This window comes from Lysobacter sp. N42 (assembly GCF_004344885.1).
The window spans coordinates 115,344-173,014 of record NZ_SKFB01000005.1 but is presented as its reverse complement, the minus strand read 5'-3'; the positions used below and the strand labels follow the sequence as shown (position 1 = coordinate 173,014).

49 protein-coding genes (2 of these 49 cut by a window edge) are annotated in these 57,671 nt (G+C 45.7%); 35 read left to right on the top strand and 14 right to left on the bottom strand.

All coding sequences use genetic code 11. From position 1 onward, the window contains the following. The 3 genes from EYQ95_RS11755 to EYQ95_RS11745 all read left to right on the top strand — a co-directional run. A protein-coding gene (locus EYQ95_RS11755; protein WP_111916151.1) for a Zn-dependent hydrolase crosses the window boundary here: on the top strand, window positions 1-1,514 show its 3' portion. Its footprint begins 163 nt before the window's first position; only the last 1,514 of its 1,677 coding nucleotides appear in the window; the start codon falls outside the window, past its left edge; the stop codon is at window positions 1,512-1,514. A gap of 234 nt (window positions 1,515-1,748) precedes the next feature. Next, a complete protein-coding gene (locus EYQ95_RS11750; protein ID WP_111916150.1) occupies window positions 1,749-2,525 on the top strand; it encodes a DUF2884 family protein in 777 nt (258 codons plus the stop codon). A 135-nt stretch (window positions 2,526-2,660) separates the two neighbouring features. Next, on the top strand, window positions 2,661-4,592 hold the full coding sequence (locus tag EYQ95_RS11745; RefSeq protein ID WP_111916149.1) for a S9 family peptidase: 1,932 nt from the start codon (window positions 2,661-2,663) through the stop codon (window positions 4,590-4,592). Between the two features lie 83 nt (window positions 4,593-4,675). Here EYQ95_RS11745 and EYQ95_RS11740 read toward each other — a convergent pair whose 3' ends face one another. Further along, window positions 4,676-4,888, bottom strand: a complete 213-nt coding sequence (locus EYQ95_RS11740) for a cold-shock protein (RefSeq protein WP_111916148.1) — start codon at window positions 4,886-4,888, stop codon at window positions 4,676-4,678. 254 nt (window positions 4,889-5,142) lie between these two features. Between EYQ95_RS11740 and EYQ95_RS11730 the strand changes: the two genes are divergently transcribed. Then, complete coding sequence (locus tag EYQ95_RS11730; protein WP_111916146.1) at window positions 5,143-6,183, top strand: cysteine synthase A; 1,041 nt, start codon at window positions 5,143-5,145, stop codon at window positions 6,181-6,183. 1 nt (window position 6,184) lies between these two features. Here the strand turns inward: EYQ95_RS11730 and EYQ95_RS11725 are convergent, their stop codons facing one another. After that, window positions 6,185-6,658, bottom strand: coding sequence for an N-acetyltransferase (locus EYQ95_RS11725; protein ID WP_111916145.1), 474 nt, complete (start codon window positions 6,656-6,658; stop codon window positions 6,185-6,187). Continuing rightward, window positions 6,659-8,119: a RimK family protein gene (locus EYQ95_RS11720; RefSeq protein ID WP_111916144.1), complete on the bottom strand. Its 1,461-nt coding sequence runs from the start codon at window positions 8,117-8,119 to the stop codon at window positions 6,659-6,661. It abuts the gene before it with no gap. A gap of 111 nt (window positions 8,120-8,230) precedes the next feature. Between EYQ95_RS11720 and hemH the strand changes: the two genes are divergently transcribed. From hemH to EYQ95_RS11705, 3 genes are read left to right on the top strand one after another with little or no spacing between them, the layout of a single operon-like run. Further along, the gene (hemH, locus tag EYQ95_RS11715) at window positions 8,231-9,319 is read left to right on the top strand and encodes a ferrochelatase (RefSeq protein ID WP_111916143.1); all 1,089 of its coding nucleotides are present in this window, start codon (window positions 8,231-8,233) and stop codon (window positions 9,317-9,319) included. Between the two features lie 15 nt (window positions 9,320-9,334). Beyond that, on the top strand, window positions 9,335-9,862 hold the full coding sequence (locus tag EYQ95_RS11710) for a TIGR03546 family protein (RefSeq protein ID WP_111916142.1): 528 nt from the start codon (window positions 9,335-9,337) through the stop codon (window positions 9,860-9,862). After that, window positions 9,859-11,616 (top strand): TIGR03545 family protein, encoded by a 1,758-nt coding sequence (locus EYQ95_RS11705; RefSeq protein ID WP_111916141.1) that lies wholly within the window; start codon window positions 9,859-9,861, stop codon window positions 11,614-11,616. The genes EYQ95_RS11710 and EYQ95_RS11705 overlap by 4 nt, the downstream gene beginning before the upstream one ends. Here EYQ95_RS11705 and EYQ95_RS11700 read toward each other — a convergent pair. Next, the gene (locus tag EYQ95_RS11700; protein ID WP_207916385.1) at window positions 11,613-12,224 is read right to left on the bottom strand and encodes a trimeric intracellular cation channel family protein; all 612 of its coding nucleotides are present in this window, start codon (window positions 12,222-12,224) and stop codon (window positions 11,613-11,615) included. The genes EYQ95_RS11705 and EYQ95_RS11700 overlap by 4 nt on opposite strands. A 160-nt stretch (window positions 12,225-12,384) precedes the next feature. Between EYQ95_RS11700 and yajC the strand changes: the two genes are divergently transcribed. From yajC to secF, 3 genes are read left to right on the top strand one after another with little or no spacing between them, the layout of a single operon-like run. Next, a complete protein-coding gene (yajC, locus tag EYQ95_RS11695; protein ID WP_111916139.1) occupies window positions 12,385-12,720 on the top strand; it encodes a preprotein translocase subunit YajC in 336 nt (111 codons plus the stop codon). A gap of 30 nt (window positions 12,721-12,750) precedes the next feature. Beyond that, window positions 12,751-14,601 carry a protein translocase subunit SecD gene (gene secD, locus EYQ95_RS11690; RefSeq protein ID WP_111916138.1) on the top strand — a complete coding sequence of 617 codons (1,851 nt, stop codon included), beginning with the start codon at window positions 12,751-12,753 and terminating at the stop codon, window positions 14,599-14,601. An 11-nt stretch (window positions 14,602-14,612) separates the two neighbouring features. Beyond that, window positions 14,613-15,566, top strand: coding sequence for a protein translocase subunit SecF (secF, locus tag EYQ95_RS11685; protein WP_111916137.1), 954 nt, complete (start codon window positions 14,613-14,615; stop codon window positions 15,564-15,566). 90 nt (window positions 15,567-15,656) lie between these two features. Here secF and EYQ95_RS11680 read toward each other — a convergent pair whose 3' ends face one another. Together EYQ95_RS11680 and EYQ95_RS11675 are read right to left on the bottom strand one after the other, a co-directional pair. After that, window positions 15,657-17,522, bottom strand: coding sequence for a hypothetical protein (locus EYQ95_RS11680; protein ID WP_111916136.1), 1,866 nt, complete (start codon window positions 17,520-17,522; stop codon window positions 15,657-15,659). Then, a complete protein-coding gene (locus EYQ95_RS11675) occupies window positions 17,522-18,919 on the bottom strand; it encodes a S8 family peptidase (RefSeq protein WP_111916135.1) in 1,398 nt (465 codons plus the stop codon). The genes EYQ95_RS11680 and EYQ95_RS11675 overlap by 1 nt, the downstream gene beginning before the upstream one ends. A gap of 219 nt (window positions 18,920-19,138) precedes the next feature. Between EYQ95_RS11675 and yaaA the strand changes: the two genes are divergently transcribed. The 8 genes from yaaA to EYQ95_RS11635 are packed head-to-tail and all read left to right on the top strand — an operon-like array spanning window position 19,139 to window position 24,453. Next, window positions 19,139-19,912 carry a peroxide stress protein YaaA gene (yaaA, locus tag EYQ95_RS11670; protein ID WP_111916134.1) on the top strand — a complete coding sequence of 258 codons (774 nt, stop codon included), beginning with the start codon at window positions 19,139-19,141 and terminating at the stop codon, window positions 19,910-19,912. A 54-nt stretch (window positions 19,913-19,966) separates the two neighbouring features. Continuing rightward, window positions 19,967-20,809: a DUF3014 domain-containing protein gene (locus EYQ95_RS11665; RefSeq protein ID WP_165831994.1), complete on the top strand. Its 843-nt coding sequence runs from the start codon at window positions 19,967-19,969 to the stop codon at window positions 20,807-20,809. A gap of 7 nt (window positions 20,810-20,816) precedes the next feature. After that, entirely contained in the window at window positions 20,817-21,401 is a 585-nt protein-coding gene (locus EYQ95_RS11660; protein WP_111916132.1) for a 1-acyl-sn-glycerol-3-phosphate acyltransferase, read from the top strand. Continuing rightward, entirely contained in the window at window positions 21,398-22,018 is a 621-nt protein-coding gene (locus EYQ95_RS11655) for a hypothetical protein (RefSeq protein WP_111916131.1), read from the top strand. Before EYQ95_RS11660 ends, EYQ95_RS11655 begins: the two co-directional genes overlap by 4 nt. A gap of 58 nt (window positions 22,019-22,076) precedes the next feature. Further along, window positions 22,077-22,541, top strand: coding sequence for a 6,7-dimethyl-8-ribityllumazine synthase (ribE, locus tag EYQ95_RS11650; RefSeq protein WP_111916130.1), 465 nt, complete (start codon window positions 22,077-22,079; stop codon window positions 22,539-22,541). A gap of 10 nt (window positions 22,542-22,551) precedes the next feature. Continuing rightward, a complete protein-coding gene (gene nusB, locus EYQ95_RS11645; RefSeq protein ID WP_111916129.1) occupies window positions 22,552-22,971 on the top strand; it encodes a transcription antitermination factor NusB in 420 nt (139 codons plus the stop codon). A 7-nt stretch (window positions 22,972-22,978) separates the two neighbouring features. Further along, window positions 22,979-23,962, top strand: a complete 984-nt coding sequence (thiL, locus tag EYQ95_RS11640) for a thiamine-phosphate kinase (RefSeq protein ID WP_111916128.1) — start codon at window positions 22,979-22,981, stop codon at window positions 23,960-23,962. Continuing rightward, entirely contained in the window at window positions 23,959-24,453 is a 495-nt protein-coding gene (locus EYQ95_RS11635) for a phosphatidylglycerophosphatase A (RefSeq protein ID WP_111916127.1), read from the top strand. The genes thiL and EYQ95_RS11635 overlap by 4 nt, the downstream gene beginning before the upstream one ends. A gap of 42 nt (window positions 24,454-24,495) precedes the next feature. On the opposite strand, the gene dxs is transcribed toward EYQ95_RS11635, so the two are convergent. The 3 genes from dxs to EYQ95_RS11620 are packed head-to-tail and all read right to left on the bottom strand — an operon-like array spanning window position 24,496 to window position 27,502. Then, window positions 24,496-26,361 (bottom strand): 1-deoxy-D-xylulose-5-phosphate synthase, encoded by a 1,866-nt coding sequence (gene dxs / locus EYQ95_RS11630; RefSeq protein ID WP_111916126.1) that lies wholly within the window; start codon window positions 26,359-26,361, stop codon window positions 24,496-24,498. Between the two features lie 4 nt (window positions 26,362-26,365). Then, a complete protein-coding gene (gene ispA, locus EYQ95_RS11625; protein ID WP_207916383.1) occupies window positions 26,366-27,253 on the bottom strand; it encodes a (2E,6E)-farnesyl diphosphate synthase in 888 nt (295 codons plus the stop codon). 9 nt (window positions 27,254-27,262) lie between these two features. Then, window positions 27,263-27,502 (bottom strand): exodeoxyribonuclease VII small subunit, encoded by a 240-nt coding sequence (locus tag EYQ95_RS11620; RefSeq protein ID WP_111916124.1) that lies wholly within the window; start codon window positions 27,500-27,502, stop codon window positions 27,263-27,265. 192 nt (window positions 27,503-27,694) lie between these two features. Here EYQ95_RS11620 and pomA point away from each other — a divergent pair, with 192 nt between their 5' ends. The 4 genes from pomA (at window position 27,695) to EYQ95_RS11600 (ending at window position 31,325) form a co-directional block, all read left to right on the top strand. Then, window positions 27,695-28,462 (top strand): flagellar motor protein PomA, encoded by a 768-nt coding sequence (gene pomA, locus EYQ95_RS11615; RefSeq protein WP_111916123.1) that lies wholly within the window; start codon window positions 27,695-27,697, stop codon window positions 28,460-28,462. Between the two features lie 3 nt (window positions 28,463-28,465). Next, window positions 28,466-29,398, top strand: coding sequence for a flagellar motor protein MotB (locus EYQ95_RS11610; protein ID WP_111916122.1), 933 nt, complete (start codon window positions 28,466-28,468; stop codon window positions 29,396-29,398). 71 nt (window positions 29,399-29,469) lie between these two features. Next, window positions 29,470-30,948: a tRNA uracil 4-sulfurtransferase ThiI gene (gene thiI, locus EYQ95_RS11605; RefSeq protein ID WP_111916121.1), complete on the top strand. Its 1,479-nt coding sequence runs from the start codon at window positions 29,470-29,472 to the stop codon at window positions 30,946-30,948. Further along, window positions 30,936-31,325 (top strand): VanZ family protein, encoded by a 390-nt coding sequence (locus tag EYQ95_RS11600; RefSeq protein ID WP_111916120.1) that lies wholly within the window; start codon window positions 30,936-30,938, stop codon window positions 31,323-31,325. The genes thiI and EYQ95_RS11600 overlap by 13 nt, the downstream gene beginning before the upstream one ends. Before the next feature lie 19 nt (window positions 31,326-31,344). Here EYQ95_RS11600 and srmB read toward each other — a convergent pair whose 3' ends face one another. Next, window positions 31,345-32,601: an ATP-dependent RNA helicase SrmB gene (srmB, locus tag EYQ95_RS11595; protein WP_111916119.1), complete on the bottom strand. Its 1,257-nt coding sequence runs from the start codon at window positions 32,599-32,601 to the stop codon at window positions 31,345-31,347. 98 nt (window positions 32,602-32,699) lie between these two features. Here srmB and EYQ95_RS11590 point away from each other — a divergent pair, with 98 nt between their 5' ends. Next, complete coding sequence (locus EYQ95_RS11590) at window positions 32,700-33,527, top strand: HDOD domain-containing protein (RefSeq protein ID WP_111916118.1); 828 nt, start codon at window positions 32,700-32,702, stop codon at window positions 33,525-33,527. A gap of 53 nt (window positions 33,528-33,580) precedes the next feature. Here the strand turns inward: EYQ95_RS11590 and EYQ95_RS11585 are convergent, their stop codons facing one another. The 4 genes from EYQ95_RS11585 to EYQ95_RS11570 form a co-directional block, all read right to left on the bottom strand. Further along, entirely contained in the window at window positions 33,581-35,485 is a 1,905-nt protein-coding gene (locus EYQ95_RS11585; RefSeq protein ID WP_111916117.1) for a hypothetical protein, read from the bottom strand. Continuing rightward, the gene (locus tag EYQ95_RS11580; RefSeq protein WP_256371953.1) at window positions 35,482-36,759 is read right to left on the bottom strand and encodes a S8 family peptidase; all 1,278 of its coding nucleotides are present in this window, start codon (window positions 36,757-36,759) and stop codon (window positions 35,482-35,484) included. The genes EYQ95_RS11585 and EYQ95_RS11580 overlap by 4 nt, the downstream gene beginning before the upstream one ends. Window positions 36,760-37,116: 357 nt before the next feature. Continuing rightward, window positions 37,117-38,016, bottom strand: coding sequence for a recombination-associated protein RdgC (locus EYQ95_RS11575; RefSeq protein WP_111916115.1), 900 nt, complete (start codon window positions 38,014-38,016; stop codon window positions 37,117-37,119). A gap of 44 nt (window positions 38,017-38,060) precedes the next feature. After that, window positions 38,061-39,824: a sensor histidine kinase gene (locus tag EYQ95_RS11570; RefSeq protein WP_111916114.1), complete on the bottom strand. Its 1,764-nt coding sequence runs from the start codon at window positions 39,822-39,824 to the stop codon at window positions 38,061-38,063. 257 nt (window positions 39,825-40,081) lie between these two features. Here EYQ95_RS11570 and EYQ95_RS11565 point away from each other — a divergent pair, with 257 nt between their 5' ends. From EYQ95_RS11565 to EYQ95_RS11510, 12 genes are all read left to right on the top strand, one after another. Next, window positions 40,082-41,095, top strand: coding sequence for a porin (locus tag EYQ95_RS11565; protein WP_111916113.1), 1,014 nt, complete (start codon window positions 40,082-40,084; stop codon window positions 41,093-41,095). A 95-nt stretch (window positions 41,096-41,190) separates the two neighbouring features. Continuing rightward, window positions 41,191-41,877, top strand: a complete 687-nt coding sequence (gene phoB / locus EYQ95_RS11560) for a phosphate regulon transcriptional regulator PhoB (RefSeq protein ID WP_111916112.1) — start codon at window positions 41,191-41,193, stop codon at window positions 41,875-41,877. A gap of 28 nt (window positions 41,878-41,905) precedes the next feature. Next, on the top strand, window positions 41,906-43,210 hold the full coding sequence (gene phoR, locus EYQ95_RS11555; RefSeq protein WP_111916111.1) for a phosphate regulon sensor histidine kinase PhoR: 1,305 nt from the start codon (window positions 41,906-41,908) through the stop codon (window positions 43,208-43,210). A 147-nt stretch (window positions 43,211-43,357) separates the two neighbouring features. Next, window positions 43,358-46,042 carry a hypothetical protein gene (locus tag EYQ95_RS11550; RefSeq protein ID WP_111916110.1) on the top strand — a complete coding sequence of 895 codons (2,685 nt, stop codon included), beginning with the start codon at window positions 43,358-43,360 and terminating at the stop codon, window positions 46,040-46,042. Between the two features lie 17 nt (window positions 46,043-46,059). Then, window positions 46,060-48,744, top strand: coding sequence for a TonB-dependent receptor domain-containing protein (locus EYQ95_RS11545; protein ID WP_207801118.1), 2,685 nt, complete (start codon window positions 46,060-46,062; stop codon window positions 48,742-48,744). Window positions 48,745-48,893: 149 nt separating this feature from the next. Next, window positions 48,894-49,865, top strand: coding sequence for a PstS family phosphate ABC transporter substrate-binding protein (locus tag EYQ95_RS11540; protein WP_111916109.1), 972 nt, complete (start codon window positions 48,894-48,896; stop codon window positions 49,863-49,865). 386 nt (window positions 49,866-50,251) lie between these two features. Continuing rightward, a complete protein-coding gene (locus EYQ95_RS11535; RefSeq protein WP_207916380.1) occupies window positions 50,252-52,357 on the top strand; it encodes an ABC transporter permease subunit in 2,106 nt (701 codons plus the stop codon). Between the two features lie 18 nt (window positions 52,358-52,375). Continuing rightward, on the top strand, window positions 52,376-54,052 hold the full coding sequence (gene pstA, locus EYQ95_RS11530) for a phosphate ABC transporter permease PstA (protein WP_111916107.1): 1,677 nt from the start codon (window positions 52,376-52,378) through the stop codon (window positions 54,050-54,052). A gap of 90 nt (window positions 54,053-54,142) precedes the next feature. After that, window positions 54,143-54,907, top strand: a complete 765-nt coding sequence (gene pstB / locus EYQ95_RS11525; protein WP_305792177.1) for a phosphate ABC transporter ATP-binding protein PstB — start codon at window positions 54,143-54,145, stop codon at window positions 54,905-54,907. An 8-nt stretch (window positions 54,908-54,915) separates the two neighbouring features. After that, on the top strand, window positions 54,916-55,635 hold the full coding sequence (gene phoU, locus EYQ95_RS11520; protein ID WP_165831993.1) for a phosphate signaling complex protein PhoU: 720 nt from the start codon (window positions 54,916-54,918) through the stop codon (window positions 55,633-55,635). A gap of 95 nt (window positions 55,636-55,730) precedes the next feature. Further along, entirely contained in the window at window positions 55,731-56,546 is an 816-nt protein-coding gene (locus EYQ95_RS11515; RefSeq protein ID WP_111916106.1) for a sulfotransferase, read from the top strand. A 50-nt stretch (window positions 56,547-56,596) separates the two neighbouring features. Further along, window positions 56,597-57,671, top strand: the 5' portion of a protein-coding gene (locus EYQ95_RS11510) for an AMP-binding protein (protein ID WP_111916105.1). The gene runs 473 nt beyond the window's last position; only the first 1,075 of its 1,548 coding nucleotides appear in the window; the start codon lies at window positions 56,597-56,599; the stop codon falls past the right edge of the window.

The following is a 57,671-nucleotide window of genomic DNA, read 5'->3' as shown; positions in this document are numbered from 1 at the left end:
TAACTATCGATACCGACTTAAGCCATTTGTCTGATAACCAGAGAGAGATGGTTGGGCTACTTATCGATGCTTCGAAAATTATGGATGACTTGTTTTGGCGTCAGGCTTATACCGGAAGCCAAGCTTCATTATTAGAGCGTATTGAAGACCCAGACGTAGAGCACTTTGCACGCATCAATTACGGCCCGTGGGATCGTTTGAACAGCGACGCGCCATACATTCAAGGTTATGGTGAAAAGCCGTTAGGAGCAAACTTCTACCCAGAAGATATGACTCGCGAAGAATTCGAAGCGTTCGAAGACCCGACTAAAGACAGTTTATATACCCTTATTCGCCGTAATGCCGAAGGCGAACTATACACCTTGCCATTCCATGAAGCATACGCAACAGAGCTTTCAGCTGCGGCAAGCTTGCTTCGTGAAGCGGCAACCTTGGCGGAAGACGAGCGTTTCGGAAATTACTTAGAAATGAGAGCCGACGCCCTAGTCACAGGTGAATATCAAGAATCAGATTATGCCTGGATGGATGTTAGGGACAACTTGGTTGACGTGATTATAGGTCCTATTGAAACCTATGAAGACCGTTTGTTTGGTTACAAAGCCGCGTTTGAGTCTTATGTTTTGATAAAAGACACCGAGTGGAGTGAGCGTTTAGCAGTATATGCAGAAACGCTACCTAGCTTGCAGCAAGGACTTCCTGTACCGGCGGAATACCGTGCAGAAACACCGGGTTCAGACGCTCAACTTAATGCTTATGATGTTGTGTACTACGCGGGGCATTCTAATGCTGGCAGCAAAACCATTGCTGTAAACTTACCGAACGACGAACAAGTGCAATTAGAAAAAGGCACGCGCCGCTCGCAATTGAAAAACGCGATGCGCGCCAAATTCGACGGTATTTTAGTGCCTATTTCAGACGTTCTTATTGTGCCAGAACAGCGTGCGAACATTACGTTCGACGCGTTCTTTGCGAATACTATGTTCCATGAAGTTGCACATGGATTAGGTATCAAGAACACTATCAATGGCAGCGGCACAGTGCGCCAAGCTTTGCGTGAATATGCTTCGCCGATTGAAGAAGGTAAAGCCGATATTCTTGGTTTGTACATGGTTACTCAGCTTCTTGAAGAAGGTATTCTTACCGAAGGCGAGCTAGAAGACTATTATGTAACTTTCCTTGCGGGTATTTTCCGTTCTGTACGTTTCGGTGCGTCTAGCGCACATGGCATGGCGAACATGATTCGTTTTAACTACTTCGAACAAGAAGGTGCATTCATTCGCAACGAAGCGGGTCAATATGCAGTAGACATGGACAATATGCGCCAAGCGATGAATGGTTTGTCAGAGCTTATTTTGCGGTTACAGGGTGACGGTGACTACCAAGGCGTTGCTGAATTGTTCGACGATATGGGTCACGTGAGTGAACAGTTGTCTTCAGACCTAGCGCGTTTAGAAGCTGCTGAAATTCCAGTAGATGTTCACTTTGCTCAAGGCCGAGAAGTTTTAGGTCTGTAACATTGTAAAAATACGCCACTAAGTTGGTAAATTTGACCAACTTAGTGGTTTTTCTTTTATAAATCACTTCAGCAACACCTCTCCCTTTTTAATTAAATCTTTGAATTTATTCTAATTTTTAATATTGGCAAGCGCCTTGCTATAAACCTTATGTATTGTTCCCCAGTGGTGAGTTGGTACATCATCACAGTGGCTCAACTTTGGTGATGTACCGTTTTTTATAAGGAAAAAATCATGAGTGTTTTAGCGGTCGGTTTATTAGCAAGTTCTGTGGTTATTGGCGACACCAATTTAAACGTAGGTCAGGAATGTAAAATTTCAGTAGACCACGAACTTCATGTTTCTTCCGAGCAAGTGCGTTTGATTGACGATGGCCATGAAATGTGGCGTATCGACGCACAAGGTGATTTGTATGTTGAGGGCGTCTATTCTGCTCAACCTGACAATATTCAAGAGATGCTAGTCGACTACAAAGAGGGCGTAGAGCGTCAAACTGAAGCTGTAGTTTATGTAATGGGCGAGGCATTAGAAATTACAAGTGAAGCTCTGGTTAGTGTGTTCTCTGAAATGTTTAGTGCAGACCATCGTATTGTTCAGCGTATCGAAGATTTGCACGACACATTAGAAGTAGAGTTCGACAGTGTGGTGTATCAAGAAAATGGTGAAACCATTGTACGAGGCCAAGAGCTGGAGTCTTTCGGTGACCGTTTGGGCGACACCATTGAGCAGGAAGTAGAAGAAATCGTTTCCAGCTCTGTGGGTAGCTTGCTAGTCATGGTTGGTAGAGAGCTAATCAAAGGTGGCGGCGACATGAGTGACTTCGAACAGCGTATGGAAAATATGGGCGCTGACCTGGAAGCGCGCATTGAAGAGCGTACCGTTCGAATCGAAGAGCGTGCCGACCAAATGTGCGACGAAATTATCGTATTGAACCAAATCGAGTCGGAATTAGCGATGCATATTCCTGTTATTGCTAACTATCCACTCTTTGAACAAGCTCAAAGCAAGTAATTTGTAATTTAGTTAAGGCTCGGCCGTTTGCCGAGCCTTTTGCATTTGTAATGAAAAGAAACACTTTTTGCCTGAAAGAAAAGTTAGAATTCTGTAACATCATTTCGAGTTCTAAATAAGAAAATAGGCAAATAAATGCAGTTTTTAGTCAGGGTAACTATCGTTCTCGCGATGTTGGTTGTTTCGCGAGCCTCTTACGCACAAGAAATTCCACTCGAGAATTTCTTTAAAGAAGCAGAGTTTTCTAGTGTCGCTATTTCACCTACCGGCAAATATATCGCTGTGTCTACTCCAGGTGAGGATCGCAGAAACCTTGCAGTCATAGATATGTCTGATCCCGCGAATTTGAAGGTGACCGCAGCTTTCAATATGCGTGGGGGGGAAAGCCCAATTGGACTCCGGTGGGTAACTGAAGAAAGATTACTATTTGAATCGATGATCCAGATTGGAGCACTTGAACGCCCACAAGGAACGGGGCGAGTGTACGCGATCAATGCTGATGGTTCAGAGCGAAATCAATTATTTGGCACTCAAGCTGGGAGTTATGTAGGGCGCCAAATGTCAATTATGAGCTACATGGAAGACGAGCCAGAGTGGGTTTTGATACAGCATTGGGCACATGATAATCCTCGGCCAGTAGCCCAGCGCATGAACATAAACGATGGGCGCTTGGGAATGCGAACTACTTCTCCGCTCGAGCGTGGAGGTTTACTTGCTGACCAACAAGACAGAGTTCGTTTCGCTTATGGACAGAACGATCGAGATAAACCAGTCTTTTCTTGGCGTGCGAGCGAAGATTCGGAGTGGATAGAGTTCGAGAACGAGTTCGGTCAAATATCACCGATTGCCTTTACAGAGTCTGGGACAAGTATTTATTTTTACTCTCGCGAATCTGATCGGTTAGGTGTTTATGAAATCGACTTACTGACTCAACAAATTTCGCCGGTAGCTGAGCATGACCGTGTAGAGTTGGATACCCAATTGGGTTTGTCACCGTTTATTTTTGATAATGAAGGTAATGATCTTTTAGCTGTAAGATTCATGGACGGTATACCTGAGTGGGTGGCTGTCGACCAAGATGCATTTGAGGTGCAATGGCTACGTCAGTTAGAGAATATGTATCAGGACTACTATGTACACATTCATAACTGGACTGAAGATGGTAAGCAAGCCTTGGTGTCAGTGCGTTCGGCTAGCACACCGCCAGACTTTTTTATCTTAGACACGGAAACCCCAGAACTGAGATTTTTCGCTTCAGCTACACCATGGCTAGATCCAAGCCAAATGGCTTCAGTTCAGCCGATATCGTTTAACGCCAGAGATGGGCAAGAGATCCACGGATATATGACATTGCCGAATGATTATGTTGAAGGAGAGAGCATACCATTTGTTGTTTATGTGCACGGTGGTCCACACGGACCGAGAGACTCATGGAGCTATGAGTCGTTTGTGCAGGTGTTTGCGCATCATGGGTTCGGTGTTCTTCAGGTAAACTACCGCGGTTCTGGTGGATATGGCGTCGATTTTGAGGAAATGGGCTACCGAGAATGGTATGGCAAGATGCAAGACGACGTTACTGATGGCACTTTGTGGGCAATGGAGCAAGGCTATGCCGATGAAGAACGTACGTGTATCGCAGGCGCAAGCTATGGTGGCTTTGCTACCTTAGCTGGAATAACAAAAGAGCCTGATCTTTATGCATGTGCTTGGGCGTTCGTTGGAGTATATGACTTACCGCTGATGAAAGAGGAAGGGAACATTCCTAGTTTCGCAGCTGGGCGACGCTACCTTGATAGAGTGCTAGGCACTGATCAAGAAGAGCTTATTGCTCGTTCGCCTACCACTCACGTGGGTAAAATAACAACACCATTGTTTGTGTCGCATGGAGCGGAAGATACTCAGGCTCACTTTGGTCAGTATCACTTGCTTCTAGAAAGACTAGATGAAGAGGGAATTCCATACGAAAGCTTGTTCGTTGAAGGCGAAGGGCATGGTTTCTACAAAGTTGAAAACAATGTGATGCAAATGGAAAGAGTATTAGAGTTTATGAAAGAGCACACCGAATAGGTGTGCTTGCTCTTTTGCAGCGAAATTCAGACAAAAAAAATGACCGGCTAGCCGGTCATTTTCATTTGTAAACGGTTACTCACTTACTCAGCAATTGCTACGTTCTCTGCTTGAGGTCCTTTTTGACCTTGAGTAATGGTGAACGAAACTTTTTGGCCTTCGTTCAGAGTACGGAAACCGTCACCTGTGATTGCACTGAAATGTACGAAAACGTCAGGACCGCCAGCGCGCTCCAAGAATCCGAAACCTTTCGATTCGTTAAACCACTTTACGGTGCCAGTTACTGTATCAGACATATTCTTTCCTAACTTACTTTAATTTAAAAATTGCTGGACTACACCAGCATCACTATTGCTTTGATGCAGCGGGTATTTCCAGAGAACGAAGACCTTTCCAAATGGAGGGTAAATCGAGCTGATAAATTCGAGCAGCATATTCAAGCCTTTGTAGTATACATGGCGAATTATTCGCCCGCCAATCATTTCAACGATTATTTTCGTATGATTATTCGTTACACTAACGAAATCGAACTTTTTTTAGGAGTTATTTCATGCGAGTGGTAGACAACTTAGCGGCCCAAATCGGACAAACAGACTTGCTGAAAATTAAGTCTTTGTCAGAGCTTTGTGGGTCTGACATTTACGTGAAATGCGAGCACCAAAACCCCGGAGGCTCAATTAAAGACAGGGCCGCGCTACAGTTGATAACCGACGCTATGGAGCGCGGTGAGTTGAAAAAAGGAATGACCGTTGTTGAAGGAACCGCGGGTAACACTGGTATCGGTTTAGCTATTGTAACGAAGGCATTGGGACTAAATTTGTTGGTAGTTATGCCGAATGATCAAACTCCAGAAAAAACTCGAATGATTGAGTTACATGGGGCTAAATTGAAGACAGTTAACCCTGTTCCTTTTAAAGATGAGAATCATTTTTATCACACCGCTCGTCGCCTCGGTGAGGAAAACGCAGATTATTGGTGGGCGAATCAGTTTGAAAATACCAGCAATATGCGTGCGCATTATCTACATACCGGGCCTGAAATTTGGGAACAAACTCAAGGTAAAGTCGACATGTTGGTCTCGGTGTCTGGTACTGGCGGAACCATAGGCGGTAACTCAAAGTACTTGAAAGAGAAAAACCCGGATATTGAAGTGTGGTTAGCAGACCCAGACGGTTCCGGTTCATACGAATTCTTGAGAACAGGCGAGTACAAGTCGAACGGCGGTTCAATGACCGAGGGTATTGGTATTATGCGCTTGGTAGAGAATTTCCGACAAGCGCAAATCGACCACGCTATCAATCTGCCAGACCAAGATATTGTTACGATTTCTCGTTATGTTCGTGATCAAGACGGAATTCTGCTGGGTAGTAGTTCGGCGCTCAACGTAGCGGCAGCTTTTTTCGCGGCGCTACATCGTCCGAAAGGGAAAACCATTGTTACTTTTGCTTGCGACTTGGGTGAGCGCTCCACCTCCAAACTATACAACAAGGAATACCTAGCAGGTCGTGGACTTTCTGTGGAGCCAGAGCCTATGGAAAATCTCATAAAACGCTATCAAGGAATGTCGGACAGAATAGTCAACGTAAATTAGGTTAACTTTTTAAAGCTGGCGGAAGTGATAAGCGCATACGATAACCATCACTTCCGTCTTCGTAATATTGAGCAAGTAAGTCGGTCACTTCGAAACCTAGTGCGCGATACAGCGTAATGGCACCAATGTTGGAGTCTTTTACCTCCAACGATACACCAGCTGCCTTAGCGTTACGGCAAGCGGTAATGATGTGATTCATCAGAAACTTACCTACGCCAGTGCCTCTAGCTTCAGGTGCAGTAGCTATTGAGTAGACGCGCCACCATTTGCTGTTTTTACGCGTTAATGTAATGGCGTAACCCGCAATTTTGTCTTTTATTTCGCTACTTTGAACTATCCATAACTTTGCTGAAGCTATTTGGGTAAAGCGTCGAAATGACGCTTTACCAATACGGTCGCCAGTAAAGCAACGATGTTCTAAAGCTACAAGTTCGGCAACGTCATCTGCAGTTGCCGAACGAACAGACAGAGTCATTTAGTCTTCCATGCGTCGTAAAAAGTCACTCATCACGATTCGATACAACTCGTCTCCGAGGTATAAGTCTTCGACACCCGACTCAATGGAAGGGTTGTCGTTAATTTCAATAATAACAGGGCCTTTTGGTGTTTCTTTTATATCGACACCATACAAACCGTCACCAATCAATCGAGTCGCCTGAAGCGCTATTTTGATCACGTCTTTAGGTACTTGGTGTACCCCAATACAAGTAAAGGAACCACTCTTATTCTTTCCTTGTTCGGCATGGTTATATATTTGCCAATGGTTGCGCGCCATAAAATATTGGCAAGCATATACAGCCCGGTTGTTGAGCACGCCGATGCGCCAGTCAAAGTCGGTGGGCAACCATTCTTGAATGAGCAATATACTCGACTTCCTGAACAATTCTTCTGAGATACTATGAAGCTCTTCTTCGTTTCGAACTTTCTCTACGCCCACAGAAAATGAACCGTCTGGAATTTTAAGCACTAACGGAAAACCAAACCGAGACGCAATGCCCTCTACATCGAGGTGTTCAGACTTCACAACAATTTCGGTTTTAGGTCGTGGAATTTTGTGTTTCTCTAGTAACTCATTCAGAAACACCTTATTCGCACAACGTAAAATGGCGTCTGGGTGGTCGATCACCACCATGCCATTTGCTTCCGCCTTCTTAGCGAAGTGGTAGGTATAGTGGTTTATTTTAGTATTCTCACGAATAAACAAGCCGTCGAACTCTAATAATCGTCCGTAGTCTTCTTGGGTAATCAATTCGGCTTCAATATTAAAGTCCTTCGCTATACGAACAAATTTTTGCAGTGCTTTTTTGTCACTCGTAGGTACGAATTCGTTAGGGTCGTAAAGAATAGCTAAATCATACTTATATTCTTGCCGCGCTTTTGCTTTGCGCCACACACTCTTACTAAACTTCTCTAAACCATGGGCAAACAGGTCTTGTTCTTGATCATTAAGATCCGAAAGTGGCCTATTACGTAATGAATTGATAAACCAACGACCTTCAAGCCTAAATTCAGCTTCAAGAATCGGGCACGGATAGGCTTCGAACAGCTGTCGCGCAAGCTGGCTTAAGTTGTCGTTTTGACACTGACCAAAACAAATAAGCAAGCGAACTTCCTTGGAATCGGTGTCGCTTTCTTTGACGTACTTTTTCAGCTGCTTGTTCAAGTCTCTGAAAAAGACTTGGTATTGAGCAACGTTCATAAGATCGTTAATAGTAGAAACCGAGGGCAAAACGCGCTGCCCACGTGCTTCAGCTAATAAACTAACGTAATACCCGTTAGACAAATAACTTAAATCATCACAAAGGTTTATAATGGGAGCACGACGTTTTAGATCTTGGTCGGTAATATAGTCGCCGGCGCTAATCGTAGATTGGCTAGGATGGTACGGTTGCCAGTCTAAAAGGTCATCAAGAATGATTAATGGTGTGTGTTGCATAGATTCTCTTAATAGATAAAACCGTTACTAAAACGGTGGCGCATTTATCGCTTAAACTATAAATTTACACAAGCGTTTTTCACTGAAATTTAAAAATAAAGGCTACGTTGAATGAAGTATAGAGGCAGAAGTGACTTTAAGCATGGAGAAAGAGGAAAATTAGGGGTTTTAATACTTAATTTAGGCACTCCCGATGCGCCAACGACGCCTGCGCTTCGTAAGTACCTAGGACAATTTCTTGCTGACCCTCGAGTGGTTGAAGTACCTCGACTTCTCTGGCGCGTTATCTTGCACGGAATTATTCTACGTATTCGCCCGCGTCGCTCAGCTGCAGCCTACAGAACAGTCTGGACTCAAGAGGGTTCACCTCTATTGGTACACACACAAAACCAAGCCAAGTTATTACAAGAAGCACTCAAAGAAGAGTATGGCGATGATATCGTCGTCGAATTTGCCATGCGTTATGGTAACCCTTCGGTGGATTCGGCAATTGAAAAATTAATGAACGCTGGGGTTCGAAAATTATTGGCGTTACCTCTATACCCTCAGTATTCAGGCTCAACTTCGGCTTCAACCTTCGACGCCATTGCACAAGACTTTATGAAGCGCCGCTGGCTGCCAGACTTTAGATTTGTAAGTCATTACCATGACCACCCGCAATATATTGAAGCTATTGCCAACACAGTACGCAAGCACCGTGAAGAACATGGTAGCGCGGACAAGCTGATATTTTCTTATCATGGCGTACCTAAAAAATATTTGCTGAAAGGCGACCCGTACCACTGTGAGTGCTATAAAACCACTCGCTTGGTTGCCGAGCACTTGGGTCTAGACGAGTCTGAATATATGACCACGTTCCAGTCACGGTTTGGTCGAGAGGAATGGCTTCAACCCTACACGGATGTAACTATGAAGGCTCTGCCGAAGCAAGGGGTGAAGAATATTCAGGTGATTTGCCCAGGGTTTTCTTCAGACTGTCTGGAAACTGTAGAAGAAATCGACGAAGAAAATCGTGAGTATTTTATGGACTCTGGAGGTGAGTCATTTAGCTATATCCCTTGTCTAAATTCACAGCCGAGTCACATTCAACTGCTAAAATCTTTGGTCGAAGAAAATATTCAAGGGTGGCAAGCGCAGAGTGATGAAAGTGCGCAGCAGTCCAAGCAAAACGCCACTAAAGTCATGGATACAGTGTCTTAGGAAGGACAAAACTTTATGTTGAACTTGTTTGCCAAACTCATGAAGGCATTAAACTCGGAAACAAGCCCCTGGTCTTTGGCGGCTGCCGCTGCGCTGGCTATGTGTGCGGGTTTTATTCCGTTGTTAAGCCTGCAAGTGCTCATTATTGTAGGCATCGTGTTTTCACTCCGGGTGAACGGAAGCTTATTTCTTGCTTGTTGGCTCTTTTTTACAGGAACCGCTTATTTACTCGATCCTTTGTTCCATAGTTTAGGGGAATGGTTATTGGCGCATCAGGGGCTCAGTAGTTTCTGGCAAAGCTACGAGCAAGCCAATTGGTTATGGATTTTCCAGCTTCATCACACCATTCGCTTAGGAGCAACAGTCGTGAGCTTAGTACTGTTTGTGCCTGCGATATTCTTTTTTAAATGGTTAGTGGTGCACTACCGCAAAGACATTCAAGCCAGAGTCAATAAGTGGCCCATCATGCAGGTGCTGAAGGGCACTAAGTTTTGGCGAGTATATAGAAGCCTCAGTGGTTTGCATGCAAGGGGGCAGCTATGAATAAGTGGTTTAGATGGTACGGTGCTGCCTCATTTATCGGAATATTAACGGGCATCGGGTTCATAGCTTACCTTCTGAGTGACACGGTTATTCGTTGGACTGCAGAGCATGGCTTATCCACCCTAAATAATGCTGAAGTGAATATTGAACAAGTTGAATGGCAGGCATCGCCATTCAAAGTTGATCTCATTAATATCGAAGCGACCAACCCACGCGCACCGGAAAGTAATCGGGCTCAAATAGGCAAGCTAACCGTGCAACTTAGCTTTAGAGAGCTTATGCGTGGACGCTTTTTTGCGCGTGAAGTTGCGGTGGAAGGCGTTGCTTTCGATACCGAACGAAGTAGCCGAGGTTGGGTGGATAGAAATCCAGAAACCGAAGCGGCTAGACAGAACTGGCAGGAACAACTTGCTGCTTGGAATGTGTCTTTGCCCGACACAGAAGAGCTTATTGACCGACTAGCGTTGCAAACGGAAGAAAAAGTTGAGCAGTTCCAGGCTAACCTAGCGGAGCGCCGCGAGGCGGTTGAGGAAGCCAGAGAAAACCTGCCCGATGAAGAACAGCTCGCTGAATTTCAGGAACGGTTAGAGGCAATTATTGAGTCTAAGCCAGAGTCTCCACGCGAAATTCTGGAAGCTCGAGAAAACTTAAATGATTTGAAAGACGACGTGAAAAGTGCTGCTGAGCAAGTCGAGGTGTTTATTGCCTTAAGCTCAGACACGCTCGCCGTAACCCGCCATGAGCTTACAGAGTTGCAACAGGTTGCAGGTGGCGACTTGTCGCGGCTGAATAACTTGCTATCGCTGAGCCCCGATTCCTTACCTAATTGGAGCGGTATTCTTTTTGGGCCTACGGTGGAGAAGTGGGTGACACGAGGGAACTCTATCTTCCAGTGGGTTGCTCCTAAATTGAAAAGTGCGCGCGACGAACAGCAGCGTCCGTCTCGCTGGGAAGGGCGCTATGTGGACTTAAGCGAAAACCGTCCCAAATTCTTGATTGAACAAATAAACGTTAACTTTGCTCAGTGGCAGGGTGCGCTGGCAGTGAATATTAATAATTTAACTTACCAGCATGGTTTAATTGGCGAACCGACGACCTTTGCTGTGAATGCCGGAGCAACCGAGCGTTGGAGTTCGTTGGCATTGTCTGGGGATATGTCATTTGCCGGCGGGCAATTGTTAGGCCAACAACAATGGCAAGTTTTGGGCTTGAACCTCACAGACATGACATTGCTCAACTCGGAGAGCCTTACCGCCAAGTTATTGCAAGCTGGGGTGAATACTCAAGGTAGCACTCGTGTTGAAGGCTCGGAACTTTCAGGGCAAGGCGGTTTTGACCTGAGTTCTGTGGAAATGGACTTTGGCGGTGAAAGTCCAGTAGCTCCTCGCTTAGAGCAGCTCTTTTCTTCTATACAGTCGTTCTCTTTGGGGCTAAACCTTTCCGGAGAAACAACGTCGCCGAGTTTTGCAATAGAAACAGACCTAGACGAGCAGCTTGCTGGCGCTTTTGCCAACCAACTTCGTTCTGGATTAGAGGGACAGGTTGAAGCTGGTGAGGAGCGATTGCAGAACATTATTGCACCCGCGAATAGCTCGGCCACGCAATGGCTCAGTGCTGTTGAAGCGCAACGTGCAGAGGGGCAGTCTTTGCAAGAGTCGCTTACCGCAGTGCTTGAAACTGAGCTTGATGATTTAATCGAGTCAGAAAGAGACCGAGCACTGCGATTACTACGAGAGCGTATTGGCGGCAACTAGTAGCCTGGCGGCTCTTTGAAAACGGTTAGCGACCAATGGTAACGAATTGCACCTAAGCGTAACCCTAGTGTGGCGAGCATCGCTGAAACCATTGCGATGCCTGGGTGAAGTGGGTATAGCAATACGAAAAGTACGCCACCGGCAATACATGTGGTGGCGTAAAGTTCGCTTTTTAATACCATGGGTACGTCTCTTGCTAAAACGTCACGAATCATGCCACCAAATACCGCTGTCATCGTTCCAAGAATAACCGCAATAATTGGGTGAACCCCATTGCTCAATGCTTTTTCTGCGCCCAACACGGTGAAGAAAGCGATACCTAAAGCGTCTGCAAAAAGTAATCGATTTACCGGAATGTAGGCTTTAAACCTTAACCAAACAATAGTCCCCAATGCCGAGCCAGCAATAACCGCAAAATAAGTCGGGTCGGCAACCCAAAATACGGGCACGTCTAGAATAAGGTCTCTTGTGGTTCCGCCCCCAATCGCAGTAGCTGATGCGAGTACAATAACGCCGAATCCATCCATTTGTTTTCTAAAGGCTAAAAGTGTGCCCGCGATAGCGAATACAGCGCAGCCAGCAAGGTCGGCAAAATAAATCCAATTCAAGCTATTGAACTCCTGTTCATAAGGACTCATGTAAAGGGTTTATGGGAAGATAATAGAAAGCGCGACGAAGGATAACAAGTATCTGTTTAGTTGCGTTTCGATTTACTACGCCTTCGTATACAATACGGGGCTTCATTACAAATATAAAAGAGGAAATACCATGGATTTTCTAATTGCTAACGCCCACGCTGCGGCTGGCGCACCACAACAAGGTAGCCCAATGTCTTTGGTTATCATGCTGGTTGTTTTTGGTTTAATCTTCTATTTCATGATTTTACGTCCTCAGCAAAAGCGCATGAAAGACCACAAAAGCCTTATCGAGTCATTGAGTAAAGGTGACGAAGTGCTTATGCAAGGTGGTTTAATTGGCAAAATCGAGAAAATCGATGCAGAAGGCGACATGATGGTTGTGTCTTTGTCTGAAACGACCAACGTAACAGTTCAAAAAGCTGCAGTAGCAACTGTATTACCTAAAGGGTCTATCAAAACTCTTTAATTTTGAGAAAAACAAACGAAGGAAAGGACTGTGTTAAACAGATACCCCTTGTGGAAAAACTTAGTCATTCTGCTCGTTGTGTTAGTGGGTACGCTTTACGCGCTACCAAACTTGTATGGTGAAGACCACGCCATTCAAATCTCTGCCACTCGTGGTGGAGAAGTAAACACACAAACACTACAACAAGTAGAGTCTGAACTCGCAGCGAACGGTGTTTCACCGCGCGGAGTTACCATGGAAAACGACCAAATTCTGGTGCGTTTGAACTCGGACACAGAGCAGTTGGCCATGCGTGAAGCGTTGGTCGATGCCTTGGGCACCCAATACATCGTGGCGCTTAACTTGGCACCTGCAACGCCGGAATGGCTGAAAACTATTGGGGGTATGCCGCTTAAGTTAGGCCTTGACCTTCGAGGTGGTGTGCACTTTTTAATGGAAGTGGACATGCAAGAAGCTCTGCGTAAAATTCGTGAGCAAATGACCACTTCTGTGCGCGACCGCCTTATTGAAGAACGTATTCGCTATAGCAGAGTCGCTGAAGAAGGTAACAACGTAGTTATCGAACTTCGTACCGAAGAAGACTACCAAGCGGCTGTAGCTTCATTGCGTAACCAGTACCAAGGTTATGACTTTGACGCAGACGCCAGCACGCGCACCGTTCGTTTAATGATGACCGACGTGCAATTGCAAGAAACCCGTTCGAACGCGATTGAGCAAAACGTAACTATTTTACGAAATCGTGTGAATGAGCTTGGTGTAGCTGAACCTGTGATTCAGCGCCAAGGTCAAGACCGTATCGTGGTTGAACTTCCAGGTGTACAAGACACGGCTCGTGCGAAAGAAATTCTGGGTGCTACTGCAACTCTTGAGTTCCGTTTCGTAGACACAGACAGTGACTTGCGCGACGCGATGGAAGGCCGTGTTCCTTTCGGTAGTACACTGTATAACCAACGTGGTGGCGGACAAGTATTACTGGAAAATAGAGTGATTCTAACCGGTGATCATATTGTCGACGCAAATACGGGTTACGACGAAAACGGTCGTCCGCAAGTAAGTATTACGCTCGACGCTGCGGGTGGCCGTATGATGTCACTAGCTACGCGTGACCGAGTTAACGACCCTATGGCAACGTTATTTATCGAGTTTATTGCCACCGGTGAAACAAGACCAGACGGTAGCTTAGAGTTTGATCGCCTGGAAGAAGTTGTAAGTGTTGCGAATATTTCCGAGCGCTTAGGTAGTAACTTCCGCATTACTGGTGTTGGTTCAGTGCAAGACGCACAAAACTTAGCGCTATTACTTCGCTCTGGTGCTTTGATTGCACCGATTCAAATCGTAGAAGAGCGTACAGTGGGACCGAGCTTAGGTGCTGAAAACGTGAAGTCTGGACTTACCGCAATTATGGCAGGCTTCGTATTAGTACTTATCTTCATGGGTATTTACTATCGTAAGTTTGGTCTTGTGGCGAATATGGCGTTGTTGACCAACCTTGTGATGATCGTTGGTGTAATGTCGATGATTCCTGGTGCAACGTTAACCATGCCGGGTATGGCGGGTATTCTTCTCACCGTGGGTATGGCGGTCGACGCGAACGTTATTATTTTCGAGCGTATTCGTGAAGAACTTAAGGAAGGTCGTAGCCCACAACAAGCTATTGCTCGCGGTTACGAAAATGCTTTCTCTACAATTGCCGACGCCAACATTACAACCTTAATCACTGCTTTAATCCTATTCGCTGTGGGTACAGGTTCAATTAAGGGCTTCGCGGTAACACTCGCAATCGGTATCGTAACTTCAATGTTTACGGCGATTACTGGCACACGCGCGGTGATTAACCTCACCTGGGGACGCAACAAGCGTCTTTCTGAGCTGTCGATCTAGGGAGAGGGCAAATGTTTGAGATAACAAAGGTAGACGAAAATAATCCGATTCGTTTTATGAATTGGAGAATGCATACCACGATTCTTAGTATCGTGATTGCTATTCTCGCGATCGCCAGTTTAAGTGTGAACAAACTAAACTGGGGATTAGACTTCACTGGCGGTACATTGGTTGAGGTAGGCTTTTCTCAGCCAGCAAACCTTAGCCAATTACGTACGGTGCTAGCAGAAAACGAATTAGCAGACGCAATCGTGCAAAACTACGGCACACAGCGCGACGTGTTAGTACGTATTCCTCCTCGCGAAAACGTGGAGTCGGAGTCTATTGGCGACCAGTTGTTGATGATACTTCGCCAAAACATGGACGAAGACCTAGTTATTCGTCGTGTTGAGTTTGTGGGACCGCAAGTGGGTGATGAGCTGGCAGAGGCAGGTGGTTTGGCGCTTATTGTAGCCATGATCTGTATTCTTGCTTATGTATCGTTCCGCTTCGAATGGCGTTTGGCACTCTCTGCGGTTATTGGTTTGTTCCAAGACGTATTGATGATTCTGGGGATATTCTCGCTTCTTCAAATAGAAGTTGACCTAACTATTCTGGCAGCACTTCTTGCGGTTATCGGTTACTCGTTGAACGATAGTATCGTTGTAGCCGACCGTATTCGTGAGAACTTTAGAAAGTTACGTAAGGAAGACCCAGAAAGCGTTATTAATATTTCATTGAGCCAGACCATGAGTCGAACCTTAATGACCTCATTAACAACGCTAGTGGTTATTGTGACGCTGTTCTTATTCGGTGGCACGATGATTCATGGATTCTCTATTGCCATGATGATCGGTGTAATTGTAGGTACGTATTCATCAGTATTTACGCGCAGCACGATCGTTCTGGCGTTCGGTATTTCGCGTGAATCGCTAATGCCTCCTGAAATAGAAAAAGAAGGCGAAGACCAAGAAGCAATGATGTAGTTGAGTTTTCTTAGCTTCAGGTAAAATAAAAGGGACAGAGTGAAAACTCTGTCCTTTTTTGTTTTCGAGTATTCAGATTGTTGTTATTTATTATGGGCGTAAGCGATTTACTCTGTATTGCGAAACGCCAATAAGTAACAACAGCATGAGGAGTGCTGACAGGTTTATACTAGAACCCGAGCTGGAGCCAGAATCGGGCTTAGGCTCGGGTTCAGGTTCCGTAGTTACGTTATCGTCTACATCCAGTGCGACGGACAGTTCTCTGTTTTCCGGAATATCGTCCTGAGGAGCCGCGAACAACCGGAAATTAAGATTATATTCGCCTGTTTCAGTAGCTCTTAAGTCGAGTTCAACCGTATCGCCAGACAGCGCTTGTAGGCTATCAATTTTACAACGATAGAAGAGGTCCGTAGCTTCTTCCCAGCAGGTATGGCTTGCATCTTCCAAGTGAACACGAGGCGCATCCCCTCCTGCATATCGGTCAATCTCAATCAATACGTTGCTTACGGTACGTTCAGACAAATTATCGACATTCAGAGACACTTGGAAGCTCTCATTCTCGGCGACGTTTCGAGAGACTGCATTACTCTCGAGGCGCATAGGTATGGTGTTGTCTTCTGCGGTGTATAAGTAAACAGCTCCTCGATTACCTTCACCAAAAACATAGGCGCTTCCACTTGCGACAAATAGCTCTCCATTAGGGGTGATGTCCATAAATGAGCCCAGTTGCCCTGTCCGGACGGGGGTAGAGGGACGAAGAGTTTCTGGAGGAATTGGAGCGTAAAATCGCTGTACCTCTTCCCAGTTTGACGAAGCAGTTGAGCGCTCTAATACTAAAACTTCTCCTAATGAATTGAAAATCTCGTTTTCGTCGTAGAGTTTGGCTAAGGGGGTCCCAATATAAAGACGATTCCCATCTAACCTGATGTGTTTAGCAAAAGAGTTTCTTGCCGGGTTATTCGATATGTCTGCTTGCCCTAATTCGTAATTGAACTGATTGTGAAGGCTCCAAATATCGTCAACTTCACTGTATCGGTAGTGGGAAACGTAGTGAGCATCGTCTTCTTTTACACCTTTAAAGATGAGATCATGATTTACTAACTCTAGGTTACGCATATTGCGTAAACCGTCAGCAGGCTCTTCGAAGCCCACGGTCTCAATAGTTTGATGAAATTGCCAATCATCAGTCTCAACGTCGTGCTTAAAGAGTTGAATTTCTGGACCAATATCGTCAGTTAGTGAGTTATGCAAGCTAATGCCATAAGCAGCTAACCACGGATAGCTAATATCTATTACGTCCCCAAAAGAATTGTAAGCACTACTTTGCAATTCAAATCCTTCGGGTGCTATTTCTGAGTGAAATCCCCACTGGGAATTGTCGTTTTCTTTGAAAATAAAGAGTTTACCACCCTCTAAACCACCGTCAGTTCCAAGTTGGTCTAACGGGGTTGAGGTGACTAACCAGCCACTATCATAAGTAATTCTCTCGCCAAAGCTATCAATACCTAATTTTGGTCTATTAATTTCCCCAATTAAGGTTGCTTGTTGCGTTTGCGAATTAAATTCATATACAAATATTACACCCGAAGCGAATTCACTCGCGTTATCGCCTTGGCGTGCCTCATTGTCAGCAACAAAGAAACGATTACCATCTACCGAAATGCGCAGGCCAAAAGTAAATGCCTCTCCTCTCAAAACTTGTGTTTCACGCCAATGACCATTTGAGTCTGGCGTAAACAGCCTTACGTAACCTCCACCAACATCGGTTGAAACAGAGTGAAATAGCGCATACCCACTGCCTACAGTAATTCTTTGTCCAAAAATCTCATCGGTTTCGACATTCATTTCGGGCAAAAATAATTGTTTAGGCGTAAAGCCTGCATAATTAGGAAAGGAAACAAGCGCTAGTAAAACTAGCGCCGCTTTCAAAGTATTTTTAATAGTTGAGTTGTTCATTATTGGCACATCACCCAATTGTTGTTTTCATCCATATATGGGCAGTCAAAGCCTCCTCCAGAACCACCTGAGCCTCCTCCAGAACCACCTGAGCCACCACCGGAGCTTCCGTCTTCACCATCATTTGGAATGTAGAGGAGCTTGTTAGCTGTTCCACTTGGGACCTGATATAACTTGTTCAAGCTAGCATGGTTAATTAATGAGGTTATAATATCACTCGGGACAACGGGTAAACCTATATTTTCTTCAATTAATAAAGCAAGGGCTCCGGAAACGAAAGGAGCTGCCATCGATGTTCCGTCGGCGGTGCCATACGAAGAATTTGAATTATAGGTAGCGGAAGTAATACTTTCTCCAGGTGCAAAGATATCTATAACTGCACCATAATTGGAAAAACTCGCTTTTGCATCATTGCTGTTGGAAGCTCCAACTGTTACAACACTGGATATTCTCGCCGGAGTCGTATTGCTAGCATCTGCATTCCCGTTTCCTGCAGACGCCACTACGATAAAGTCGTTAGAATTCGTTAACTGGTTTATGGCTATTTCTAATTGCTCATACGCGACTTCGTTCTCTTCTGTTACAGTCGCTCCTAAACTCAAGTTAATTACTGAAATCAAATTTGAAGTGTTAAAGTCGCGAATTGCATTTAGCCCGCTGATTACAGACGCGGTACTACTATGACCATAACAGTTAGCCACTCGAACATCGTAAATCTCCGCTTGCTTGGCAACACCATAGTTTTGGCCTGAAGCTATTCCAGCTACATGAGTACCATGGCTTCTCGCTAGAATACTTTGTCGTCTTAATTCGTCTTCTGGAGGCGGAGGTCCGTCGGGACAAAAGGTCTCAGTCACAGAGGATTGATGAATATAACTACTGTCACCATAACGGTCGAAGTACTGTGTGACTCTTCCGCTCATTTCTTGATGGGAGTTTTTTACACCTGAATCCACGATATAAATTCTGACATTGTCACCTTGATAGTTGGTGGTATAAGTACTTGATAATGGCAGGTCGATTTGGTCAATCCTGTCGAGTCCCCAGTCCGGACCATTTTGAGTGTAGGTGTTAAGGTGCATAGGGGCCACCGGCACAACAGAATGTATATTTGGGTTCCGTGCTAAAGCTTCAGCACGCGCAGCAGGCATAGAAGCAGAAAACCCCTGTAAAACATGGTCAAAAACTGAACCTACTTCGATATTCTGTTGATTGGCAAACTGAGTGGTTAATGCTCTGACTGCTTGTGGAGCCATTCGATGTCCTTCGTTAAAACGCACAATATATCGATCTTTAATGTGGTTCTGGTAGAAGGCTTCTTCGTAAGTTTCCGCGTGAGAGTAGGGGGGGGGGTAAAGATTGCGCCGATTATAGTAAGTGCTAGTAAATACTTCCATTGATGTTTCATATGAGGAGTCCTTGTTGTAAAACTAAAATTAACATTTCATATATCAAGCAACTGAGTTTAAAAGTTGTTTGTGTTTATTTTGTTGCATTGATTGCGGGTGTTGTCAAATTAGTCTGGAAAATCCGAATAAGGGTATCTAATTTCCGGTACTTTTCCAGAGGTATTCCTGTGGTAGACTTTTGACTAAAGTTATCAAAGAGGTAAACACATGCTATTCGTTGTTTCTCCCGCCAAGAATTTAGATTATGAAACGCCTGGCCCGGTTTCTGAGTATACGCAGCCGGAACTTCTTAAGCCTGCTCAAGAGCTAATTAATATTTGTCGTGAACTTTCTCCGCAACAGCTTGGTTCATTAATGAGTATCAGCGATAAGCTAGCCGGTTTGAATGCTGCTCGTTTCCAAGAATGGAGTACGCCTTTCACAACAGATAATGCCAAGCAGGCAGTATTCGCATTTAACGGTGATGTATACACAGGCCTAGACGCTAACTCGCTTAGCGGTAATACGTGGGAATATGGCCAGAAACACATGCGTATTCTGTCTGGTTTGTACGGTACTTTGAAGCCGTTAGACCTAATGCAACCTTATCGTTTAGAAATGGGTACCAAGCTGCAAAACCCACGCGGAAAAGACTTATATACCTTTTGGGGTGACACGATTACAGCGTCGTTAAACCAAGCATTGGAAGAAATTAATAGCAAAGTACTGGTGAACCTGGCTTCAAACGAGTATTTTAAGTCTGTGAAGCCTAAAGCATTGAATGCAGAGATTATTACGCCAATTTTTAAAGATACAAAGAATGGCCAATTAAAAGTAATCAGTTTCTATGCTAAAAAGGCAAGAGGGCTTATGGCTCGTTTCATTTTAGAGAAGCAACCGAAGTCGGTTGAAGATTTGAAAGCATTTAATTCAGCAGGATATGAATTTGATGCTAATCTTTCTAAGGGAAATGAACTGGTATTTCGTCGCGAAGAACAATAGTTGCGACTTGAAGCTCGGTTGAATCGACACAGTATTTAAACGGGAAGGATGATTATGCGCGAAGAAAATTCAACAGAACAAACAGGGCAAAATCAAAAAACGACAATCATTGTTGCGGTTATCGCCGTTATCGTAATTGTGATTATCGGTTGGACAGTATTTAGCGGCGGTGAGCCGGAGCCTGATCCAGAACCAGTAGAACAAGAAGTTTCTATGGAAGTTGAGCCCGAGGAAGAAGAAGTTGTAACCGACCCCGTTGAAGAAGTAGAAGAAGAAAGTCCACCGATTACAGACCGTGTGGTTACGGAACCTGAGCCAGATCCATTACCCGGTTTGAACGAAAGTACACCTGCGGTAATGAGTGCGTTAGACGAGCGCTCAGTAGATACCGACCCAGTAACTAGTGAAAACCTTATTCGCGATCTTGTGGTGTTTATCGATAACATTGCTGCAGGTATCGTTGCCCGTGACGCTGCCGTTATTGATGGCCCTTCAGAGCGTTTTATGGTGCAAGAAAGCGGTGACACAACATATATCGACCCACGTAGTTATGCGCGCTACGACGCAATTGTAGATTGGTTCGTTGGTTTAGACGAAGACGCAATGGTTGCTGTGTTTGAACAGTTTGAACCGTTATTTGATGAAGCTTACGCTGAAGTTTCTCGTCCTGGTGCTGATTTCAGAGATCGCGTTCGTCGCGCGGTTAGCGTGCTAAATGCGGCGCCTGAACAAAACGGTCGCTTGGCATTGAATGACGACGAAGTGATGTACACGTTCGCCGACGAGTCTTTAGAGTCTCTGCCAGCGGCACAGCGTCAAATGATTCGTTTAGGCCCTGACAACATGCGCCGTGTTAAAGCTAAATTAACCCGACTATTGAATGCTTTGAATAACTAAAGGTTCTATGCAGTCGGAAAAGCAGTGGCAGCATTTGCCCGTTAGAAATGGAAGGTTCGGTCGTTGGTTTGGACGACTGGGCCTTCGTTGTTTGGGCGGTTGGAAAATTACCGGCGAGTTACCCGACATTCCTAAAGCGGTAATTGCTGTTGCGCCACATACCTCGAATTGGGACTTCTTTGTAGGCATATTCGCCATGTTTGCATTGCGGTTGAAAATCTCGTTCTTGGGTAAGCACTCTATTTTTGTCTTTCCTGTAAAGCGCCTACTTATGGCAATGGGTGGCATTCCTGTGAACCGTGGTAGCGCTAAAGGCGTAGTTGGTGAAATGGTTGCAGCCTTTAATGAACGTGAACACTTACTTCTGGGTTTATCGCCAGAGGGCACGCGTAGTAAAGTCGAAGAATGGAAAAAAGGCTTCCTTTACATGGCTCGTGACGCGAAAGTTCCTGTGATTCCTGTTGCACTCTGCTTTCAAAGCAGAGAAATCCAGATTGGCGAACCTATTCACATTGAAGACATTGATGTTGGACTTGCTGCAGTCAAGGCTTTTACTGGCCAAGCACAAGGTAAGCGACCGGAGCTAGCATGATAGTACGCATTTTGATTGCTCTAATATTGTTGTTACCTAGTTATGTGACCGCATTTCAAGAAGAGGGTGAGCAGTCGCCGGATATATGGGAAGGCAGTGCTTGGGTTATTGCCCCTTTGCAAACAAGAGACGCAACCCTTTTTCATAGCGCATACTTTAGCTCAGCGCCTTATCTATACAATGTTCTGGGCTGGGGATGGCCTACCGCAAAGATTACTGTGGAAATGAACGCCAACATGGTGCAGCACCATGTTTCACAACATAACGCTGGTGCTAGCTATACATACTCAGTGCGCAAGTTAGGTTATGCGGACATTGTGGGTGCGATTTATATAAATCCAGTAAATCAAAGCCGTAGTGACGTACCTAATTATAATGCGCAAGATTATGAAGCTGAAATGTCGATGTGGTTTACTCAGCAGGTTGAACAAGACGAAGACATTGCCCAACTTGGCGTAGACATTATGAACTGGCTCGCAAATGAGTGGAGTTTTAACTCAGTACTTATTCCGGTGCACGAGAATTATGAGTTTTTGCAGGGAATAATGAGTAGCCAAGAGCTTGACCCTTTCACAGAAGATGCAGATGCGGGAATGTTGCTTTACCGCTATCCATAAAAAATATGATATTCTTCGCCCCATTCAAATTGGGTTTTGACCTACCGAAGGAAAAGTGATGAACATTATAGAAGCTGGTGTTGCCGCACCTGGGAAAAAAGTCGCGATCGTAGTGTCGCGCTTCAATAGTTTTGTTGTTGAGAAATTACTGGAAGGTGCAGTAGACACGCTTACGCGCATTGGCCAGATTAATACTGACGATATTACCGTTGTACGCGTTCCTGGTGCTTATGAACTGCCAGTAACCGCTAAAAAAGTTGCGGCAAGCGGCAAATACGACGCAGTTATCGCTATCGGCGCGGTGATTCGTGGCGGTACACCGCACTTCGACTTTGTTGCTGGACAAGCGAACTCTGGCTTAGCACAAGTAGCGTTAGATACGGGTGTTCCTGTTTCGTTTGGCGTCATCACTACCGACACCGATGAGCAGGCAATTGACCGTGCTGGTGTGAAGCATGGAAACAAAGGCTCTGAAGCTGCTCTTGGTGCGTTAGAAATGATTAACGTACTGGCGCAACTGTAAGGAGTATCGCGTGAAACCAGCAGCACGAAGAAAGGCAAGACGCCTAGCTATTCAAGCCGTTTACTCTTGGCAGCTTTCTGAAAACTCAGTGACTGATATTGAAGCTGAGTTTTTAACAGACAACGACGTAAGCAAAGTAGACGTGGAATATTTTCAAGACCTACTTAAAGGCGTAGCTAAGCAAGTTAGCTCGCTAGACGAAGCACTAACTCCGTTTACGGACAGACCGTTTTCAGAGCTTGACCAAATTGAGCGCGCTATACTCCGCGTAGCGGCATACGAGCTTAAGCAACGTCTCGATGTGCCATACAAAGTGGTAATGAACGAAGCAATTGAACTTGCCAAGGCATTTGGCGCTGACGATAGCCACCGGTTCGTCAATGGTGTACTAGACAAAGCCGTCGACACCCTGCGTTCTGCCCGCCAATAAATTTTATATGGACTCGTCCAAAAAAGAATTTGATCTGATCTCTCGGTATTTCCAGAGATCAGACAATCTTCGTTGGGATGTAAAAACCGGTATCGGTGACGACGCCGCAGTCGTGAGTCCGGGTGAAGCCTCTGATGTGTTGATTACCACAGATACCATGGTTGCCGGCGTACACTTCGACGAATCCCTTTCAGCGCGAGCCATCGGCCATAAATTAGTTGCAGTCAATTTAAGTGACCTCGCTTCTATGGGGGCAGAGCCAGCATGGCTTTCTCTGGCCCTCACTTTGCCGAGTGTCGATGAAGCTTGGTTAGAAGGCTTTTCCCAAGGCTTCATGGATATCGCACAGTATTACAACTGCGACTTAATTGGTGGTGACGTTACACGAGGTCCGCTTACCCTTACGGTGACAGCTCATGGACTTGTTCCTAGCGGTAAGTCTATCCATCGCAGTGACGCTCAGCCAGGTGACCGAATTTATGTGTCGGGTAATTTAGGTGACGCACGAGCTGCATTAGAAATTGCCCAAAGCAACTTAGAAAGCACTAAGGCGCACGCAGAGTACTTCACTGAAAAGCTGCATTTTCCAACCCCGCAGGTTGCATTAGGGCAAGCATTAAGAGGCGTTGCCACCAGTGCAATCGATCTTTCTGACGGATTAATTCCCGACTTAAGGCACATGTTGGCTGCTTCTGAGGTGGGTGCGCGTATTCACTTAGAAAATTTGTCTGCGTCTGAAGCGCTACAAGCAACGATTCCAGATTTGCAACAACGACTGGCTTTACAGTGTTTTGCCGGTGATGATTACCAACTCTGTTTCACCGTTCCAGAAAGCCGCAGAGGAAGCCTTGAAACCGTCTGTAAGCAATTAGGTGTGCAGGTAAGCTGTATTGGTGTTATTGACGGTGAAGACGGCCTGTATTGTTATTTAGACGAGGAAGAAATTGAACTGCCAGATAATGGCTTTGTTCACTTTGGAGCAAACTCATGAAACCACATCCGAAAACGTTAATTAAAAATCCAATTCACTTTATTTCTTTAGGCTTCGGCACTGGGTTAGCGCCCAAAGCACCGGGAACTTTTGGAACTTTAGTGGGTATTCCAGCGGTTTTATTGTTTGCACCGCTTGGAGTGCAAGCTTATTTAGGTATTGTCGTCATGTTTAGCTTGCTTGGTATCTATTTCTGCCAGCAAACGGGTACTGCATTAGGTCAGTCTGACCACGGTGCGATAGTTTGGGACGAAATTGTGGGCTACATGATTGCTATGATCGCGATTCCGGTAGCTTGGCAAACCTTATTGCTCGCATTCCTGTTGTTCCGGTTTTTCGATATTCGCAAGCCGTGGCCAATTAAGTGGTTTGATCAAAAGGTCAAAGGCGGCTTAGGCGTTATGTTAGACGACGTTCTAGCAGGGTTAGCGACGCTAGTGATTATGCATGCGCTATTAAAAGCCGATAAACTTCCTGGTGTTATTGCGTAGGTAATAACTCTTTAGGTAATAAAGGTTTGTAGCAAAAGCGGTTTAATTTAACCGCTTTTGAATAGCTGCCAATATGCCTTTCGCGTCGAGCGCTAGCTCTTCTCGTACTTCGCTTTGAGACCCATGCTTAATAAAGATGTCTGGCAGACCAAGCTGTAATACTTGAGTTGTATTTTGTGCTTGCTGTAAGCACTCGAGTACCGCAGAGCCTGCGCCTCCAGCAATAGCGTTCTCTTCCACGGTTACGAGCAGTTCGTGCGAGCTAGCCATTTTCTCAACCATTTGTTGGTCTAGAGGCTTCACAAAACGCATATCGACAACAGTCGCGTTAAGGCTTTCAGCGGCTTCAAGCGCTTCAGGGAGCAGTGTACCGAAGTTTAGAATGGCTACCTTCTCACCCTCGCGCTTAACCACACCTTTACCGATTTCAACAGCTTGCGCGGGCTCTAGTTCTAAGCCGAGACCATTACCGCGAGGGTAGCGAACAGCCGCAGGACCTTGGTGCTGGTAACCGGTTTCTAATAAGTGGCGACATTCATTTTCGTCACTTGGCGTCATGACAACCATATTTGGAATACAACGCATATAAGTTAAGTCGAACGCCCCTTGGTGAGTAGGACCGTCTGCGCCGACAATACCTGCTCTGTCTATTGCGAAGAGTACGTCGAGGTTTTGCAACGCCACGTCGTGAATCAGTTGGTCGTATGCCCGTTGCAAGAAAGTCGAATAAATCGCAACTACAGGCTTCTTGCCTGCAATTGCTAGCCCGGCCGCAAAGGTAACTGAGTGCTGCTCAGCAATGGCAACGTCGTAATACTGATTCGGGTAGGTTTGTGCAAATTGCACCATACCCGAACCTTCACGCATAGCCGGTGTAATGCCTGCTAATTTTTTGTCTTCAGCTGCTTTCTCACAAAGCCAGTCACCAAAAACTTGTGAATAGCTTGGTACGCTAGCCGGCTTGTTAGGTAAAGCTTCATGTTTCGGGTCGAATTTAGGTACGCCATGGTAGCCAATCGGGTCTTTCTCGGCAGGCGCATATCCTTTCCCTTTTTTGGTCATAATATGAAGAAGCTGAGGCCCTTTAAGGTTCTTCATATTCGCCAGTGTTTCCACTAGCCCTTGAACGTCGTGACCGTCGATAGGTCCAATATAATTGAAGCCAAATTCTTCAAAAATGGTACCTGGGGTAACCATGCCCTTAACGTGCTCTTCTGCACGACTGACTAATTGACGCATTCCCGGCATATCTTTAAGAAGTTGCTTGCCACCTTCTCGAAGCGTGGTGTATGGCTTGCTCGACAGAATTCGTGCGAAATTACGATTTAACGCGCCTACGTTTTCTGAAATCGACATTTCGTTGTCGTTCAAAATAACCAGCATGTCAGGTTCAATATCACCGGCGTGGTTTAATGCTTCAAAAGCCATACCTGCGGTCATTGCACCGTCGCCAATAATCGATACAACCTTCCGGCTTTGCCCTTCTTCATGAGCTGCAACGGCCATACCCAAGGCCGCACTTATGGAGGTGCTAGAGTGACCGACACTCAATGTGTCGTATTCACTTTCTTCACGCCAAGGAAATGGGTGTAGTCCGTCTTTTTGGCGGATAGTGTGAAGCTGATCACGGCGACCCGTTAAAATTTTATGTGGATACGCTTGATGGCCAACATCCCAAACAATTTGGTCGAAAGGTGTCTGATAAACGTAGTGCAAAGCCACGGTAAGCTCGACTGTTCCTAAACCACTAGCTAGGTGTCCACTACTTTGACTTACTGAATTGAGCAAGAACTGACGCAGTTCATGACTAACCTGATTGAGCTGAGCTTTAGGTAAGCTTCTCAAATCTTCTGGTGACTCGATGCGGTGTAAAAGAGGAAACAGTTCCGCTGTAGACTTCTGTGTCATGATGTTAGCGATCTCGATTTATCAGGTATTGCGTGAATTCTTGTAATAACTCGGTATTGTACGCAATTGTGGAAAGAGCTTGTAGCGCTTTTTCTACTAATGCGTCTCTGGTGGCTATGGCTTGCTCTAGCCCTAGCAGACTTGGATACGTTGACTTTTCAAGGTTTAGATCTGCCCCCTGCACTTTGCCTAACGCTTCGGTGTCGCCAGTAATGTCGAGAATGTCGTCATGCACTTGGTATGCATGACCAATGAACTCTGCCCACTGAGTAAGGGCTAAGAAGTCTTGCTGTGACACCTTGGGCGCACATAACGCGCCAAGTTGAACCGCCGCGACAATCAGCGCGCCAGTCTTATTTTTATGAATTTGCTCGAGGGCTTCTAGCGACAATTTTTCTTCAATGTTGGTAGCTTCAACATCGAGGGCTTGCCCACCACACATACCGCGGTAACCCGACGCTTGCGCTAGTGTTTGTACCATTTTTACTACTTGTTCCGCCGGTAACGTGCTCTTTGTGTTGTCGGCTAACAGTGCGAATGCTTCGGTTTGCAGTGCGTCGCCCGCTAGAATGGCAGTTGCCTCTCCAAATGCGATGTGACAGGTAGGCTTCCCTCTGCGCAGCGCATCGTCGTCCATTGCCGGTAAGTCATCATGAATCAACGAAAACGCGTGTATACACTCAATGGCTGCGGCTGCACGGTCTAAGTCGGAAGCGTCGGCACCTAACATTTCACCGACGCTGTAAATTAAGAAAGGTCGTACACGCTTACCACCATTTAAGACACTATATTCCATAGCTTCTTTGAGCTTTGAAGAGGTGGTAGGTAATGCCTGTATATGCGTCGACAAGAATGACTCGTTACGTTGCAAAACAGCGTGCAGCTTGTCCATCAGCATTCTTTATTCTTCTCCCGCAGGAAGGTTATTTAACGTTTGTTGTCCATTTTGTTCGACAAGCATTTGAACTTTTTGTTCGGCGGCTTTTAATTTGTCTTGGCTAATGCGAGACAAAGAAACTGCTTTCTCGAATTGTTTAAGAGCTTCTTCTAGTGGCAGCTCGCCTTGTTCTAAAGACTCTATAATAGTCTCAAGTTCTTGCACTGCGGATTCAAAAGTTGGGGCTTTATCTTGTTCTGCCATTGCAGTTGCTCCATGCTGTTATCTGTTGTCGAAAAATATAAATAAATTCGCTATCAGTTTGATCTAACGTAAAGAAAGCCTATTGTTAGCCGATATGATTCATTAGACAAACGAATTAGCGGTTGTGTCGACGTCTCTGATGATGAAAAATACCATATAAACGGACCGCTCGGCAGAGGTGAGGAGAAAATAGTGGATATCGCAACGCTCATCGGCATACTCGGTGCTATTGCTTTTATTGTTATGGCAATGGTGCTCAATGGCGATATTGGCCTTTATATCAACGTTCCGTCTATCTTAATCGTATTCGGTGGAACAGTCTTTGTTGCGCTTGCAAACTTCTCTTTAAGCCAGTTTCTTGGTGCCGGTAAAGTCGCAGCAAAAGCCTTCATGTTTAAAATTGAGCCTCCTCTTGAACTTATCGACAAAGCCGTGGAAATGGCTGACTCGGCGCGAAAAGGCGGCTTCCTTGCGTTAGAAGAAGCGGAAATCGACAACCCGTTTTTTCGTAAGGGCATAGACATGTTGGTGGATGGTCACGACGCGGACGTAGTGCGCCAAACGCTGCAAAAAGATATTGATTTAACGTATCAACGCCACGAGCAAGGTACGAATATTTTCCAGTCTATGGCCGACACTGCACCCGCTATGGGTATGATCGGTACGTTGATCGGTTTGGTGGCTATGTTGGCTAACATGGACGACCCAAAAGCTATCGGGCCTGCTATGGCGGTAGCGTTGTTAACCACACTCTACGGCGCATTCCTTGCTAACGTAATCTGTCTTCCATTGGTGGCTAAGCTGAAATTAAGAATGGAAGAAGAGAAGCTGAACCAAGAGCTCATGCTGGATGCGGTGTTAGGAATCCAAGACGGTCAGAATCCAAGAATTATCGAAGGCTTGTTGAAAAACTACTTGGCTCAATCAAAACGCAACAACGGCGAAGAAGAGGCCGCATAATTTATGGCAGCTGTCATCGAGAAAAAATGTCCGAAGTGTCCACCCAAGGGGCTTGCTCCATGGATGGCGACTTTTGCCGACTTGATGGCGCTGCTTATGTGTTTCTTTGTTCTGTTATTAGCGTTCTCAGAAATGGACGTGTTGCGATTTAAACAGATTGCAGGCTCAATGAAGTTTGCCTTCGGTGTGCAAAACAAAATTGAAGTAACCGACATTCCTCGCGGAACCAGTGTTATTGCGCAAGAATTCCGCCCAGGCCGCCCAGAGCCTACGCCGATTGAAACCATTCAACAGCAAACGCTAGACATGACTCAGCAAGCGCTTGAGTTCCAAGCTGGTGAGGACAGCGAGCAAGGCGGTGACTCTCGTGACCAAGGCGGTGAAACAACCTTTGAAGAGTCTAACTCTTCAATGGAACAACGCCAGAATATGAACGAAGACGCACAAGAACTCATGGAACTGATGATGCGCTTGCAAGAACAGCTAAGCGAACAAATTGACGAAGGCGCGTTAGAGTTAGAACAACTGGGTCAACAGATCATTATTCGGGTGAATGAACAAGGAACCTTCCCTCAAGGTTCGGCGTTCCTGCAGCCTCAGTTCCGTCCAATCATTCGCCAGATAGCCAGTGTCATTGGCAATATTCCTGGAGAAGTTAGAATTTCAGGTCATACCGACAACCGTGTAATTCGCTCTGAAATGCACAGTTCTAATTGGGACTTATCGAGTGCTCGTGCAGTGAGCGTAGCTGAAGAGATGAGCCAAGCAAATGAGTTCGACACCAGTCGAATGACCGTGCAAGGCTTTGCAGACACGCGCCCATTAGTACCCAACAATAGCGAAGACAACCGCCGCCGTAACCGTCGTGTGGAAATTGCCATTCTACAAGGCGAAGCGTTAGAAAGCGCACCAATTGATGCTGTAACCGACCAGTAATTACCGTCGCTTTCCGCCCATAGCGAAAACAAGTATAATACTGCGCTTTTACAGCACTACTGGTCGGTACCATGATATTTGTCCTTCGTTTTCACGCCGAAATTACCGTTAAAAGCAAGTCGTTAAGACAACGCTATAGCAAGGTTTTAACCGGCAGCATTCGTAACCTTATGAAAGCTATCTCGCCCGAGATCAAGGTTCGCAACTTGTGGGACAAGTTAGAGGTAGAAACGCCGGAAGTTCCTGAAGTGTGTGCGCAGGTACTGGATCGGCTGCAAAACACGCCCGGTATTTCTCACATCGAGCAAGTTGAAAACACTCCGTTCGAAAGCTTTGAGCAACTTCTAGAGTTTGTGCTCGACAAGCAAGGTGAACATCTTGCCAACCAGTCTTTCGCGGTTCGTGTGAAGCGTAAAGGAAAACATGAATTCAGTAGCCAAGACCTTGCCGCATATATTGGCGGTGGTATTAAGGCTCGTGTTGAAGGCACTCGCGTTCAACTTAAAAACCCAGAGCAAACCGTAAAAATTTGGCTTGAAGACGACCAAGCGAACGTTGAAATTGAACGCTTTAATGGTTTAGGTGGTTATCCTATTCCTACACAAGAAACGGTGGTGTCACTTATTTCCGGCGGGTTCGACAGCGCTGTAGCGACTTACGCTTTAATGCGCAGAGGCGCCAGAACTCATTTTTGTTTCTTTAACCTAGGTGGCGCGGAAGCGCACGAAGCGGCGGTCAAAGAAGTCAGCTACTTTATTTGGGAAAAGTTCTCAAAGTCGCATCCCGTTAAATTTGTGTCTATCGACTTCAGTGATGTTGTAGACCGTATTCTCACGCAAGACCAGCCCGGCCTTATGGGCGTACTTCTGAAGCGCGCGATGCTAAGAGCTGCGTCTATTGTAGCTTCACGTTTAAATGCCCAAGCTATTGTTACCGGTGAAGCGTTAGGCCAAGTTTCGAGCCAAACACTGACTAACTTGCAGGTTATAGACGAAGTAACGGATACGTTGGTGTTAAGACCTCTAATTGTGTCGGACAAGCAGGACATTGTAGACCTAGCAAACAGTATTGGTGTTGGTGAGATGGCCGCGGCTATTCCTGAATATTGTGGTGTTATCTCTAATAAGCCAACCGTAAAGGCACAGCGCGGAGCCATTAAGGTGGCGGAGGAAACACTAAACGACGAGCTCATAGAGTCCGCTGTACTTAACGGTAAGCTTATCGATGTAAGAAATATTCCAACCGTAACCCAAGAAGAAACACATATACGTCAAATAAACGATTTGGCAGAGCTTAACGGTAATGAGTTGGTACTAGATATTAGAGCGCCAGAGGAAGAGGAATTAAACCCGTTAGTTTTATCCGGTTCTAAGGTACAACATTTACCCTTTTTTAAACTCGCAAGAGCCGCTGAAGGTCTTGATAAGAACCAACCGGTAGTGCTTTACTGCAAGCAGGGTGTAATGAGTCGCCTACAAGCGATTACGTTACGCAATATGGGCTTTACACAGGTAGCTGTGCTTGCAGACGAGGCAGTATGCAAAAGCTAATTGAATTCTTAAGGCGCAAAGGGCGAGTACTTTTTGTTCTAAGTGTTGTTGTTGCTTCTATCGGCTTACTCAGCCAAGTCCCAAGTGACTTAACACCGCGTTCTATACCCATGTACGACAAAATAGCCCACGTTATTCTGTTCTTCGGCCTTGCCACCACATTGCACTTCGCGTTTTCGCCAAGAGTATGGCTCGCTTTCGTCATTCTTGGCATATACGGCGGCGCTGTAGAATGGGTGCAATACTATATTCCGGGGCGTGGTGCAGAGTGGGTAGACTTTCTAGCCGACATGGTTGGTGTTGCGCTGTTTTATGGCGTTCGTGCTGCTTGGTATGCGGTTTTAAGCCGCCAGCCTGAAACAAAAAGCCGCGGATAACCGCGGCTTGTATTGAGTATTACTTCTTAGGCTTACTCGGCTTTTTAGTGGCTGCCTTCTTCTTAGCCTCTTTCTTTTTCACTTTCTTAGCTTTGCTCTTTTTCTTGGCGATTTTGTCCGGTTCTGGGAATTTGAACTGTGGACGTAAATCTTTAATGAATCGGCGTTCGATTTTTTGGCCGAGGTATTTTTCAATGCGACCAAGATAAATTGCGTCATGAGCTTCTACTAAGCTAATTGCTGTTCCTTTCTTGCCAGCTCGACCTGTTCTGCCAATGCGATGAACGTAGGTGTCGCCTTTCACTGGAAGGTCGAAATTCACCACAAGCTCTACGTCTGGCACGTCTATGCCTCGTGCGGCAACGTCGGTGGCAACTAGAATGCGAGATCTTAAAGAATGAAACGCGGCAAGACGTTTTTGCCGTTCGTCTTGCGGTAATTCGCCCTCAAGAAACAGGCAATTAAAACCCTCTCGTTGTAACAGCGCATGCACTTCATGTACACGCTCACGTTTTTTCACAAATACCAGAACGCGGCCTGTGTATTCTTTCAATGTACGTGAAAGAAGAGCTACTTTGTGTTCTAAAGTGTCTGCAATATGCAGCCACTGAGTGATTTTTCCTCGTTCACGTTTCGGTGGCTCTGCGTCTATAACCGTTGCAGCATTCAATGCTGCTTTCGAAAAAGCTCGTAACGAATGGTCGTCATTGGTGGCGGAGAACAGGAAACGTTGCTTCAGGTGAGGAGCTTCACTTTGAATTTGTTCCACCGCACCACGGAAGCCCATGTCGAGTAGGCGATCGCCTTCGTCTAACACCATGAGCTCTAATTCGTGGGCGCTAAATTGTTCAGCTGCAAGGTAGTCAATTAAACGGCCTGGTGTAGCAATGACGATATCGAGATTCTTCTCCATTTCACCCAAATGACTACCGTAATTTACACCGCCAGTAATGGTTAGTGACTTCAGCCCCGTTGCTTTGCCTAGTTTCTCTGCCCATAAGCCAATTTGATTCGCCAGCTCACGGGTTGGCGCAAGAACCAATGCTCGAGCTGAACCGGGCTTGCTGCGCGGGAAGTCGACTAGGTATTGGAACACTGGCAGCAAATAAGCAAGGGTTTTGCCGGTTCCTGTAGGTGAAGTCGCAAAAATATCCTTTAATTCCAAGGCGTGCGGTATCACTAGCTGTTGAATACGGGTCGGTTTTTTGAGACCTTCTTCTAACAGCACTTGTATTAATTCTGAACTAAGTTCAAGATCTTGCCAATCTGGAGTCATCGGATTCGCTTTTTCCGGTTAAATAGATACACTGATCATAACCGATTTTTAAGCATGGGAGTACGCCCTTGCGAAGGGTTCGTAACGTGAGAATAAGAATGGCCACCAAAAAAGCCTTTTTGAGCATATTAGAAAACGAAATTTCACAAGACACATTGAAGTTACCCACGCTTCCAGACATTGCGATTCAAGTCGAGCAAGCTGCTAATGACCCGGATGTTTCCTTACAAGACTTAAATGCCATTATTGCCCGAGATCCAGCGCTAAGCGCTCGTATGGTAAAACTAGCTAACAGTGCATGGCTTGGTCGCGCAGTTCGTGTCGAGAGCTTGCAGCAGGCTTTAACGCGCATAGGGCTTTGGCAGGTCCGCAACATCGTCGTAGGTTTGGCCATGGAGCAATTGTTCGAAGCGAAAAACGATATTGTTCGGCGACGTATGCAGGAGTGTTGGCTCGAGTCTGTGAAGCTTACCGCGGCAGTGGTTGTGTTATTGAAAAATTACGATGGCAAAGTGCGGTTGCACCAACACACCGCAGCGTTGATGACGATGACCAGCCAAATTGGAGCACTTCCGGTGCTTACTATGGCAGAGAAACATGCCGACACCTTTGCTAACCCTACGTTTATAAACGACTGCATTGCCAGCGTGGCACCTTCGTTAAGTGGCATGATTTTAAAAGCATGGAAATTTGCCGACGAACAAATTCACGTGGGTGAGCATTGGCAGGGCGCGATTGTGAGCTTTAAGCCGTCTTACCTGAGTATTATTCAACTTGCAGGTGTTCTGACTGAAACGCACAGCTCACAGCGTAGTGAAGCGTTGTTAAGTTGCTTCGTACAAACCGGCTTGTTGCCTGCCCCCAACTGGTGGGAGCAGGAACATGTTCAGGCGGAGTATAAGAGTATTTTAGAAGCGTTGAGTTAAGTAGTTTGTGATTGCCCGAAGGCTTTTGTGATGTCGGCCACAAGCTGGTTGAATTAGCCCGCCCGTAATACGTGATTTTTTGAGATATTCACTCTCGACTGCCTAAAGACCATCGCAAACAATAGAATCAGTGTCCAATACCCAATGCTAGAACCTGAACTCGAACCTGAGTCGGGTTCGGGGTCTGGATCAGGCTCAGGAGTGGGGTCTGGCGTAGTTTCATTATTCTCGTCTACATCAAGCGCAATGGTTAACTCTCTATTTTCTGGTACAGCATCTTGAGGTGCTGCAAATAGCCGAAAGTTAAGATCGTATTCTCCAACTACGGAAGCGCTTAAATTGAGTTCAACGGTGTCGCCTAAAAGCGCTCTTAAATTGTCGATTTTACAGCGATAGAAGAGGTCAGTGGCTTCTTCCCAGCAGGAGTGGCTTGAGCTTTCAAGGTGAATTCTAGGCTCGCTACCTCCAGCGTACCGGTCGATTTCAATTAAAATATTGTTTACTGTACGTTCAGACAAATTATCGATATTTAAAGACACTTGGAAGTTCTTACCTTCGGAAACGCTTTGTGAGGCGACATTACTGTCGAGGTGCATGGGAACGGTGTTGTCTTCTTCGGTGAAAAGGTACACCGCACCAGTGCCGAACTCGCCGTAAACATAAGCGCCACCACTTGCGACAAATAGCTCTCCATCAGGGGTAATGTCCATAAATGTACCTAGATGCCCAGCCCGAAGGGGGGCAGGGGGGCTTAGCGTTTCTGGTGGAATTGGAGCGTAAAATCGCTGTACTTCTTCCCAGCTTGACGAAGCGGTTGAGCGCTCTAAGACTAAAACCTCACCCAATGAATTGATAATTTCGTTTTCATGGTAGTACTTGGCGGCCAGGTTGGTGGAAATATATAGGCGGTTTCCATCTAATTTGATGTGTCGAGCAAACGCGTATCTTGCTAGATTATCCGATATGTCCTCTTGCCCTAGTTCGTAGTTAAACTGGTTTTGCAGGCTCCAAATATCGTCAACCTCGTTGTATTGGTAGTGGGAAACGTAGTGGGCATCGTCTTCTTTCCTACCATCAAAGATAAGATCATTGTTTACTAACTCTAAGTTACGCATACTGAGTAAACCGTCAGTTGGATTTTCGAAGCCAACGCTTTCAATAGTTTGATGAAACTCCCACTCATCAGTTTCAACGTTATGCTTAAAGATTTGAATTTCTGGGTCAATATCGTTAGTAAGCGAATTATGCATCACTGACCCATATGCCACGAGCCATGGATAACTTATATTTATTTCCTGCCCAAAACCATTGTAGGCAGAGCTTTGTAGTTCAAAGTCCTCGGACCAAATTTCAGAATGTAACTCCCATTGCGAGTCGGCATTTTCTTTGAAAATAAAGAGCTTTCCGCCCTCTAAACCATTCTCTGTACCGAGTTGGTCTAGCCAAGTGGAGGTGATGAGCCAGCCGTTATCATAATTGATTTCCGTTGCGAAAGCGCTAATGCCTAATTTTGGCCGGTCAATCTCTCTAACAAGAGTTGCTTGTTGAGTTTCAGGGTCAAACTCGTATTCGAAAATGACGCCGGAAGCGAATGGACTTGCGATATCTCCAGGGCGCGCCTCAGTGTCAGCGACAAAGAAGCGATGACCGTCTACCGCAATGCGGTCACCATAGAGAGATGATTCCCCTCTGAGTACTTGTGTTTCACGCCAGAGTCCATTTGAGTTGAGGGCGAACACTCTTACGTATCCACCACCTTCATCCATAGATATAGATTGGAATAATACATACCCATCACCAGTAGTAATACGTTGTCCAAGTTTCTCATCGGTATCGAAATTCATTTCTGGCAGGAACAATTGTTTGGGTGTAAAGCCAGCGTAACTTTGAAAGGAAACGAGCGCTAGTAAAACTAGCGCTGTTTTGACGGTGTTGTAGATAGTTGATTTGATCATCATGGGCACATCACCCAGTTGTTGTTTTCGTCCATATAGGGGCATTCGAGTCCGAAGTTTGGGTCTCCACCGGAGCCTCCATCATCACCACCAGAGCCACCATCAGTACCGCCGGAATCACCATCATTGGGAATGTAGAGAAGTTTGTTGGGCGTACCGCTAGGAACCTGATATAGCTTGTTCAAGCTAGCATCATTAATCAACGAGGTTATAATATCACTCGGGTTAACGGTTGTTGAATATCTATTTTGGTCAATTAATAAGGCAAGAGCGCCGGAAACGAAAGGAGCTGCCATAGATGTTCCATCCTGGGTTCCATACGAAGAGTTTGAGCTGTATGTTGCTGAAGTAATGTTTGCTCCCGGAGCAAAGATATCTACAACCGCATCATAGTTTGAGAAATCGGCACGCTCATCATACATCGTTGTGGCTCCAACTGTGACCACTCTAGGAATTCTGGCAGGGGTCTTATTGATGGCATCTATATTTTCATTTCCAGCAGATGCGACTACGATAAAGTTATTGGTGTCTATTAATTGATTGACTGCAATTTCAAATGGGTCTTCGCCCCCTTCCGTTGCAGATAGTCCCAAACTCATGTTTACCACTGAAATTAACTCGGCATCGTCATGCCCACGTCGGTAAATTGCATTGAGTCCGGCAATTATCGATGCAGTACTAGCATTCCCATAACAATCAGTCACTCGAACGTCGTAGACTTCTGCTTGCTTGGCCACGCCAAAGCTTTGACCTGCAGCTATACCTGCAACGTGCGTACCGTGATTTTTATTCCAAACACTATCCACTCTACCATCTTCTGGAGGAATAATTGCCGAACACCAAAGTTTTACTTCGGGGGATTGATACAGATAGTTACTACTGCCAAAGTAGTCGAAATACTGTGTAATTCTGCCATTCATTTCTTGGTGATTGTAGTTTACGCCCGAGTCAACGACGTAAATTTTGACATCATTACCTTGATACTCGGTGGTATAACTACTGGACAAAGGCAGGTCGACCTGGTCAACCCTATCGAGTCCCCAGTCCGGATCATCTTGTGTGTAGCTGTTAAGGTACACAGGAGCTACCGGCACAACCGAATGTATATTCGGGTTTCGAGCTAAAGCCTCGGCGCGGGCAGCAGGCATAGAGGCAGAGAAACCTTGTAAGATATGGTCAAAAACTGAACCCACTTCGATATTCTGCTGATTGGCAAATTGAGTAGTTAATGCTCGGACTGCTTGTGTAGCCATTCTATGCCCTTCGTTAAAACGCACGATGTACCGGTCTTTAATGTGGTTTTCGTAAAAGGCTTCTTCGTAAGTTTCCGCGTGAGAGTAGGGGGGGGGTAAAGATTGCGCCTGTGACTGTGAGAGCTAATAAGTACTTCCATTGATTTTTCATTCTTATGTCCTTGCTTTGTTGTCCTCCATTATTGTTAACACTGTCTATAACTTTAATCAATGAACCAAGTGATAACTTTGTAAAGAGCGGTTTTTTTACGAACAAGGAGAGGTTGCTAAGGGTTCACTCCCTCATAAGGTGCATAGCAATTCGAGTGAGGCATATTTCTGGAGAGGAAAAAATAGCCGCGGCTAACCGCGGCTTGTGTTGAATATTATTTTAGCGCTTAGCTAGTCGTTAGCAGCTTGCCCAAATGCTTCGGCAAGGGCATCTACCAACTGGCTAAACTCACCTTGCATAAGCGCTAAGTCTGAATCGAGTAACGCCGCGGCATCCAACCCATCTGTGTCGCGTTGCTCCATTACTTGGTCTGTGAACTTTATGCGCTTAATGCCATAGTCGTCGGCTAGCGAGAACAATATATTTTCTTGATACGACATCGCCAATTCAGTCACACGTTTGTTTTGCTTTAAGTGTTCCTGTACTTCTGGCATGTCGAGATCGTGGCCTTTAATTTTAACCACCATAGAGTCTTCGCTGAGGTGTTTTAGTTCAGCGTCTTGACCCATTTCAAAGCCATCCGGTGCTTTCATTTTCTTCACCCAATCGGTCATAAATAATGACGCAGGTCCTTCAGAGGCAAAAGGTTGAACAGGTAAAGAGCCTAGAGAAGTTCTTAGGTGAGAGGTAAATTCTTCGGCCTTTTTTGCAGAAGAAGAGTCGACATAAACACGCTGATTCTTAATATCGATAATGCCCCACGTTAATGCGAACTTACTTAAGGCACGAGGCATCATTTCGTTCATAATGTCTTCTTTAAGCGCCTTTTGGTCTTTACGCGGCATCGCATAGGCATTTTCTTGTTCAAACTGGGTTTTGCGATGCTCTAATTCTTCTTTTACTGCGCTAGCTGGAACAACTTTCTCTTCCTTGCGTAAACACAAAAGTACCGCGTCCTTTTGTTCAACAGCCATCAGTTCACTTTGGGCAAATGGAGACACCCAACCTAAACTCATAGGTTCACTGCGGTTGCAGGGGGTAAATTGGTTCTGAACGAGCGCTTCTTGAAGATTACCAGGAACAGAAAACTCTTGGCTAAAGGTATAAACACGAAGGTTGCGAAACCACATTTGTAGACTCCATTATTCGCAAGCAAAAAGGTATGGTAACGACTTTAATATCCGTTGTCAGTCGCTTCTGCGTCTTTCTCTAGAGGAACTACAGGGAAAGAGAACTGGTAGCTCAGGCCTTTGCCTTGTTCGCTAAAGGCATTCACTTCACCGTTTAAGGTTTCGCGCACAAGTGTGTAAATAATGTGGGTACCCAAGCCGCTACCGCCTCGGTTGGCTTTAGTGGTAAAGAATGGGTCGAAAAGGTGTTCAAGCTGCTCTTCACTTAAGCCTAAACCATCGTCGTTGTATAAGAATTCTAGAACATCTTTATCGAGCTTAGCTTGAATCGTAATGTGGCCAGACTCTTTACCTTCAAAACCATGAATAACCGAGTTCATAATCATGTTGGTAAGAATTTGGGCAAGTGCGCCGGCAAGGCATTTCACTTTTATTGTTTCGTCGCATTCAATGTCTATGGAAACATTTTGTTTTTTCAATGTTGGGTGTAGCGACTTCACTACGTTGCGCATATAGGCAGCCAATGAAATGTCTCTCATTGCGTCTGAGCTTTGGTCCACGGCGACTTCTTTGAAGCTAGACATGAGCTCTCTTGCACGGTGTAGATTATTTTCAAGAAGTTGAACGCTTTCTCGTGCCTCGTCAATAAACCGCTTCATTTGCGACTGAGTGAGTGTTTGGTCGTCTAACGCTATAGCTAAGGCTTCTACCCGGTCTGCAAGGAATGAAGTTGCAGTTACACCAATGCCAATGGGGGTATTTACGTCGTGCGCGATACCCGCAACTAAACCACCAAGAGAAGCGAGTTTTTCACTTTCTACAAGTTTCGATTGTGCTGTTTTAATCGTGTCTAAGGAATCTTTCAGGCGCTCATTGGTGCGCTTCAGTGTTGCTTCAGTTAAGCGGCGCTGCTGAATTTCTCGTTCAAGCTCGTATTGGCGTTTTTCAAGATCTAAACGGCGCTCTTCAAGGTCTAGCATTAGCTTGCTCATACCCGAAGTTTTTCTTGCTACTTCTTGCTCTAACAGGTCATTTTGCTCGTCGAGCCTGCGGTTTGCGTGAACTAACTTGTCTTGAGTTCGTTGTAAGTCGGTTTGATATTCACTAATTTTGTCGAGCAACTCATTAAACGCACCTTCTAAAAGGCCGAACTCATTTTCTTTGGCGTTACTCAGGTTCAGCCTAGACTCGTCGGGTGAGTTTGGCTCGAACGCTTCAATTTGAGTAGTGAGCTCCTGCATGGGGCGTGTCAGCATTTTATTAAATGCGTAGGTAAACAAAAGAAGCAGGAACGTTGTTTTAATTATGGCGTTACCGAGTAAAAACAAAAGGCTAACTTTAAGGCGCTCAATGGCAACGTCGCGGTTAGAAAACAGGGTAATGTCACCTACCAAGGTAGACTGACCTGAAAACTCAAACGCGAGTGGACTGTAATGTCCGAAAATACCGTCGCGCTCAGAAATTTTCACAGGACTTTCTGGGTTATTGGGCAAAGCATTCAAGGGCAGCGTTTGCCCCATTTGCACAATAAGTTGTCCACGGTCGTCACGAATCACTAAGCCACCAATTGCAGGAATACTAATAAGGCCGTCGGCAAGCGCTTGGATTTGTTGGTTGTTAAACTCCCAAAGTGAACGTGTAAGGCTGGCAGAAAAGGTGTTGTGCTGGTTCTCTAACTCAATCGCTAAAGAACGTTTGGTATTGTTGTACTCACCAACAATATGCGCAGTAGTCACGATGAAGGTGATCACAAAATAGACTGATAAAACCCGAGTGAGAAGGGTTCGAGAAATGCTTTTATATTGCACTTACACGTTTCCTGTCATTTAGTCTGCGCATGAAAATTTGGAATTCCATGTCAAAACTACCGAATAGCATGCAGGTTCGCAAGAAAATACTGTCATTGCAGGCTATAATCTGAAGCGTTCAGTATACGAACATTTCAATTTCGTCATAATTAATTCATATTTTGGTAGAAAATCTGCAATAAAAGTGTCACTTGTAATAAAGCTGTAATGTTTGTGTCATACAATTGTCGTTTTCATCATCACGATAGGAAAGTTTTATGAAACAGGTAAAAACACTTGGACTTTTAGTGGCGGCTCTTGGGTTTACTTCTATAGCGCAAGCGAACGAAGTAGAAGTAGACTTTTACGGTCGTATTCAATTGTCGACAGCTTATTTGTACGACGGTGACGAAGGTGGCCTTAATGTAGCGAGTAATGCAAGTCGCATCGGTGTAACAGCTGATTACCGACTGAATGAAGACTTGAGTGTTTTTGCCGAAATCGAACGCTCGGTAGACGTAAGTGAAGGCGGCAGCTCTCTGGGCGCTCGTGACACTTTAATCGGATTTAAAGGCGACTTCGGTACCGTAACGTTCGGTTACTTTGGTTCTCCAACCAAGTCTATTCTTTCGGGTGTTGAAGAGTTTCGTGACCGAATTGGTGATGGCCGTAACATGCTTCGTCGTGGTGAAATGCATCTCGACCGCCGTTACAAAAATGCTGTGCAATACCAAACTCCGAATATGAATGGCTTTGTATGGAAGCTTCATTACGGAACTGAAGAACAAACTGGCGTAACGGTAACGAACGACAACGACATTATTGGTACGTCGTTGCAATACCGTACTGGTGGCTGGGCATTTACTGCAGGCTATCAGCACGACAACCGTAACGTAGGTAAAACAGTAAAAGGTACTCGTTTTAGTGTTGTTCGTATCGGTGATGGCTGGCGTGTTGCTGCACTTGGTCAGCGCGTAACTAACTTAGTTGAGGGTGACGCAACTGGATGGATCTTGTCTGGTCGCTATCGCTTAAACAACGAATACTGGCTTAAAGCGCAAGTGGGTGCGCGTAGTTATGACGACATCGACAATAACGAATCAAGCTCGTTCTCTATTGGTTTAGACCGCGTATTGTCGCCAAGCTTAACGGTATACACTGTGGCTACCATGACTAACAATGACGACCTAGGTCTAGCCTCAATCACTGAAGGTGGATTTGGTAAGTCTCTTCCTGTAATGGCAGGTAACGACCCATTCGGACTGTCTGCTGGCGTAGTATTCAGATTCTAAAATCGAGAATGTGACACTTTTTCGACGGAAGTCATAAAAGTGTCACACTTCTATCCCATACTGATAATATATCGAATAAATAATGGGATATGGTCATGCCAAGTAGAATTCTAATCGTTGAAGATGAAGCACCAATTCGCGAGATGCTTGCTTTCGTTATGGAGCAACACGGATATCAACCCGTGGAAGCTTCAGACTACAATGTTGCACTAGAGCGTTTAGTTGAACCTTACCCAGACATGATTCTGTTAGATTGGATGCTTCCTGGTGGTAGTGGTGTGCAGCTTGCGCGCAAAATTAAAGGAACTGAGCATTTAAAGCATATTCCAATCATTATGCTCACAGCGCGTGGTGAAGAAGAAGACAAGATAAAAGGGTTAGAAGTTGGTGCCGACGACTACATGACTAAACCTTTTTCTCCAAAAGAGTTGATTGCGCGTATGCGTGCAGTGTTCCGCCGAGTGAACCCAACTTCATTAGACGAGCCTCTGGTTGTTGAAGGGCTTAAGCTAGACCCAGTGTCACACCGAGTTTCAACCAACGACGACCCACTAGATATGGGGCCGACCGAATTTCGCTTATTACACTTCTTTATGACACACCCAGAGCGCGTGTATAGTCGTGAGCAGCTACTTGACCACGTTTGGGGTACGAATGTATACGTGGAAGACAGAACGGTAGATGTGCATATCCGTCGCTTAAGAAAAGCGTTAGAATCGCATGGACATGATCGACTTGTACAAACGGTTAGAGGTGTAGGTTATCGTTTCTCTGCGCGATAATTTAAGTTGTCTTCCTGAAAGGTAATCTATGGAACGCGATTATAATTTTGCTCGGCTACTCATTCGTATTGTTGTTATTTGCGCCGGCTTGGCTGCAATAGGCAGTATCTGGGGTATCAGTGCTGAGCTTATCGCGTTATTTCTATTTGGTTTGATTGTTTGGGGACTGTTTTATCAGCAGCGCCTAAGTAAATGGTTGTGGCAAAGCCGCACCATGCACCCTCCACAAGCTCCGGGTACTTGGAGCGACATTTACGACGGTATTTATCGTACATTGCGTCGCTCGCAGTTAAGACGTCGTAATTTAGCCATGATTTTGCAGCGCTTCCGTGAAGCCGCTGAGTCGATTCCCGATGCGGGCATGGTGTTAGAAGCAAGTGGTAATTTGGTGTGGGCGAATCGTTTAGCTCAGCTTTATTTTGGCTTGAAATGGCCAGCTGACAAAGGCATACGTATCACCAACTTTATACGCCACCCACGTTTTGTGAAGTACTTTAGAAAGGGCGACTTTAAAGAGTCAATTACGTTGTCGTCGCCAGTGGGTGACAGCCGCATGATCGAGTTAAGAATTATGCCCTATGCGGGCAAACAGTGGTTGGTGATAGCTCGAGACGTTACTCGAATTTCAAAGCTTGAACGCATGCGCAAAGACTTCGTTGCCAATGTGTCCCATGAATTAAAAACACCGCTTACCGTTATGCAAGGCTATTTAGAGCTTATGGAAGATCCAGAGCTTATGCCGCCCAAGCAAATGAAAAAAGCAATTCGCGACATAACGAGTCAAACCGGTCGCATGCAGATTATGGTCGAACAGTTACTTACGCTTTCGCGTATGGAAGCTCAGGGCTCAGACGTAAGCGACGTTATCCGTGTGAAACAATTAACAGAGCGGTTGCTTGCCGACCTGAAAATTATGGCAGAGTCGAAAGACCAAACATTACAAGTAGAAATAGACGACAGTATTATTGTTCAAGGGAGTGAAGAGAAGCTTAGCGCTGCAATTCAGAACCTTGTAGTAAACGCAATTAAGTACACCCCCACTGAAGGCATCATTAAAGTGTCGTGGAAAATGAATATGCAAGGTGCTGAATTTTCCGTGACCGACAACGGTCATGGTATTAGCGCCGAACATTTGCCTAGACTAACGGAGCGTTTTTATCGCGTTGAAGACGACCGAAACAGCGGTACTGGTGGTACGGGTTTAGGTTTGTCTATCGTGAAGCATTCGTTAGAACATCATCGTTCATACCTGCAAGTTCAAAGTGTTTTAGGCAAAGGAAGCACCTTCAGCTTCGTTATTCCCCATAGCCTACTTCTAAGTGCGGCGAGCTAAATTTTAGCTGTCACAAAAACGCCGCATTTGTCACAAAACCTTCTCACTTGTCATTGAATTGTCATTTTGCATTCACTTAGCTGTCACATCGATTTGGATAATGGTTCCCGCAAACTAATAATCTTCCAATAACGGGGACCTACAAATATGTTAGCTCGTAACTTATTCAAGCTTAGTGCTGTCGCAATGGCGTTGGCGCTTTCTGCATGTGGTGGCGACATCGTCATTAATGCAGGTGGTGAACAGAATCCAGGCGGTGACGGCGGCTCTGGTGGCGGCGGTGGCGGCACACCAGTTGAAGGCGATTGCCCTTCATGGGCAACTGAAGGCGACGCGATCAGTGGCCAGAACCTACCTGTTTGTGAAATTACAGGTACGTTAACGCAAGACCGGACATTAACGAACGACATTTTGTGGGCGCTAGACGGCCGTGTAGCAGTAGGTAACGACGAAGCTGACTCTACTGTGCTTTCAATTGAAGCAGGCACCACGTTATTTGGTAAAAGCGGTGCAGACTTCTTAGTGGTTCGTCGTGGCTCGCAAATCATGGCAGAGGGCACACAAAACTCGCCAATCGTAATGACTTCATTGCAAAACCTACTTGGTACAGCAACTGGTACTGACTCAGGCCAGTGGGGTGGTTTAGTGTTGCTAGGTCGCGCACCAAGTAACCGTTGTGAAGATTTGTCAGCTTGTTCAATTGAAGCTGAAGGTGACGCTGGTCCTTACGGCGGTAACCTAGAAGACGACAACAGTGGTGTTTTACGCTACGTGCAGGTTCGTTACGCGGGTTATGAAGTATTGCCAGACAACGAATTAAACGGTATTACCTTCGCAGGTGTAGGTTCAGGTACTACTGTTGAACATATTCAGGTTTACAACAACCTAGACGACGGTATCGAGTTTTTCGGCGGTACAGTAAGTGCTAAATATGTTGTCCTTATGGGTAACCAAGACGACTCTCTAGACTGGGACGCAGGCTGGAATGGTCGTTTACAACACGTACTGATCAAGCACAACCCATACAATGCAAAAGCTAACCGTGGTATCGAGGCAGACAATAGTTCTGCAGACTTCAATGCTACGCCACGCAGCCGCCCAGTAATTTCTAACCTAACCATTCTAACGAATGAGTGGGACGGTGATGACGATGCTGAAGGTATCTTGTTACGCCGTGGTACTAGCGCTGAACTTCACAACGTTATTATTGCAGGCGAGCCAGGAACGGGTGAGTGCTTCGAGTTAAACGACGACGCAACTGTTGCAAATGCGAATTCGAACGACATGCAATTCACACACTCGATCATCAGCTGTTCAGAACCTTTCAAAGCAACTGTAGACGCGAACGACAACGTTACTTTTGACGCTGAAGCTTGGTTCCTAGGTCAAGAGGGTAACTCTACTGTTGACCCACTTCTAGGTGACTACATGCCTTCTGCGGTTTCTCCTGCGCTAGGTGCTGGTGTAAACGTAGCGAACCAAGTAGATAACTGGTTCGACGAAGTTGACTACATCGGTGCGTTCGACGGCACAACTGACTGGACTGAAGGTTGGACTTACGGTTTACATAACACTGTAGACGCAATGAGCTGCCCATCAGGTACTACTCAAATTCAAAGTATTACTGGTCGCTTGAACTGTGAACTGAATGGTACTTACACGCAAGACGTTCACCTACAAGTAGGTGCAGACTATGTACTTGACGGTCTAGTGCGTATCGGTAACGACAATGCTGACAACTCAACACTCTACATTGACCCAGGTGTAACTATCTTCGGTCAAGGTGGTGCTGACTTCTTGGTTATCGCACGTGGTTCTAAAATTAGCGCTGAAGGTCGCCCGAACGCGCCAATCGTAATGACATCATTGCAAGACGTTATTGGTGCAAACACTTCTTCTGGCCAATGGGGCGGACTAGTGTTGCTAGGTAACGGCGTAAGCAACAAGTGTGACCAAGCAGCTCCGGAAAACTGTGCAATTGAAGCTGAAGGCGACGCTGGCCCATATGGCGGCGGTATTGAAGACGACAACTCAGGTAAAATGAAGTTTGTACGTGTTCAACACGCAGGCTACGAAGTATTACCAGACAACGAACTTAACGGTATTACTTTCGCAGGTATCGGTTCAGGAACTCGCTTGTCATTCTTACAAGTTCACCAAAACCTAGACGACGGTATCGAGTTCTTCGGTGGCTCTGCAAACGTGCGTTACATGGTAACGACAGCAATTGGTGATGACTCACTAGACTGGGCTGACGGCTGGAACGGTAAAGTACAGTTCATGCTTGTTAAGCACGACGGTGAAGCGAACCGCGGTATCGAAGCTGATAACCAGTCAGGTAACTTCACTGCTACTCCTATCTCGAATCCAACGGTTGCGAACATGACCATTATCGGTAACGACTACACGTCTGCTGATAAGGACTCTGAAGGTGTGCTTCTTAGAGCGGGTACAACTGCGAAGCTATATAACTTTGTTATCACTGGTCCTGCAGGAATGGGTGAATGTTTAGAGTTTAACTCTGACGAGTCAATGGCACTTGCTGCAGACTTCACGACAGAGATGACGCACTCACTAGTTGCATGTGACGAACCTTTCAAAGGTGACGTAAGTGCTACGCAAACAACAGAACAGTGGTTCTTAGCTCAAGAAGGTAACCAAACTGCAGCAACTATGGCTGAAGCAGTAAACGGTATCTTCACAATCTTCGATACAACAGCTCGCGACGTGTCTCAGGATGATGACTTCTTCGTAAACGTTCCATTCATCGGTGCGGTTACAGAAGACTACAACTGGACGCAAGGTTGGACTGTTGGTCTTGAATCTAACTAATAAAAGGCGGTAACTAAATGAAGCAACGTAGAATGATCCTGAGACCTCTCGCACGATCAATCCTAATTGCTCTTGCTACCGCCCCTCTGATGTCTCAGCCCTTGTGGGCTGAGACTACAGACGTTGAGGCGGAAGCTGCAGCGGAGGAAGCGGAAGAGCAAGTGATTGACGAAGTGCTACGCGAGCAACGTGTTGAGCGTATTCAAGTCACTGGTCGTCAAATGAGTTCGGCAGCTGTAGTTGCTGCAGAGCGCCGTGAGCAACCGCAAGTAGCAGACTACCTCGACTCAGTCTCTATCGGCAGAATTGGTGATTCCGACGTAGCGTCTGCATTAAGACGCATTACCGGTCTTACTCTTGTCGATAATAAGTTTATCTATGTACGTGGTTTAGGTGAACGTTATTCGAGTACCTTGTTAAATGGCGGTATGGTACCGAGTCCAGACCCAACCCGTAATGTAATACCTTTGGACATGTTTCCAACCAGTATTATTGAAAGCTTAGTGGTACAAAAGAGCTTCTCAGTGTCTGAACCTGCATCTTTCGGGGGCGGTGGTGTAAACATCCGCACGTTGAACTTACCTCAGGAAAGATTCTTTGAGTTCTCACTAAGCACAGGAATGAACTCTGAAAACAGTGACGATGGTTTAACTTATGCTGGTGGCGACGATGACTGGCGTGGTCGTGATGACGGCACACGCGGTTTGGCACCTGAGTTAACGAATGCACTGAATCAGTATGGCTCTTTAGAACCAATTTCTATCGCGCAAGCACTTGGCGGTGTAACAGTTGAGAACCTTGAGCAAGCTCAAGCGATTAACCGTGACTTAGGCTTAGCCATTAATCGTAATATGGACGTTACTGAGCAGTCGATTGACCCAGACTACGGCGCAAGCTTTAGTTATGGTGACCGCTTTGAACTTAGCGACAGTTTGAGCCTGGGTTTAATGAGTGCTGTAAGTTACGACCAAAGCGCGAAAAACATCAACGAACAAGAGCGTTATTACTCTATTACTACCGGTAATGAGTTAACTCCGCTTGTGGCGTTCGACGATATTTCCGGAACGGAATACAACACTCAGTTGTCAGGCATTTTCAACGTAGGCTTGAACTACAACAATGAACATAAGTTGGAAACAACTACGGTTTATTTGTTAGACACAGCCGACGAAATTAAAAAGAAAGTGGGTGACACCATTGAAACCATTAACGAGTCGAACCGTGAAAACGTAGACTACTCGATTCGTTATGAAGAGCGCACATTGGTGGCCAACCAAATTCGCGGTTCGCACGTATTCGGTTTCTTGGGTGACATGAGCATAGACTGGCAGTATACCGACGCTAAAGCACGTCGTTATGCACCAGGCGAAGTAGAGTATCGCTACCTTCGTAACCGTGGTGAAGACGGAAGCGTAACTGAAGCATTACGCCGCAGTGACAACGCTGCATTGTACTTGTTCAGTGACATGGTTGATAACACGGAAAATGGTCGCATCGACTTTGGTTTACCTGTGAGTTTGAGCAACTGGGAATTAGAACTGCAAGGTGGCTACTTCTATTACCAACGTTCGCGCAACTCGGAAGTAAATCGCTTTAAGTTGGACAGCCGTGGGTTCTCAAACCAAGAGTTGGCGCAGTCGTTCTCGAATATTTTCTCGGACGAGAATATTCAAGATCCAAACCGCAACTTCAGAATTTCTGACGTAACAGCGCAGGCAGATGACTACATTGCAGCACAGCAACTAGACGCGTTCTATGTTGGTGTAGATGCATTGTGGGACTACACATGGCGTGTAAATGTTGGCGCACGTTATGAAGACTTCCGTCAATTAGCATTACCTATGAACCCTGCTACAGGTGAAATTCAAGGTGAAATTGCTGACTATCCATTGCTAGACGACGACTTGTACCCAAGTATCGCCGTAACCTGGTTATTCCACCCAGACATGCAGTTAAGATTCGGTGCTAGTGAAACCGTTGTTCGTCCAGACTTGCGTGAGGTTACTCCAGTACTTTATGTCGACCCACTTACGGATTTTAAAGTCATTGGTTACTCGGACCTGATTAGTTCGAAGCTCACTAACTTTGATGTGCGCTGGGAATGGTACATGTATACCGGTGGTTCTCTAAGTGTTGGTGGTTTCTACAAAGACATCGACGCGCCAATCGAAACGATTGAGCTGCTTGGTTCAGACGGTAACTTACTGGTGTCGTTCCGTAACGCTGAGACAGGTTACGTGTATGGCTTAGAAACAGAGTTTGTAAAACCATTTGAAGGCGCTTTAGAAGGTTTCTTCGTCGCCGGTAACGTTACGTTGAGCGACTCTGAGATTGAAATTCAAAGCTTTGGTGAATCAAACATCACTAACCTTACACGTAGAATGTCAGGCCATTCTGAGTATGTACTGAATACCCAGTTAGGTTTCGACTCTGCGAACGAGAAACACTCTGCAACGCTGAGCTACAACGTGTTTGGCGAGCGTATTTCTTTCGCTGGTGTAGATGGGAAAGACGATGCTTACGAGCAACCATTCCACTCTGTAGACTTTACCTATAGCTACTACCCTGTAGACGGTATGACGTTCAAAGTGGGCGCGAAGAACCTACTGGGTGAGTCAGTTGAAATTACTCAGCAAGGTGAAATTCTTCAACGTCGCGAGCCTGGAACAAGTTTAAGCGCAAGTTTTACTTACCGCTTCTAAACTTCGTTCATAAAAATGTAAAAATAAAACCTCTAGCTTTTCAATGAGCTAGGGGTTTTATGCTACTTTTATGACAGCTGTAACAAAACTGACACAGTGAGTCGTTATGATCATTGCCGAATTAATCGAGTCCCAAGTGGAGAAAACAGATGAGACAGTTCAAGAAAGTTTTGTCAGCGGCAGTTGCATTATGCGTAGTCAACTTTACCGCAGTAGCAGATATCGACCCTAACTTACCCGACTACGAGCGTGCGTCTGGTGTTTCCGGTAACCTGAACTCAATTGGTTCAGATACATTAAACAACTTAATGACGCTTTGGGCGGAAGAGTTCAACAAATTCTACCCAAATGTGAACATTCAAATTCAAGGTGCGGGCTCTTCTACAGCTCCTCCTGCGTTGACTGAAGGTACAGCAACACTTGCGCCAATGAGCCGCGAGATGCGTCAGTCAGAAATCGAAGCATTCGAAAACAAATTTGGTTATGCGCCTTACGCATTGCCAGTAGCTATCGACATGGTAGCGGTGTTCGTAAATAAAGATAACCCAATTGAAGGTTTGAGCCTGCCAGAAGTTGACGCAATCTTTTCTGCAACTCGCCGTGGTGGCTACCCTGAAAATATCGATCGCTGGGGCCAAGTTGGCTTAACAGGCGCTTGGGACAACCGCGATTTCGCACTTTATAGCCGTAACGCAGTTTCGGGTACATACGGTTTCTTTAAAGACATGGCATTGTTTGGTGGTGACTATAAGCCAAGCATCAATGAACAGCCAGGCTCTTCTTCTGTAGTACAAGGTGTTTCTGAGTCTATCAACGGTATTGGTTACTCAGGTATCGGCTACCAAACTTCAAGTGTTCGCGCTATTCCATTAGCTGTTGAGCTTGGTGGTGAGTACTTTGAACCTACGGCTGAAAACGCAGCTACGGGTGCGTACCCACTATCTCGTTACTTGTTTATCTACATCAACAAGCATCCGAACCGTCCACTAGACCCAATGATGCGTGAATTCGTGAAAATGGTTTACTCAAACGTAGGTCAGGGCGTGGTATACAGAGACGGATACGTTCCTTTGCCAGCTTCACTAACTAACCGTGTGCTGGCTGACTTAGGTATCGAGTAATAAAGTTCAGTGTAAGTCCCTTTTTGAGGCACCTCGGTGCCTCTTTTTATTTTTGGCGCATGACAAAAGTATGAAAGGCAGGAAATGTGTCAGTACCGTGACATAAATATGACAATATGACAGTACTGTAATAAAGCTGTCACATTTCTTAACTATACTTGCCTTCTAATATCCAGTTATCTATTTGAGAGAGTACGATGACAGAATCAGTAGCCTCAGCGACGGGAAAGCCTAACGAGTCCCGTTTACCTTCATCGGAGCTACGCGCGAAACGCCGCCGTGTCCGTATGTTTAAGGACAAAGTTTCAAAGGTTGGCATTACCAGCGCCGGTTACGGCGTAGTGTTTTCGCTAGCGCTTATCTTTATTTATTTGTTCTATGAAGTAATGCCTATTTTGAAAGGCGCAGACGTAGAGCAACAAGCAAGCTTCGAACTACCTGTTGCTGCAGAGCAGGGTAATTTGGAACACTTGATTATGGAACGCTACCAAGAAATGGGAGTTGCGTTTACCGATCAAGGTCAAATTACGTTCTTCGACGCATTCTCTGGTGCCGTCGAACATTCTGAGTCAATCTCAGACATTACCGATGCTCATGTTTCAAGTTTTGCTCATGGTGAAAACTTGGGTGGACTGGTTGGCTTCGGCTTAGACAACGGTGAAGTCTTGTTCGCCAAACCAGATTACGAGCTAAATTTCCCGAACGACCAACGTGAAATTACTCCTTCTGTGGCCTATCCGTATGGAAATTCGTCAGTAGTGTTAGACCCACAAGGGGCGGCAATTGAGCTGCTTACCGTGCAAGAGTCTACGCGAGGTCGCGCGCAAGCGATGGCAGTAGGTTATACGGCGGACCAACGGTTTGTAGCTGCGCGTGTAAGCACTCGTGAGAATTTATTCACAGGTCAATTAACTAGCCAAGTGAGTCGTTTCGAGTTGCCGGGAATTCCGGGAACACCAAAGTCGATGATTATCGACAAGTCATTTAGAAACCTATTTGTAGCCGACACCGATGGCCATATTCACTACATCGACCTAAGCTCGCCGAATGCGGCACGCTGGGTTGAGTCGGTCAATGTGACCAATGACGACATTACTGCCATGGAATTCTTAGTGGGTTCTGTGTCAGTTATCGTGGGTACTTCAGAGGGTGAGTTAAGCCAGTGGTTCTTAGTGCGCGACGAAGACAACAATTACTCACTTGAAAGAATTCGAGACTTCGATCAGCACGCTGGCGCAATTACTTCGATTTCAGCGGAATATACGCGTAAAGGGTTTGTCGCTACTGACGCTACCGGTGGTGTAGGTTTGCACTACGGTACTTCGTCACGAACCTTGTTCCTTGATCAAATCGCAGAAAATACGCTACCTCACGTGGCTATGTCGCCTGTAGACAAAGCTATTTTCACATTAGGCAGTGACGGCCTAGTGACCAATTACAGTGTTTGGAACGAGCATCCGCAACTTTCCTTCAAAGCACTCTGGAATAAGGTTTGGTACGAAGGTCGTGCAGAGCCTCAATATGTATGGCAGTCGTCTTCAGCGAGCGACGAGTTTGAATCTAAATTTTCGTTAATACCACTGTCTATTGGTACATTGAAAGCCGCGTTCTTCGCAATGTTGTTTGCTATGCCTTTAGGTATTATGGCAGCAATTTATACCGCATATTTCATGACGCCAAAACTACGTGGCGTGGTGAAACCAACTATAGAAATTATGGAAGCATTGCCTACCGTAATTCTTGGTTTCCTCGCAGGCTTGTGGCTAGCGCCATTTATGGAAAGTAACCTTCCGGCGGTGTTCACAACGTTAATCGGCTTACCGATTATGATGTTGTTGATGGCTTTTGCATGGAAGTCGTTGCCTGAAAACTTAAGAAACAGAGTACCTGCAGGTTGGGAAGCAGCGCTTCTTGTTCCTATCGTATTACTTTTCGGTACGTTCGCGGTTGTAGCGAGCCCATATATGGAAGTGTTGTTCTTCGACGGCAGTATGCGCCAATGGCTAACCGACAACGGTATTACCTACGACCAGCGTAATGCTCTAGTTGTAGGTGTGGCTATGGGCTTTGCTGTTATTCCAACTATTTACTCGATCGCCGAAGACGCCGTGTTCAACGTGCCTAAGCACTTAACGCAGGGCTCACTGGCACTGGGCGCAACCCCATGGCAAACCATGATGGGTGTTGTATTGCCAACGGCTAGTCCGGGTATTTTCTCGGCGCTGATGATCGGTTTTGGCCGTGCCGTTGGTGAAACCATGATCGTGCTTATGGCGACAGGTAACAGCCCAATTGTGAACTTCAATATCTTTGAAGGTATGAGAACGCTGTCCGCTAATATTGCAGTGGAATTGCCAGAAACTGCGGTGGGAAGTTCGCACTTCAGAATTCTGTTCTTAGCCGCTTTGGTATTGTTCACCTTCACCTTTATTTTGAACACGATCGCGGAAGTTGTACGCCAACGCCTGCGCGCTCGTTACAGCAGTTTATAAGTACGGGGACTGATAGCTATGAAGAATTGGTTTAAAAGTGGAGCCCCTTGGATTTGGTTAACAGGCGGAGCTGTAACCCTAAGTGTGGTTATGGTTGTAGGTTTGCTGGGTTTAATCGCGGTGCGTGGTTTCAGTCATTTTTGGCCTGCAGACGTGGCAATCATTGAAATCAATGAGCCTGAAACCGGTGCAACAAGCCGTTTAATGGGTGAAATTGTTCGCACCGAAGGTATGACCGCTGCGGCGGCTCGTGAAGCCGGTAATACAGTTCCAGAAGACCGCGAGTTGGTAAAGCGTTACCTTATTAAGCAAGGTAACCGCGACCAATTTGGCACCGACTTTGTGTGGCGTTTCGAATTCGGTATGAGTGAATTCGAATATACCGAGGGTGTGTATGTCATTGAACGCCGTGAATGGGGTAACTTCTATGGCTTTCCAACTGCTATAGAAATTGATGGGGAAACGCAGCAAACCCTAGCGGATAACCCAGAAGACTTCCATGAAGCTGTTCAGTCTGCTGTAGACACTAGCGTTGAATACCATCACCGTATTCGCAATATCGAGCGTGGTGAAATCGGTCGTATTAACAATGAAATTGAGTCACTACGACTGCAAGAACGTCAGTTCCAACTTGATGGTTTGGAAGGCGAAGCACTTGAACAAGCTACTGCAGCTCTAGACGTTCGTCGTGCTGAACTCGAAGCTGAATACCTAGAGTTACGTAACGAACTAGACGCGCTTTACGAAGACATGCACCGCAATACATTACGTATGCAAATGGTTGATGGTGCGGAAGTACCGATTCACTTCGCAGACATCGTTTCGATAACTATGCCGAACGACATGAATGCGCTGCAAAAGTGGGGTGAATACTTCCACCGTGTGTGGGTATTCCTTACCGCGGAGCCGCGTGAAGCAAATACCGAGGGCGGAATATTCCCAGCTATTTTCGGCACCATTACCATGGTTTTCGTGATGTCGATTCTGGTGACTCCATTTGGTGTGTTGGCGGCAATTTATTTGCGCGAATATGCGAAGCAAGGTCCTATTACCAAAATGGTACGTATCTCGGTATATAACCTTGCCGGCGTGCCTTCTATCGTATTTGGCGTATTCGGTCTTGGATTCTTTATTTACTTCCTTGGTGGAAATATTGACCGTATTTTCTATGAAGCGGCATTGCCTTCACCAACGTTCGGTACACCTGGCTTATTCTGGGCGTCATTAACACTTGCGCTATTAACATTGCCGGTTGTTATCGTCTCTACAGAAGAAGGTTTGGCACGCATTCCAAGTACCATTCGCCAAGGCTCTTTAGCACTTGGTGCAACTAAGTCTGAAACACTATGGCGTGTGGTTGTTCCGCTAGCTACTCCTGGCATGATGACCGGGCTTATTTTGGCTATTGCACGAGCTGCAGGCGAAGTAGCGCCATTGATGTTGGTGGGCGTGGTGAAGTTAGCACCTACTTTACCGATAGACGGCGAGTTCCCGTTTATCCACTTGGAAAGAAAGATTATGCACTTAGGTTTCCATATCTTCGACGTTGGCTTCCAAAGCCCGAACGTAGAAGCGGCAAGACCTTTGGTGTACGCAACAGCATTAACATTGGTTGCCTTGATTATTATTTTGAATATTTCGGCAATTAGTATTCGTAATCACTTGCGTGAAAAATACCGCAGCGATTCTGATTAAGCATTCGAAATTTAAGAGAAGAGTATTATGTCAGCACAAGAAACTCCGATGATTAAAACTGAGATGAACCCAGCAGGTTCAGCTGAGAAAATGGAAAATCTGAAGACTAAACTTGAAGTACGCGACTTGCGATTAAAGTACGGTAATGACGAAGCGCTTAAAGGTATTAACTTAGAAATACCTGAGAATCGTGTAACGGCATTCATCGGTCCTTCGGGTTGTGGTAAGTCAACGTTATTACGTTGCTTTAACCGCATGAACGACCTGGTCGACAGTTGTACAATTACAGGTGAAATTCGTTTAGACGGCGAAAACATCTACGCTCCAAAAGTAGACGTAGCAGAGCTTCGCCGCCAAGTGGGTATGGTGTTCCAAAAACCAAACCCATTTCCAAAGTCGATCTACGAGAACGTAGCTTACGGTTTGCGCTTACAAGGTGTAAACGACCGCAGAACACTAGACGAAGTCGTGGAAAGTTCGCTTCGTGGTGCGGCGCTTTGGGACGAAGTGAAAGACCGTTTGAACGACAATGCATTTGGTTTGTCGGGTGGTCAGCAGCAACGTTTGGTTATTGCGCGCGCTATCGCCATTGAGCCTGAAGTACTATTATTAGATGAACCTGCTTCTGCACTTGACCCTATTTCAACGCTTAAAATTGAAGAACTTATCAACGAGCTGAAAGAGAAGTACACCATTGTGATTGTTACCCACAACATGCAACAGGCTGCGCGCGTCTCTGACTTCACTGCGTTCTTGTACATGGGGCAAATGATTGAGCACGCAGACACAAATACATTGTTTACGATGCCTGCGAAGAAACAAACTGAAGACTACATTACCGGCCGCTACGGTTAAGAGAGGAAATGGTGGAAAAATTTAACTTAGGTAAGCACATTTCCGGCAAGTTTAACGAAGAACTTGATACGGTGATGAATAAAGTTTTAGCCATGGGTGGTTTGGTTGAGAAGCAACTGACCGACTCACTTGCGGCTATTCAAACCAGCGACCAAGAAGTTGCTGAGCGCGTATTGGCAAGCGACGGCAAAATTAACAAGCTTGAAGTTGAGATCGACGGTGCGTGTACGCAAATCATTGCAAAACGTCAACCGACTGCGAGTGACTTGCGTTTAATTCTCGCCATCATTAAGGCGATTTCAGACCTAGAGCGCATTGGTGACGAAGCTGAGCGCATTGCCCACGTAGCCATGGAAACCTTTAGTAAAGACCAAGCTCACTTATTAGTAAGCTTGGAAAACTTAGGTCAACAAGTGCTTTCTATGCTTCGCCAAGTACTCGATGCGTTCGCACGTATGGACCAAGAAGCTGCTTTAGCGGTGCACCAGCAAGACGCTAACGCAGACCGCCAGTACGAGGCATTAACACGCCAGCTCATGACATACATGATGGAAGACTCTCGCAGTATTCCTAAAATCATGGATGTGCTTTGGGCAGCGCGCTCGCTTGAGCGCATTGGCGACCGTTGTCAGAACATTGCTGAGTACATTGTGTTTTATGTTCGCGGTAAAGACGTACGTCACGTTTCTGCCGAGTCGATGGAAGACACAGTGAAAGGCGTGAGATAACTCGCGATTTTGACGACAAGTCGATAAACTAAGCGTGCTTTGCTCATTTGAGCGGCACGCTTTTTTATTGGATAAGTCGCAAAAAGGAAGTCTTCATGGCTCTATCGGTTTCTGTTCGTTTAGCTATCCGCCACGCGTTAGCGCGGTTACGCCATGCCTCGAAATTTATTCGTTTGCCTAGAAAAGGGAAACCCTTGCGCACCGACATGCCAGCCGTGTTTGTGATGGGATGTGGGAATAGTGGAACAACACTAACTGCAGCAAGAATAGGGCGTGCAGAAGGTGTTTATTTGCTTGGTGAAGAAACAAGCTTATTTCAACCGCGTACGCCAATTCAGGAAGCCAGAGCCGTGTTTGACCAACTGCTTATTGCCTTAAAGCAGTTCAAAGCCTCAATGCTGTTAGAAAAAACACCAAAGCATATTCATGCTGTAAGCCGAATTTTAGCGGTATTCCCGAATGCTAAATTTGTGGTTACCGTGCGTAATCCTCTCGACAACTGCGCGTCACTCTACAAACGCTTTGCCCATAAAAAATCAAAAGGCTTAGGTTATGCAATAACCCGTTGGAATCGTGATAATTTAGCGGTTTTGAATTTACTTAAAAGTCATCCGAAGCAAGTTCACGTGGTGCAGTTTGAAAAGCTGACCAAAGATCCTGAAACCACCCTCAAGGACGTTTTTGAGTTTCTGAGCCTACCTTGGCAACCTGAAATACTTGAAGCCGGTGAAACTGCCTACGATCAAGTAGAACAGAAGCGAAATATGAAAATTCGCCAAGAGCAGGTGGCTAAAGCTATAACGCACAAAGAAAACACTTGGAAAGACATTCTTAGCGAGCAGCAAGCCGAGCAAGTGCAGAAAAAAACGAGGTTGATTTATAGCGAACTTTCACGTTTCATAGATGAATAAAAAGGGACGCAGTTACGGTGTCTTATAACTTATCTATGGAGTGAAGTTTCATGCCAGTTGACCAGCCGTTTAATAACCTTTCTAGCTATTTAGAGTCTTGTTTTTCTGCCCATGGCGATAAAGTTGCTTACCAATGCATTGGGCAGTCTGTCGATTATCATTACATTGATCAAAAATCAGAAGATTTAGCTCGCTATTTCCAGCATGAGCTTGGGCTTGCAGCGGGTGACCGAATTGTTATCCAACTTCCTAATATTATTCAGTACCCAATAGCCACCTACGCGGCATTGCGGGCAGGATTAGTGGTGGTTAACACAAACCCGCTATACACCACGCGGGAAATGCTGCACCAGTTTAATGATTCAGGCGCAAGAGCAATCGTCATCCTGAGTGATTTATACCCGAAACTAGAACAAGTGAAAGCCGACACTCAAATAGAACATGTAGTGGTTACTGGTGCGGCAGATTTATTGAAAGGTAGTACCGACCTTATTGAAGGTACAAACGGTTTTGTTCAGGCTCTAGACGCTGGCTCTGCGTTACCAGAGTTAAAAGCGAATACAGCACAAGTAGACGATATTGCAGTGTTGCAATACACCGGTGGTACAACGGGTGTCGCGAAAGGTGCAATGCTGACTCATGGGAATCTGTTAAGCAACTCTGCGCAAATGAAAGCGCGTATTGTTGAGCGCAGTACCAGCGGCACGTTTGTTTGTCCGCTACCGCTTTATCATATTTACGCTTTTACCGTGAACATGCTGGGTTTGTTCGGCATTGGTATTGCCAATCACCTTATTCCTAACCCTCGTGACATCGACGGCTTTGTGAAGAGCATCAAAGAAACCGAGTTCACAGGTATTGCCGGCATTAACACTTTGTTTGTGGGGTTATGTCAGCATCCAGAGTTTAGAGCTATGGACTTCTCTTCTTTGAAAATCACTTTTTCTGGTGGTGCTGCATTAACGCATTCGGCGGCCGATCTGTGGAAGGAAGTCACGGGGTGCACGGTAACTGAAGGCTGGGGCCTTTCGGAAACCTCTCCGGTTGCGACTCTCAATGAGTTTGACCATGAAGAAATTGGCACCGTAGGTACGCCAATGGACGACACTGAAGTGCTGGCTTGGG

Bases quoted from the DNA above. Each gene is read 5' to 3' on its own strand.
- dxs (WP_111916126.1), bottom strand. From the start codon at position 26,361: ATGACACAGAAGTCTACAGCGGAACTGTTTCCTCTTTTACACCGCATC.
- phoU (WP_165831993.1), top strand. From the start codon at position 54,916: ATGGTGGAAAAATTTAACTTAGGTAAGCACATTTCCGGCAAGTTTAAC.
- EYQ95_RS11535 (WP_207916380.1), top strand. From the start codon at position 50,252: ATGCCTATTTTGAAAGGCGCAGACGTAGAGCAACAAGCAAGCTTCGAA.
- hemH (WP_111916143.1), top strand. From the start codon at position 8,231: ATGAAGTATAGAGGCAGAAGTGACTTTAAGCATGGAGAAAGAGGAAAA.
- EYQ95_RS11705 (WP_111916141.1), top strand. From the start codon at position 9,859: ATGAATAAGTGGTTTAGATGGTACGGTGCTGCCTCATTTATCGGAATA.
- EYQ95_RS11590 (WP_111916118.1), top strand. From the start codon at position 32,700: ATGGCCACCAAAAAAGCCTTTTTGAGCATATTAGAAAACGAAATTTCA.
- EYQ95_RS11565 (WP_111916113.1), top strand. From the start codon at position 40,082: ATGAAACAGGTAAAAACACTTGGACTTTTAGTGGCGGCTCTTGGGTTT.
- EYQ95_RS11545 (WP_207801118.1), top strand. From the start codon at position 46,060: ATGAAGCAACGTAGAATGATCCTGAGACCTCTCGCACGATCAATCCTA.
- thiI (WP_111916121.1), top strand. From the start codon at position 29,470: ATGATATTTGTCCTTCGTTTTCACGCCGAAATTACCGTTAAAAGCAAG.
- phoR (WP_111916111.1), top strand. From the start codon at position 41,906: ATGGAACGCGATTATAATTTTGCTCGGCTACTCATTCGTATTGTTGTT.
- ispA (WP_207916383.1), bottom strand. From the start codon at position 27,253: ATGGACAAGCTGCACGCTGTTTTGCAACGTAACGAGTCATTCTTGTCG.
- EYQ95_RS11575 (WP_111916115.1), bottom strand. From the start codon at position 38,016: ATGTGGTTTCGCAACCTTCGTGTTTATACCTTTAGCCAAGAGTTTTCT.
- EYQ95_RS11620 (WP_111916124.1), bottom strand. From the start codon at position 27,502: ATGGCAGAACAAGATAAAGCCCCAACTTTTGAATCCGCAGTGCAAGAA.
- EYQ95_RS11725 (WP_111916145.1), bottom strand. From the start codon at position 6,658: ATGACTCTGTCTGTTCGTTCGGCAACTGCAGATGACGTTGCCGAACTT.
- EYQ95_RS11675 (WP_111916135.1), bottom strand. From the start codon at position 18,919: ATGGAAGTATTTACTAGCACTTACTATAATCGGCGCAATCTTTACCCC.
- EYQ95_RS11610 (WP_111916122.1), top strand. From the start codon at position 28,466: ATGGCAGCTGTCATCGAGAAAAAATGTCCGAAGTGTCCACCCAAGGGG.
- EYQ95_RS11730 (WP_111916146.1), top strand. From the start codon at position 5,143: ATGCGAGTGGTAGACAACTTAGCGGCCCAAATCGGACAAACAGACTTG.
- thiL (WP_111916128.1), top strand. From the start codon at position 22,979: ATGGACTCGTCCAAAAAAGAATTTGATCTGATCTCTCGGTATTTCCAG.
- ribE (WP_111916130.1), top strand. From the start codon at position 22,077: ATGAACATTATAGAAGCTGGTGTTGCCGCACCTGGGAAAAAAGTCGCG.
- EYQ95_RS11600 (WP_111916120.1), top strand. From the start codon at position 30,936: ATGCAAAAGCTAATTGAATTCTTAAGGCGCAAAGGGCGAGTACTTTTT.
- pstB (WP_305792177.1), top strand. From the start codon at position 54,143: ATGGAAAATCTGAAGACTAAACTTGAAGTACGCGACTTGCGATTAAAG.
- EYQ95_RS11710 (WP_111916142.1), top strand. From the start codon at position 9,335: ATGTTGAACTTGTTTGCCAAACTCATGAAGGCATTAAACTCGGAAACA.
- EYQ95_RS11655 (WP_111916131.1), top strand. From the start codon at position 21,398: ATGATAGTACGCATTTTGATTGCTCTAATATTGTTGTTACCTAGTTAT.
- phoB (WP_111916112.1), top strand. From the start codon at position 41,191: ATGCCAAGTAGAATTCTAATCGTTGAAGATGAAGCACCAATTCGCGAG.
- secF (WP_111916137.1), top strand. From the start codon at position 14,613: ATGTTTGAGATAACAAAGGTAGACGAAAATAATCCGATTCGTTTTATG.
- EYQ95_RS11660 (WP_111916132.1), top strand. From the start codon at position 20,817: ATGCAGTCGGAAAAGCAGTGGCAGCATTTGCCCGTTAGAAATGGAAGG.
- EYQ95_RS11720 (WP_111916144.1), bottom strand. From the start codon at position 8,119: ATGCAACACACACCATTAATCATTCTTGATGACCTTTTAGACTGGCAA.
- EYQ95_RS11540 (WP_111916109.1), top strand. From the start codon at position 48,894: ATGAGACAGTTCAAGAAAGTTTTGTCAGCGGCAGTTGCATTATGCGTA.
- srmB (WP_111916119.1), bottom strand. From the start codon at position 32,601: ATGACTCCAGATTGGCAAGATCTTGAACTTAGTTCAGAATTAATACAA.
- EYQ95_RS11750 (WP_111916150.1), top strand. From the start codon at position 1,749: ATGAGTGTTTTAGCGGTCGGTTTATTAGCAAGTTCTGTGGTTATTGGC.
- EYQ95_RS11550 (WP_111916110.1), top strand. From the start codon at position 43,358: ATGTTAGCTCGTAACTTATTCAAGCTTAGTGCTGTCGCAATGGCGTTG.
- pstA (WP_111916107.1), top strand. From the start codon at position 52,376: ATGAAGAATTGGTTTAAAAGTGGAGCCCCTTGGATTTGGTTAACAGGC.
- EYQ95_RS11745 (WP_111916149.1), top strand. From the start codon at position 2,661: ATGCAGTTTTTAGTCAGGGTAACTATCGTTCTCGCGATGTTGGTTGTT.
- yaaA (WP_111916134.1), top strand. From the start codon at position 19,139: ATGCTATTCGTTGTTTCTCCCGCCAAGAATTTAGATTATGAAACGCCT.
- EYQ95_RS11740 (WP_111916148.1), bottom strand. From the start codon at position 4,888: ATGTCTGATACAGTAACTGGCACCGTAAAGTGGTTTAACGAATCGAAA.
- EYQ95_RS11515 (WP_111916106.1), top strand. From the start codon at position 55,731: ATGGCTCTATCGGTTTCTGTTCGTTTAGCTATCCGCCACGCGTTAGCG.
- EYQ95_RS11635 (WP_111916127.1), top strand. From the start codon at position 23,959: ATGAAACCACATCCGAAAACGTTAATTAAAAATCCAATTCACTTTATT.
- EYQ95_RS11665 (WP_165831994.1), top strand. From the start codon at position 19,967: ATGCGCGAAGAAAATTCAACAGAACAAACAGGGCAAAATCAAAAAACG.
- yajC (WP_111916139.1), top strand. From the start codon at position 12,385: ATGGATTTTCTAATTGCTAACGCCCACGCTGCGGCTGGCGCACCACAA.
- EYQ95_RS11585 (WP_111916117.1), bottom strand. From the start codon at position 35,485: ATGATGATCAAATCAACTATCTACAACACCGTCAAAACAGCGCTAGTT.
- EYQ95_RS11680 (WP_111916136.1), bottom strand. From the start codon at position 17,522: ATGAACAACTCAACTATTAAAAATACTTTGAAAGCGGCGCTAGTTTTA.